Source organism: Acinetobacter sp. CIP-A165 (assembly GCF_000367985.1).
Lineage (GTDB): Bacteria > Pseudomonadota > Gammaproteobacteria > Pseudomonadales > Moraxellaceae > Acinetobacter.
In genome coordinates, this window is sequence record NZ_KB849202.1 from 918526 (window position 1) to 976196 (window position 57671).

The 57671-nt window shown below is 39.0% G+C and carries 49 protein-coding genes and 1 pseudogene (2 of these 50 only partly in view); 32 read left to right on the forward strand and 18 right to left on the reverse strand.

Annotation, left to right across the window (positions count from 1 at the left end; all coding sequences use genetic code 11):
* The 8 genes in view from F991_RS09815 to lpxA are tightly spaced (at most 45 nt apart) and all read left to right on the forward strand, a layout consistent with a single transcriptional unit that may run on beyond the window.
* Window positions 1-271, forward strand: partial view of a phosphatidate cytidylyltransferase gene (locus tag F991_RS09815; RefSeq protein ID WP_004670969.1) — the 3' end only. Its footprint begins 554 nt before the window's first position; the window shows 271 of its 825 coding nt (coding positions 555-825); its start codon lies beyond the left edge, outside the window; the stop codon is at window positions 269-271.
* Window positions 272-1468 (forward strand): 1-deoxy-D-xylulose-5-phosphate reductoisomerase, encoded by a 1197-nt coding sequence (ispC, locus tag F991_RS09820; RefSeq protein WP_004670970.1) that lies wholly within the window; start codon window positions 272-274, stop codon window positions 1466-1468.
* Window positions 1469-1473: 5 nt separating this feature from the next.
* Window positions 1474-2829: an RIP metalloprotease RseP gene (gene rseP, locus F991_RS09825; RefSeq protein ID WP_004670971.1), complete on the forward strand. Its 1356-nt coding sequence runs from the start codon at window positions 1474-1476 to the stop codon at window positions 2827-2829.
* A 35-nt stretch (window positions 2830-2864) separates the two neighbouring features.
* Complete coding sequence (gene bamA, locus F991_RS09830; RefSeq protein WP_004670972.1) at window positions 2865-5438, forward strand: outer membrane protein assembly factor BamA; 2574 nt, start codon at window positions 2865-2867, stop codon at window positions 5436-5438.
* A 45-nt stretch (window positions 5439-5483) separates the two neighbouring features.
* Window positions 5484-5972: an OmpH/Skp family outer membrane protein gene (locus F991_RS09835; RefSeq protein ID WP_004670973.1), complete on the forward strand. Its 489-nt coding sequence runs from the start codon at window positions 5484-5486 to the stop codon at window positions 5970-5972.
* A gap of 3 nt (window positions 5973-5975) precedes the next feature.
* Window positions 5976-7046 (forward strand): UDP-3-O-(3-hydroxymyristoyl)glucosamine N-acyltransferase, encoded by a 1071-nt coding sequence (gene lpxD / locus F991_RS09840; protein ID WP_004670974.1) that lies wholly within the window; start codon window positions 5976-5978, stop codon window positions 7044-7046.
* A gap of 6 nt (window positions 7047-7052) precedes the next feature.
* Window positions 7053-7538, forward strand: a complete 486-nt coding sequence (gene fabZ, locus F991_RS09845) for a 3-hydroxyacyl-ACP dehydratase FabZ (RefSeq protein ID WP_004670975.1) — start codon at window positions 7053-7055, stop codon at window positions 7536-7538.
* Window positions 7535-8323, forward strand: coding sequence for an acyl-ACP--UDP-N-acetylglucosamine O-acyltransferase (gene lpxA / locus F991_RS09850; RefSeq protein ID WP_004670976.1), 789 nt, complete (start codon window positions 7535-7537; stop codon window positions 8321-8323). The genes fabZ and lpxA overlap by 4 nt, the downstream gene beginning before the upstream one ends.
* Window positions 8324-8380: 57 nt before the next feature.
* Here lpxA and F991_RS09855 read toward each other — a convergent pair whose 3' ends face one another.
* Window positions 8381-9313, reverse strand: a complete 933-nt coding sequence (locus tag F991_RS09855; RefSeq protein WP_004670977.1) for an AraC family transcriptional regulator — start codon at window positions 9311-9313, stop codon at window positions 8381-8383.
* Between the two features lie 198 nt (window positions 9314-9511).
* Here F991_RS09855 and F991_RS09860 point away from each other — a divergent pair, with 198 nt between their 5' ends.
* On the forward strand, window positions 9512-10756 hold the full coding sequence (locus tag F991_RS09860) for an alkane 1-monooxygenase (protein ID WP_004670979.1): 1245 nt from the start codon (window positions 9512-9514) through the stop codon (window positions 10754-10756).
* A 156-nt stretch (window positions 10757-10912) separates the two neighbouring features.
* The gene (gene gorA, locus F991_RS09865) at window positions 10913-12265 is read left to right on the forward strand and encodes a glutathione-disulfide reductase (RefSeq protein ID WP_004670981.1); all 1353 of its coding nucleotides are present in this window, start codon (window positions 10913-10915) and stop codon (window positions 12263-12265) included.
* An 89-nt stretch (window positions 12266-12354) separates the two neighbouring features.
* Here gorA and F991_RS09870 read toward each other — a convergent pair whose 3' ends face one another.
* From F991_RS09870 to F991_RS09890, 5 genes are all read right to left on the reverse strand, one after another.
* Complete coding sequence (locus F991_RS09870; protein WP_004670983.1) at window positions 12355-13053, reverse strand: hypothetical protein; 699 nt, start codon at window positions 13051-13053, stop codon at window positions 12355-12357.
* A gap of 221 nt (window positions 13054-13274) precedes the next feature.
* Window positions 13275-14474, reverse strand: coding sequence for an acyl-CoA dehydrogenase family protein (locus F991_RS09875; RefSeq protein ID WP_004670985.1), 1200 nt, complete (start codon window positions 14472-14474; stop codon window positions 13275-13277).
* 22 nt (window positions 14475-14496) lie between these two features.
* The gene (locus F991_RS09880) at window positions 14497-15783 is read right to left on the reverse strand and encodes an acyl-CoA dehydrogenase family protein (protein WP_171063475.1); all 1287 of its coding nucleotides are present in this window, start codon (window positions 15781-15783) and stop codon (window positions 14497-14499) included.
* A gap of 237 nt (window positions 15784-16020) precedes the next feature.
* The gene (locus F991_RS09885; RefSeq protein ID WP_004670989.1) at window positions 16021-17394 is read right to left on the reverse strand and encodes an ABC1 kinase family protein; all 1374 of its coding nucleotides are present in this window, start codon (window positions 17392-17394) and stop codon (window positions 16021-16023) included.
* Between the two features lie 193 nt (window positions 17395-17587).
* Window positions 17588-17893: a hypothetical protein gene (locus tag F991_RS09890; protein ID WP_004670991.1), complete on the reverse strand. Its 306-nt coding sequence runs from the start codon at window positions 17891-17893 to the stop codon at window positions 17588-17590.
* A 165-nt stretch (window positions 17894-18058) separates the two neighbouring features.
* Between F991_RS09890 and ybaK the strand changes: the two genes are divergently transcribed.
* The 17 genes from ybaK to F991_RS09975 all read left to right on the forward strand — a co-directional run bounded on the left by ybaK (window position 18059) and on the right by F991_RS09975 (window position 39968).
* Window positions 18059-18526: a Cys-tRNA(Pro) deacylase gene (gene ybaK / locus F991_RS09895; RefSeq protein WP_004670993.1), complete on the forward strand. Its 468-nt coding sequence runs from the start codon at window positions 18059-18061 to the stop codon at window positions 18524-18526.
* 317 nt (window positions 18527-18843) lie between these two features.
* Window positions 18844-20628 carry an IucA/IucC family protein gene (locus tag F991_RS09900; protein WP_004670995.1) on the forward strand — a complete coding sequence of 595 codons (1785 nt, stop codon included), beginning with the start codon at window positions 18844-18846 and terminating at the stop codon, window positions 20626-20628.
* The gene (locus F991_RS09905; protein ID WP_004670997.1) at window positions 20621-22102 is read left to right on the forward strand and encodes a lysine N(6)-hydroxylase/L-ornithine N(5)-oxygenase family protein; all 1482 of its coding nucleotides are present in this window, start codon (window positions 20621-20623) and stop codon (window positions 22100-22102) included. The genes F991_RS09900 and F991_RS09905 overlap by 8 nt, the downstream gene beginning before the upstream one ends.
* Window positions 22099-23910: an IucA/IucC family protein gene (locus tag F991_RS09910; protein WP_004670999.1), complete on the forward strand. Its 1812-nt coding sequence runs from the start codon at window positions 22099-22101 to the stop codon at window positions 23908-23910. Before F991_RS09905 ends, F991_RS09910 begins: the two co-directional genes overlap by 4 nt.
* 37 nt (window positions 23911-23947) lie before the next feature.
* The gene (locus F991_RS09915) at window positions 23948-24586 is read left to right on the forward strand and encodes a GNAT family N-acetyltransferase (RefSeq protein ID WP_004671001.1); all 639 of its coding nucleotides are present in this window, start codon (window positions 23948-23950) and stop codon (window positions 24584-24586) included.
* Window positions 24583-24969 carry a hypothetical protein gene (locus F991_RS09920; RefSeq protein WP_004671003.1) on the forward strand — a complete coding sequence of 129 codons (387 nt, stop codon included), beginning with the start codon at window positions 24583-24585 and terminating at the stop codon, window positions 24967-24969. The genes F991_RS09915 and F991_RS09920 overlap by 4 nt, the downstream gene beginning before the upstream one ends.
* Window positions 24966-26204, forward strand: coding sequence for a putative ferric acinetoferrin MFS transporter permease subunit ActC (gene actC / locus F991_RS09925; RefSeq protein WP_004671004.1), 1239 nt, complete (start codon window positions 24966-24968; stop codon window positions 26202-26204). The genes F991_RS09920 and actC overlap by 4 nt, the downstream gene beginning before the upstream one ends.
* 9 nt (window positions 26205-26213) lie before the next feature.
* On the forward strand, window positions 26214-28475 hold the full coding sequence (gene actA / locus F991_RS09930) for a putative TonB-dependent ferric acinetoferrin receptor ActA (protein WP_004671005.1): 2262 nt from the start codon (window positions 26214-26216) through the stop codon (window positions 28473-28475).
* A 54-nt stretch (window positions 28476-28529) separates the two neighbouring features.
* The gene (locus F991_RS09935; protein WP_004671006.1) at window positions 28530-29756 is read left to right on the forward strand and encodes an MFS transporter; all 1227 of its coding nucleotides are present in this window, start codon (window positions 28530-28532) and stop codon (window positions 29754-29756) included.
* Window positions 29757-29898: 142 nt separating this feature from the next.
* Entirely contained in the window at window positions 29899-32115 is a 2217-nt protein-coding gene (locus F991_RS09940) for a TonB-dependent receptor (RefSeq protein WP_004671007.1), read from the forward strand.
* Window positions 32116-32401: 286 nt separating this feature from the next.
* Entirely contained in the window at window positions 32402-34537 is a 2136-nt protein-coding gene (gene mtlD, locus F991_RS09945; RefSeq protein WP_004671008.1) for a bifunctional mannitol-1-phosphate dehydrogenase/phosphatase, read from the forward strand.
* Window positions 34538-34641: 104 nt separating this feature from the next.
* The gene (locus F991_RS09950; RefSeq protein ID WP_004671009.1) at window positions 34642-35238 is read left to right on the forward strand and encodes a 2'-5' RNA ligase family protein; all 597 of its coding nucleotides are present in this window, start codon (window positions 34642-34644) and stop codon (window positions 35236-35238) included.
* A gap of 2 nt (window positions 35239-35240) precedes the next feature.
* Window positions 35241-35759 (forward strand): bifunctional adenosylcobinamide kinase/adenosylcobinamide-phosphate guanylyltransferase, encoded by a 519-nt coding sequence (gene cobU, locus F991_RS09955; RefSeq protein WP_004671010.1) that lies wholly within the window; start codon window positions 35241-35243, stop codon window positions 35757-35759.
* 1 nt (window position 35760) lies between these two features.
* Window positions 35761-36831 carry a nicotinate-nucleotide--dimethylbenzimidazole phosphoribosyltransferase gene (gene cobT / locus F991_RS09960; RefSeq protein ID WP_004671011.1) on the forward strand — a complete coding sequence of 357 codons (1071 nt, stop codon included), beginning with the start codon at window positions 35761-35763 and terminating at the stop codon, window positions 36829-36831.
* A complete protein-coding gene (locus tag F991_RS09965) occupies window positions 36821-37429 on the forward strand; it encodes a histidine phosphatase family protein (RefSeq protein WP_004671013.1) in 609 nt (202 codons plus the stop codon). The genes cobT and F991_RS09965 overlap by 11 nt, the downstream gene beginning before the upstream one ends.
* A gap of 106 nt (window positions 37430-37535) precedes the next feature.
* Window positions 37536-39122, forward strand: a complete 1587-nt coding sequence (locus tag F991_RS09970; RefSeq protein ID WP_004671015.1) for a histidine-type phosphatase — start codon at window positions 37536-37538, stop codon at window positions 39120-39122.
* A 102-nt stretch (window positions 39123-39224) separates the two neighbouring features.
* On the forward strand, window positions 39225-39968 hold the full coding sequence (locus F991_RS09975) for an adenosylcobinamide-GDP ribazoletransferase (RefSeq protein ID WP_004671017.1): 744 nt from the start codon (window positions 39225-39227) through the stop codon (window positions 39966-39968).
* 64 nt (window positions 39969-40032) lie between these two features.
* Here F991_RS09975 and F991_RS09980 read toward each other — a convergent pair.
* The 5 genes and pseudogenes from F991_RS09980 to F991_RS10000 form a co-directional block, all read right to left on the reverse strand.
* Window positions 40033-41496: pseudogene (locus tag F991_RS09980) on the reverse strand (PepSY domain-containing protein).
* 3 nt (window positions 41497-41499) lie between these two features.
* Window positions 41500-43611 (reverse strand): TonB-dependent receptor, encoded by a 2112-nt coding sequence (locus F991_RS09985; RefSeq protein ID WP_004671022.1) that lies wholly within the window; start codon window positions 43609-43611, stop codon window positions 41500-41502.
* Window positions 43612-43686: 75 nt separating this feature from the next.
* Window positions 43687-44202 carry a hypothetical protein gene (locus F991_RS09990; RefSeq protein WP_004671023.1) on the reverse strand — a complete coding sequence of 172 codons (516 nt, stop codon included), beginning with the start codon at window positions 44200-44202 and terminating at the stop codon, window positions 43687-43689.
* Between the two features lie 127 nt (window positions 44203-44329).
* A complete protein-coding gene (locus tag F991_RS09995) occupies window positions 44330-45421 on the reverse strand; it encodes a 3-deoxy-7-phosphoheptulonate synthase (RefSeq protein ID WP_004671025.1) in 1092 nt (363 codons plus the stop codon).
* Window positions 45422-45539: 118 nt separating this feature from the next.
* The gene (locus F991_RS10000) at window positions 45540-46427 is read right to left on the reverse strand and encodes a sulfite exporter TauE/SafE family protein (protein WP_004671027.1); all 888 of its coding nucleotides are present in this window, start codon (window positions 46425-46427) and stop codon (window positions 45540-45542) included.
* A gap of 307 nt (window positions 46428-46734) precedes the next feature.
* Here F991_RS10000 and F991_RS10005 point away from each other — a divergent pair, with 307 nt between their 5' ends.
* Complete coding sequence (locus tag F991_RS10005) at window positions 46735-48885, forward strand: TonB-dependent siderophore receptor (protein WP_004671029.1); 2151 nt, start codon at window positions 46735-46737, stop codon at window positions 48883-48885.
* Window positions 48886-48984: 99 nt separating this feature from the next.
* Here F991_RS10005 and F991_RS10010 read toward each other — a convergent pair whose 3' ends face one another.
* From F991_RS10010 to F991_RS10020, 3 genes are read right to left on the reverse strand one after another with little or no spacing between them, the layout of a single operon-like run.
* Window positions 48985-49260, reverse strand: a complete 276-nt coding sequence (locus F991_RS10010) for a hypothetical protein (protein ID WP_004671031.1) — start codon at window positions 49258-49260, stop codon at window positions 48985-48987.
* Entirely contained in the window at window positions 49257-50813 is a 1557-nt protein-coding gene (locus F991_RS10015) for a PepSY-associated TM helix domain-containing protein (protein ID WP_004671033.1), read from the reverse strand. The genes F991_RS10010 and F991_RS10015 overlap by 4 nt, the downstream gene beginning before the upstream one ends.
* Window position 50814: 1 nt before the next feature.
* Window positions 50815-51108, reverse strand: coding sequence for a hypothetical protein (locus tag F991_RS10020; protein WP_004671035.1), 294 nt, complete (start codon window positions 51106-51108; stop codon window positions 50815-50817).
* Window positions 51109-51354: 246 nt separating this feature from the next.
* Between F991_RS10020 and lpxB the strand changes: the two genes are divergently transcribed.
* Window positions 51355-52533, forward strand: a complete 1179-nt coding sequence (gene lpxB / locus F991_RS10025; RefSeq protein WP_171063437.1) for a lipid-A-disaccharide synthase — start codon at window positions 51355-51357, stop codon at window positions 52531-52533.
* Between the two features lie 37 nt (window positions 52534-52570).
* Here lpxB and F991_RS10030 read toward each other — a convergent pair whose 3' ends face one another.
* Window positions 52571-53440: a DUF2797 domain-containing protein gene (locus tag F991_RS10030; protein WP_004671039.1), complete on the reverse strand. Its 870-nt coding sequence runs from the start codon at window positions 53438-53440 to the stop codon at window positions 52571-52573.
* A gap of 38 nt (window positions 53441-53478) precedes the next feature.
* Here F991_RS10030 and F991_RS10035 point away from each other — a divergent pair, with 38 nt between their 5' ends.
* Window positions 53479-53940 carry a DUF6231 family protein gene (locus tag F991_RS10035; RefSeq protein ID WP_004671040.1) on the forward strand — a complete coding sequence of 154 codons (462 nt, stop codon included), beginning with the start codon at window positions 53479-53481 and terminating at the stop codon, window positions 53938-53940.
* A gap of 147 nt (window positions 53941-54087) precedes the next feature.
* Complete coding sequence (locus tag F991_RS10040; protein ID WP_004671041.1) at window positions 54088-54684, forward strand: YidB family protein; 597 nt, start codon at window positions 54088-54090, stop codon at window positions 54682-54684.
* A 264-nt stretch (window positions 54685-54948) separates the two neighbouring features.
* Here the strand turns inward: F991_RS10040 and F991_RS10045 are convergent, their stop codons facing one another.
* From F991_RS10045 to F991_RS10055, 3 genes are all read right to left on the reverse strand, one after another.
* On the reverse strand, window positions 54949-56037 hold the full coding sequence (locus F991_RS10045) for a porin (RefSeq protein WP_004671043.1): 1089 nt from the start codon (window positions 56035-56037) through the stop codon (window positions 54949-54951).
* 254 nt (window positions 56038-56291) lie between these two features.
* Window positions 56292-56705 carry an HIT family protein gene (locus F991_RS10050; RefSeq protein ID WP_004671044.1) on the reverse strand — a complete coding sequence of 138 codons (414 nt, stop codon included), beginning with the start codon at window positions 56703-56705 and terminating at the stop codon, window positions 56292-56294.
* A 73-nt stretch (window positions 56706-56778) separates the two neighbouring features.
* Window positions 56779-57048, reverse strand: a complete 270-nt coding sequence (locus F991_RS10055; protein WP_004671048.1) for a YARHG domain-containing protein — start codon at window positions 57046-57048, stop codon at window positions 56779-56781.
* A gap of 539 nt (window positions 57049-57587) precedes the next feature.
* Between F991_RS10055 and F991_RS17190 the strand changes: the two genes are divergently transcribed.
* Window positions 57588-57671, forward strand: a protein-coding gene (locus tag F991_RS17190; RefSeq protein WP_119026777.1) for an IS3-like element ISAcsp5 family transposase (it continues 1046 nt past the right edge of the window). Within the gene, window positions 57588-57671 belong to an annotated coding region that runs on past the window's edge; the region does not span the whole gene.

Genomic DNA, 57671 nt, shown 5'->3' on the forward strand with positions numbered 1-57671 from the left:
GATTATTATGTTGGTTGTTCAGTATTTTTATTTAGATTTAACCACTGTACAGCTCGTCTTATTCTTAATACTCTCTATCATTACCGTGTTTGCCTCAGTATTGGGCGATTTGTTCGAGTCGATGATTAAACGCCGTGCTGGGATTAAAGATTCTGGTCGCGTACTCCCTGGACATGGTGGTGTGCTCGATCGAATAGATTCTTTGCTCGCAGCTGCCCCGATTTTTGCAACAGGGTTGTATATCTTAAAACTTATTGGTGTAGATCTATAAATGACACAAGCTGTTTGTATATTGGGTGCGACAGGTTCAATTGGACAAAGTACTTTAAAAGTATTAGCGCAGCACCCAGAGCAATACACTATATTTGCGGTTTCTGCTTATAGTCGTTTAGATGAGCTTTTAGAGATTTGTAGAAAATTTCATCCTAAAATTGTTGTGGTACCGAATGAAAAAGTCAGTGAACTGCAACAGCGTTTTAACCAAGAAAATTTAAAACAAATTGAAATTCTTTCGGATGAAACTGGCTTAATTGAGATTGCTGAACATCCTGACGTTGATATTGTCATGGCAGCGATCGTTGGTGCTGCTGGTTTATTGCCGACACTTGCCGCAGTTAAAGCGGGTAAACGTGTATTACTTGCTAATAAAGAAGCATTAGTGATGTCGGGTGACATTATGATGCAGGCTGCACGTGAGCATAATGCATTGCTATTACCCGTAGATTCTGAACATAATGCGATTTTTCAATCATTACCGCATGATTACTTAACCACTGAACGAACAGGGCAGCCACAGCTAGGCGTTTCTGGTATTTTGTTGACTGCCTCTGGTGGCCCATTTCTCAATCACACTTTAGAACAATTAAGTGCAGTAACACCACAACAAGCGTGCAAACATCCAAACTGGTCGATGGGACAAAAGATCTCAGTAGACTCAGCGACTTTGATGAATAAAGGTCTAGAACTGATCGAAGCATGCCATTTGTTTTCAATATCAGAACATTTTGTTACAGTTGTTGTGCATCCACAAAGTATCATTCATTCAATGGTTCAATATGTGGATGGTTCAACTTTGGCACAAATGGGTAACCCCGATATGTGTACGCCGATTGCACATGCATTGGCATGGCCAAAGCGTCTAAAAACACATGTTCCTGCATTGGATTTATTTGCGACAGCTCAGTTGGACTTTCAAGCACCTGATGAAGTTAAGTTTCCTGCTTTAAATCTAGCACGTCAGGCGATGAGAGCAGGTGGTTTAGCACCTACGATCTTGAATGCAGCAAATGAAATTGCAGTGGCTGCATTTTTACAAAACCGCATCGGTTTTACGCAAATTGCTCAAGTTGTCGAACAGAGTTTAGAAGCTGTACAAAATGCTAAAGCAGAAAATATAGACATCATTTTGCATACTGATATGATCGCTAGACGGATTGCAGAGAAAAACATTGTGGATATAGGAGGCTAAATCGTATGAATGCACTATTTATGATTGTTGCAGCGATTTTACTGCTTGGGCCTCTGATCGCAATTCATGAGTTTGGTCACTATTGGGTTGCACGCAAGCTTGGTGTAAAAGTTTTAGTTTATTCGATTGGTTTTGGTCCAACTTTACTGAAATGGCAATCTAAAAAATCTGGTATTCAATATCAGCTTTCTGCGCTGCCTTTAGGTGGTTACGTCAAGATGTTGGATGAGCGTGAGGGAAATGTCGCAGAAAAAGACCTTCCTTATACATTCAATCGACAGCCACCGTGGAAGCGTATTGCAATTGTTGCTGCGGGTCCTTTAATTAATCTCATTTTTGCAGTTTTTTTATTTTGGATTTTGTTCCTACCTGCACAAGAACAGTTGAATACGCGTATTGGTAAAATCATGCCAAATACACCTGCCGCTCAGGTCGATCTACAGGTCGGTGATAAAGTTCTAGCTGTGGATGGTCAAACGACGCCGACATGGGAAAAATTAAACTTTGCTTTAATTAACCGTGTGGGTGAATCTGGTCAAGTGTCGGTGCTGGTTGAGCGAGACGGTACTGAAAAACAATTTAACTTGTCGATCCAAAACTTTCTCAAAGATCAAAGTCAATCACCTTTAGACGCATTGGGTTTCCTGCCTTATCGTCCAATGATCCCTGCTGTCGTGAAAGAACTGACTGCTGATGGCACTGCGATTCGCCAAGGGATGAAAGAAGGCGATCAAATTGTGGCAATTAATGATGTTGCCATGAAAGACTGGTTTGATGTGGTGAGTGTGGTTCAAAAATCACCTGAAAAGTTATTGAATATTGATGTGATGCGACAAGGTGAGCTGGTACATTTACAGATGATACCCCGTGGTCAACGTGACAATATGGGCAATGTGACTGGTGTACTGGGAGTGAAGAGTGATGCAGGTCAAGTCACGATTCCGAATGACTATAAGCAAACCATTCAGTATTCACCTTTGCAGGCTTTTGGTGTCGCGGTTGATAAAACCGTACAGCTTTCAAGTATGATTTTTAACTCGATCGTCAAAATGGTACGTGGATTAATTGGGCTAGATAATTTGTCAGGACCAATCACCATTGCTAAAGTTGCAGGTCAAAGTGCAGAAATGGGATGGCAGACATTTATTTCCTTTATGGCACTGATGAGTGTGAGTTTAGGAATTTTGAACTTATTGCCGATTCCGATGCTTGATGGTGGACATTTGGTTTATTACTTTATTGAACTCATTCGTGGTAAACCTGTTTCCGAACAAATACAGATATTGGGTCTAAAAGTTGGTATGGTACTGCTCGGTAGCATGATGCTTTTGGCTTTATTTAACGACTTCATGCGTTTATAAAAAACGCAAATGGAATTTAACTTACTGGAAAATATATGGGCATGCGTCACACACATTTATTAATGCCTTTGGCACTGGTCAGTGCGATGGCAGTGGTACAACAAGCATACGCAGCAGATGAGTTTCTTGCACGAGATATACGAATTGATGGGCTAGTGCGTTTAACACCTGCAAGTATTTATTCGATGTTGCCAATAAATAGTGGTGATCGTGTCAATGATCCAATGATTGCTGAGGCTATTCGTAGTTTATATGCATCAGGTTTATTTGATGACATTAAAGTCTATAAAGAAAGCGATGTATTGGTGTTCAAAGTCGTCGAACGTCCAGTGATTTCCAAGTTGGAATTTAAAGGAAATAAACTTATTCCAAAAGAAGCTTTGGAACAAGGATTGAAGAAGATGGGAATCGCTGAGGGCGAAGTGTTCAAGAAGTCTGCGCTACAGATCATTGAAACTGAACTTGAACAACAGTATACCCAGCAAGGTCGTTATGATGCTGATGTGACAGTAGAAACAGTTGCACGACCAAACAACCGTGTTGAGTTGTTATTGAACTTCAACGAAGGAACAGCAGCTAAAGTATTCGATATTAATATCATTGGTAATACTGTATTTAGTGACAGCGATATCAAGCAAGCTTTCGCAGTAAAAGAAAGTGGCTGGGCTTCTGTTGTTACCCGTAATGACCGCTATGCACGTGAGAAAATGGCAGCAAGCTTAGAAGCTTTACGTGCGTTGTATCTCAACAAAGGTTATATCAATTTTAATATTATTAATTCACAACTGAATATCAGTGAAGATAAAAAGAATATCTTTATCGAAGTTTCTGTTGATGAAGGTAGTCAATTTAAGTTTGGCGAGACCAAATTCTTAGGTGATGCACTTTATAAGCCTGAAGAACTAAAAGCACTAAAACTATATAAAGATGGCGAAACCTATTCACAAGAAAGAGTGAATGCCGTTAAGCAACTATTACTGAGAAAGTATGGTAATGCTGGTTATTATTACGCTGAGGTAAATGTCGTACCTGAGATTAATAACCAAACTGGGTTGGTGAATCTGAATTACTATATCAATCCGGGGCAACAAGTTACGGTACGTCGTGTTAACTTCACAGGTAATAATAAGACCGCGGATGAGGTTTTACGTCGTGAAATGCGCCAAATGGAAGGTGCATTGGCAAGTAATGAAAAAATTGATTTATCAAAAATTCGTTTAGAGCGTACAGGCTTCTTTAAAACCGTTGATGTTAAGCCTGTTCGTGTACCAAACACACCTGACCAAGTTGATTTAAATGTCGCTGTTGAAGAGCAGCATTCGGGAACAACAACTTTGGCAGTTGGTTACTCTCAAAATGGTGGTGTGACTTTCCAAGCAGGTTTAAGTCAAACTAACTTTATGGGTACGGGAAACCGTGTTGCAGTCGATCTATCACGCTCTGAAACACAAGATTATTATAATCTCAGTGTGACTGATCCATATTTCACGATTGATGGTGTGAGTCGTGGTTATAATGTTTACTATCGTAAAACCAAGCTAAATAAAGACTTTAACGTCAATAACTACGTGACTGATAGTTTGGGCGGTAGTTTAAGCTTTGGTTATCCTATTGATGAAAATCAAAGTTTAAGTGCTTCGGTGGGTATTGATAAGACTAAAGTCAGAACGGGGCCAAACGTATCTACTTATATTCGTGACTATCTATTATCGAATGGTGGTAAAAAGACAGGTTCAAGTTCATTCTGTGAAGGTGAATATAAATCACAAAAAGAAATTGATATTGCCAAAGAGAAACCAATACCACCTAATCCACCAGAAGGATATGAATTACCCACTCATTGTGTGAATGAAAGTTTTGATGCTTTAAATTTAAAAGAATACGGTAATGCTTTTGAGGGTGAGTTCTTAACGTACACACTTAATTTGGGTTGGTCATATAATACGCTTAACCGACCAGTTTTCCCGACGTCAGGTATGTCGCATCGCGTTGGTTTAGAAGTCGGTCTTCCAGGTAGTGATGTTGACTATCAAAAACTAACTTATGATGCGCAAGCATTTAAATCATTACCAAAAGGTTTTGTACTTCGGGGATATGGTAAGTTAGGTTTTGGTAATGATCTACCATTCTATAAGAACTTTTATGCAGGTGGTTATGGCTCAGTTCGTGGCTATGACAACAGCTCTTTGGGTCCAAAATATCCAAGTGTTATTTTCCAAGAAACAGGTAGAAATGACCCAGATCCTGAAGAAGTGGGTGGTAATGCACTAGTCCAGTTTGGTACTGAACTCGCACTACCTGTGCCATTCAAAGGGGATTGGGCACGTCAAGTCAGACCTGTACTGTTTGCTGAAGGTGCACAAGTATTTGATACGAAATGTGATGTGCCTAAAGGTAACATTTCAGTAAATGGTAGCAATGTCGATATAAAACAATACTGTAAAGACAACTACAACTTTGATGCTGGAAATATGCGCTACAGTGTTGGTGCAGGTTTTACATGGATCACTATGATTGGACCGTTATCGCTGAGTTATGCTTACCCGCTTAATGACAAGAAGGGTGATGACACTAAATCAATCCAATTTGAAATTGGTCGTACATTCTAAGTACGACCTTGTTTAATTTTTGAAAAATATACAAAGGATGGAATCATGAAAACATTAACCGCTGTCATGTTCGGTTTAGGTTTAACGATATCTGCGATGAGTAATGCAGCAAGTATTGCTGTCGTCGATTTAGCAAAAGTTGTTGAAAGTAGTACCTATTTGAAACAGCAGAACGCCAGTCTCGGTCAATCGGTAAAACCGACATCGACCAAATTGGAACAGTTAGGCAAAGAAATCGAGAGTTTGCAACAAAGAGCGCAATCTGCAAATCAAGCTGATTTACAAAAACTTTCTGCACAATATCAAGCAAAAGTAAATGAGTTCAATACGACTCAACAAGGTTTACAGACTAAAGTTCAGTCAAGTTTGCAAACCATGAATACGACTTTTGAAAATCGTGTTAAGCAAGCAGCCGAACAACTGCGTAAAGAAAACAATTTAGACTTTATTATGAATAAAAATTCTACGATTGCCTCTGACGCTAAGTATGATTTAACTGATAAAATGATTCAAAAGGTTAATGCAATGAAATAATCAATGAATAGAAGCCGTTATCGTTTAGAAGAACTTGCTCACCTTGTAAAAGGTGAGTTTTTTGGTGAAAAAGACTTTCAAATTTCTAATTTGGCAAGTTTAGAGCTGGCTCAGAACCAGCATATTAGTTTTGTGAATGGTGAAAAATATTTAGCCCAAGCAGAAGCAAGTCATGCAGGTGTTTATATCGTCACGGAAACATTGAAGCAGCAACTTCCACAAAAGAAAAATTTTATCGTTGTTGATAACCCTTATTTAGCATTTGCAGTTCTCACGCATATATTTGAAGCAAAAATCCTCCAGCGTGGTATTGAAAGCACGGCTCAAATTCATCCCTCAGCAATCATTGCCGATGATGTTTATATTGGACATTATGTGATCATTGGCGAAAACTGTGTGGTTGGAGCAAATACAATTATTCAAGCCCATTCATTTATTGATGACGGTGTTGAGATCGGCAAAGATTGCTTTATTGATGCTCATGTCACCATTACGGGACAAGCGACATTAAAAGACCGTGTTCGGATCCATGCAAATACTGCGATCGGGACAGAAGGCTTTGGTTTTGCACCTTATGAAGGGAAATGGCATCGAATTGCTCAACTTGGTTCAGTTCAGATCGGTAATGACGTGCGTATTGGCTCAAATTGTAGTATTGATCGAGGTGCTTTGGATGACACGATTTTGAAAGATGGTGTCATTATTGATAACCTTGTGCAAATCGCTCACAATGTACATATTGGTGAAAATACAGCAATTGCAGCGAAATGTGGAATCGCTGGCAGTACGAAAATTGGCAAAAACTGTATTCTAGGTGGAGCCTGTGGGGTGGTTGGGCATCTTGAAATCACGGATAATGTGACACTTACAGCAATGTCAATGGTCACAAAAAATATTTATGAAGCTGGAACGTATTCTTCTGGTGTTGGACTTTTTGAAAATAGTCATTGGAAAAAGACCATTGTGCGGTTAAGACAATTAGCAGATGTGCCATTGACCCAAATCACGAAAAGACTCGATCATATGCAAGCTCAATTAGAGTCCCTTGAATCAACCCTTAAGTTACGTAAATAATTTATTATGACCGAATCTACATTACCAACATTTACAATGCCTGAATTGCCAATGGATATTTTGACCATTCGCGAATATTTACCTCATCGCTATCCTTTTTTATTAGTTGATCGTGTGACTGAAGTGACTGAAAACAGCATTGTCGGTTATAAGAATGTGTCTATTAATGAAGAGTTTCTTCAAGGACATTTTCCCACTTATCCGATTATGCCTGGTGTATTGATCATTGAAGCTTTAGCACAGGTCTCTGGTATATTAGGTTTTGTATTAACAAATCAAAAGCCAAAAGCGGGTTCGTTGTTCTTATTTGCTGGTGCAGAAAAAATAAGATTTAAGAAACAGGTTGTTGCTGGTGACCAGCTTATCTTAAAATCTGAACTTGTTATGCAAAAACGCGGCATTTACAAGTACAATTGTACTGCAAGCGTTGACGGTATTATCGCTGCAACGGCAGAGATTATTATTTCACACCAAAAAATTGAGCAGGCATGAGTAGTCAAAATTTAATACATCCTACAGCTATTATCGATCCATCTGCAGTAATCGCATCAGATGTGCAGATTGGACCGTATTGTATTGTAGGCCCAAATGTAAGTATTGACACGGGGACAAAATTACACTCACATGTAGTGATTGGTGGTTTTACGCGGATTGGTAAAAATAATGATATTTTCCAATTCTCTAGTGTTGGGGAAATTTGCCAAGATTTGAAATATCAAGGTGAAGAAACGTGGTTGGAAATTGGCGACCACAATATTATCCGTGAGCATTGTACCTTGCATAGAGGTACAGTTCAGGATAAAGGCATTACCAAGATTGGTAGTCATAACCTCTTTATGGTGAATACCCATATCGCACATGATTGTGTGATTGGGAATCACAATATTTTTGCCAATAATGTCGGCGTTGCAGGCCATGTACATGTTGGTGATCATATTATTGTCGGTGGTAATGCTGGTATTCATCAATTTTGCCGTATTGATTCATATAGTATGATTGGTGGTGCTGCATTGATTCTCAAAGATGTTCCTGCCTATGTGATGGCATCAGGAAACCCAGCGCATGCATATGGTATGAACATTGAAGGTATGCGACGTAAAGGCTGGTCAAGAGATACCATTCAAGGCTTAAGAGCTGCCTATAAACTGATTTATAAGTCTGGCCTCACCTCTGAGCAGGCTATTGAACAGATTCGTAATGAAGTACTGGTGAATACACCAGAAGCGCAACTATTTATTGACTCTTTAGAAAAATCAACGCGCGGTATTGTGCGTTAATTGATTCAGTGCGGTTAATAGATAAGAAAAAAGACACTGAGGTGTCTTTTTTGCATTTTAGTCGTCGTCCTCAATGAATTGTTGTCGATATTGTTTAGGTGATACTTCAAAGGTTCTTTTAAACGCTTGACTAAAGGCAGTTTCCGATGAATATCCGACTTTATTTGCAATTTGTTGAATCGAATAACTGCTTTTTCGTAGATATTGGCTGGCTAAACGCATCCGATGTTGTTGTAAATAGGCTAGCGGTGATTCGCCGATAACTTCATGGAATAAACTGGCAAACTTTGAGCGTGACATACAGCATTGTTCTGCCAATAATTCGACTGTCCAAGCATCTTCGGGATGGTTGTGAATTGCAGCTAAGCTATTACTGAGTTCAGGATGGTTGAGTGCACTGAGCCAGCCGTGTTGAGTTGATATTTGTTGGATATGATCACGTATACATTTGATCAATAAAATATTCACCAAGTGGTCAATGATAATGTCTCGACCTGCCTGAATATTCTGAGTTTCCAATGCTAGGAAATGCAATCCTATTTGTAACCATTCAGGTGCGGTCGCATCTCCTTGTTGCAGATGAATCAATAACGGAAGTGCTTGAACAAAAGGGCGTGCCATGATGGTATCAATTTGGCAACGGATCGTTAAAATTAGATTTTTATTCGAAGATTCTGTACCAAACTCTAAGGCATCTTCTTTGTGACCATCGAAGAATTTTGAAATATCAATCGCATCAACGAGCTTGGTAATCGCATTGTCTGCACCAATATGCGCTTTCCCAGAAGGAATAATCACAATTTCCCCAGCATGAGCAGTCAAACTGTTCTGAGCATCAATTTGAATATAAACCGAACCAACCAAAACAATATGCACAATCAAAGCGCTTTGATCTTGGCAAAAAAAACTCCATTCTCCCTGAGTTTTCAAGTAGATATATTCAGTGTGGTTTAAATGAATATCAGCAAAAATTTTACTTAGGGCATCCATATGATTTTTACATGATGTAGTTATTCTTAAATTATAGAGTGCTATGGAGATAACTCAATATCTGTTTATGTGCTTAAAGGACAAAAACAGGGGGGAAAATGCCAAAGACGCTGAAATAGGTTTTTTGGACGCTTGCAACTGTAATCTGCTACATTTTCCTAGAAAATATAAGTATATAGAAAAGATATGGAAAAGATGATGAATGCGCCAGTAAATGTTGAGCATGAACTTACGCCAGTAAGCATTCCAAAATCAAAAATGGAGTTGGACCGTAAACGTTATTTATGGGCAATTAGTCCAGCTTTACCTGTAATCGGTATTGGTATTTTAGCTGGTTACCAATTTGCACCTCGTCCATTGAAGAAAATCTTTGCATTGGGTGGGCCGATTGTTTTACATATTGTCATTCCAACAATTGATACAATCATTGGTAAAGATGCCAATAATCCATCTGAAGAAGATATTAAGCTTTTAGAGAAAGATCCATACTATTCGCGTTTAGTCAAAAGCTTTATTCCGTTACAGTATGCAGCGAATTTTTATGCATGTTATTTAACAAGTCGAAAAGAAACATCATTCATTGATAAAATTTTCCTTGGTATTTCAATGGGTGCGATTAATGGTATTGCGATTAATACCGCACATGAACTCAGCCATAAACATGATCGCATTGACCATATTTTGTCACATTTGGCACTTGTTCCAACAGGGTACAATCATTTCCGTATAGAACATCCTTATGGCCACCATAAACGTGCGGCGACACCAGAAGATCCAGCATCTTCACAAATGGGTGAGACATTTTATGAGTTTTGGCCACGTACAGTCTTCGGTTCTTTTAAGTCAGCAATCGAGATCGAGACCAATCGTTTAAAACGTAAAGGCTTAGAATTCTGGTCTAAAGATAATGAATTACTTCAAGGTTGGGGAATGAGTGCAGCATTCCACGGCTCGATGATTGGTTTATTTGGTAAGGGTGTAATTCCTTATTTAGCAACTCAGGCATTCTATGGCATTACTTTGTTCGAGATTATTAATTATATCGAACACTATGGTTTGAAGCGTCAGAAAAATGCAGATGGGAAATATCAACGCACGATGCCAGAACATAGCTGGAACAATAATAATATTGTGACCAATTTGTTCTTGTATCAGTTACAGCGTCACTCAGACCATCATGCTTATCCAACTCGTCCATTCCAAGCATTACGTCATTTTGATGAAGCACCAGAGTTGCCAAGTGGCTATGCAAGCATGTTACTTCCTGCATTGATTCCACCACTTTGGTTCAAAATGATGGATAAGCGTGTATTTGATCATTACAAAGGTGATTTAAACAAAGCCAATATCTATCCAAAACGTCGTGCTAAAATTTTGAAAAAATTTGGTGTGGCTGACCAGTCTTTAGAACACGCATCCGTTGAAGTTGCTGTTACAGACTAATTTTTAAGCTTCCAAAACAAAAAACACTGATCAGCAATGATCGGTGTTTTTTTATTTTCTTGTATTAAAAAAATAAAAAAGGGCTGTTTTTAGATCCTGTTGCTGTATACCTATCCATAACGTAAAACTAAAAAATCCTGATATTAAGAGGCTGAAATGACAAAACATTATGATTATATTGTGATCGGTGGCGGTAGTGGTGGTATTGCATCGGTGAATCGAGCAGCGATGTACGGTAAAAAATGCGCCTTAATTGAAAGGAGCGAAATTGGTGGAACTTGTGTCAATGTTGGTTGCGTACCTAAAAAAGTCATGTGGTATGCAGCACAAGTCGCTGAAACCATCCAAAAATACGGGCCTGATTATGGCTTCAATAGCAAACTAGAGTCTTTTGATTGGCAGATCTTGATTAAGAATAGACAAGCTTATATTGAGCGGATTCATCAGTCTTATCAAAATAGCCTAAGTAATAATAACGTTGATATGATTCATGGTGCTGCAACTTTTATTGATAAAAATACCATTGAAGTCAATACTGAACGCTATACTGCAGAGCATATTTTGATTGCCACAGGGACTCAACCTGCTTTACCTAAACTGGATGGCGTTGAATATGGCATCGATTCAAATGGTTTTTTTGAGTTAACAGCTTTGCCTAAAAGAACAGCTGTTGTAGGTTCTGGCTATATCGCAGTTGAGCTTGCAGGCGTTCTGAATGCCTTAGGCTCAAAGGTGGAATTGTTTATTCGTAAGGATTTACCTGTACGTCGTTTTGATCGATTCATCAGTGAAACTTTGCTTGAGGTGATGCAAACAGATGGAATCATGGTACATACGCAGGCAGTGCCTAAGCGTGTCACAAAGAATCAAGATGGTTCAGTTATTTTACATCTGGAAAATGAAGAACAACATACTGTCGATTGTCTGATTTGGGCAACAGGGCGTAAACCAGATACATCAAATTTAAATCTAGATAAAGCCAATATTCAGCTCGATGAAAGGGGTTATATCAAAGTCGATAAATTTCAAAATACGACTCAAGCTGGTATCTATGCAGTTGGGGATATTACTGGGAAAATGGAGCTAACACCTGTTGCAGTAGCAGCAGGTCGTCGCTTATCTGAAAGACTGTTTAACGATAAGCCTGATGAATATTTGGACTATGACAATATTCCAACCGTGGTGTTTAGCCATCCACCGATTGGCACAGTTGGAATCACTGAAGCTGAAGCAATTGAAAAATATGGTAAAGATTCAGTGAAAGTTTATGACTCATCTTTTACTGCGATGTTTAGTGCGATTACCCAGCATCGACAGCCAACTAAAATGAAATTGGTTTGTGTTGGTGAAGAAGAGAAGATTGTTGGGATCCATGGGATTGGTTTGGGGATGGATGAAATCTTGCAGGGCTTTGCAGTCGCATTGAAAATGGGTGCAACTAAACAAGATTTTGATAATACTGTTGCAATTCATCCAACTTCGGCCGAAGAATTTGTGACGATGCGGTAGGGTAAGACTCAGTTTAATTTACCTTATCATCGTAAATTAAACTGAATTCCTATGTGGAAATATTTCTCAGGAACTACAAGAGAGAATAATTATTTTTTTAAGATGTGCAACTCTTCATGTTCCATTGCCATAAATGGTAAAATTTTACTTGATGTTAGCCAAGAGATTCCAAACGCGACAAGTCCAAAAAATTCACACCAGTACACTAGTCTAGGATTTAGAATGATGGGATTAGGTAAATATTGAATTAACATATCTAGTATTAGTATCAACATTGATAAGACAATTGTAATTCCTGAGATAAGATATATATAAGATCTTCGTTTTGCCATGATATTTCCATCTCGTAGAAATTTTGTTTTTGCCCTTTGGTAAAAAATTTGACAGAATCTAGCTAAAATGAGAAACATAACAATCGCAGATATAATATGCATAATTCCAAAAACTATTTGATTATATTCATTAATATTCTTGCATACATTACCCATTACCTCACATTTACAAGGGAATAATGCGACTCCAAGTGCTGAAACTGCTGCAATTTTACTAATGAGAGCTTCTTTTTGAGGTTCTTGACCGTTGTAAGCGAATAGGAAAGAAGCTATTGCGAATAGACAACCTACGAATATATTACGCACTAATCCATCATGATGATAAGATTCACTAATAGATTGGATTTCTCCATGCGTTAAAAAACTTGTTAAACTTGCCAGAAATAATGCAATTAACCCCACAATCAGTTTAAGGGTGCGAGAATCTATTTCATCTTGTGTATAATCTACTTTCATTTTTTTAGCCTATGTTTTTAATATCTTTCATCTAATTTTTATTTTTATAATATAGAATATAATTTATATTCCTGTCTAATGTGAAATGGACTGTTGGAAATGAAATTAAAGGGTGGAGGCGAATTTTATTCATCTATTAATTTATGCTTGTTACTTAGATAATAAATAAAAAAGAAAAGACTCGAAAGCCTTTTCTAATGCAATATTTTTACAGATTTCGATTACTTCAATTCGCTCGAAGTTTTACCTAACTCACGACGAGCAATAATGAGTTGCTGAATTTGTTGCGTACCTTCAAAAATATCAAGAATTTTTGAATCGCGCGCCCATTTTTCTAACAACTCATCTTCACCATAACCAAGGCTTGCAGCAAGTTCGACACACTTCAGGGTGATTTCATTGCCCACACGTCCTGCTTTTGCTTTGGCGATCGAGGCTTCTTTGGAGTTTGGTTTCTTGTTATCCGCCATCCATGTTGCTTTGATCATTAGCAAACGTGCAGCTTCCCACTCAGCTTCCATACGATAAATTTGGGCAGCTAAGTTTGAAGTTTGGAGATAGGGTGTTTTATAGTCAGGATCAAGTTGATCTTTGAATATCTCTTTGATTCGCTCTAATGAAGCTTTAGCGCAACCAATCGCCATTGCAGCGACTAGCGGTCGAGTGTTGTCAAAGGTTTCCATTACCCCAGCAAAACCTTTAGCGACATCAATTTCAGGATTGCCCAGTAAATTGGCAGCAGGAACACGACAGTCGATGAAACTAATCACAGCGGTATCCGATGCTTTGATCCCCAACTTATGCTCTAGACGCTCTACCTTCATTCCTGCAGTACCTTTTGGTACAACAAAGGATTTAATCGCAGCGCGACCAAGTTTTTTGTCTAAAGTCGCCCAAACGACAACCGAGTCAGCACGTTCACCAGAGGTAACGAAGATTTTCTCACCATTGAGGATATAGTCATCGCCATCTTTAGTCGCTGTGGTACGAATAGCAGCAGAGTCGGATCCACAACCCGGCTCCGTAATGGCCATCGCTGCCCAAGTATTTTTGAAGCGTTCAAGTTGTTCATCATTGGCGACCGCAGCGATGGCAGAGTTACCTAAACCTTGGCGCGGCATACTGAGCAATAAACCCGTATCACCATAGCACATCTCAATGATACCAAGTGCAGTCGACATGTTATTGCCATTCTTATTGCCTGTTTCAGCGGCACCACGTTGTCCAACAGCCGCACCCGCATTGATGCCTTCACCACCTTCATTCATACCATCGACTAAAGAGGCTAGCATATCCAACTCTTTTGGATAGGCGTGTTCAGCTTTATCATACTTGCGAGAAATCGGGCGCAATACATTCAACGCGACTTCATGTGCTTGATCGACCATCATTTTGAATTTTTTAGGATTTTGTAAGTTCATCGTATTATCCTCAGGTGATCAGTTAAGCATGTAAGCCAGAATGTAAAATTGCAGTTGCGCGTAAGTCTCGATACCAACGTTCAACAGGATGCTCTTTGGTAAAACCGTGCCCGCCTAGAATTTGTACGCCATCTGTACCAATTTTCATTGATTTTTCAGCACAGAGTAAACGAGCTAAATATGCTTCACGATGGAAGGGTTGTCCAGCCTCTGCCAAACTCGCTGCGTTTAGCACCAACATACGCATGGCATCAATTTCAATCGCCATATCGGCAATGATAAATGCAACACTTTGACGATGAGAGATTGGCTCACCAAATGCGGTACGTTCATTGGCATATTTGATACAGTATTCCTTGATCGCTTCACATGTACCAACAGCCATTGCACACCACATGAGATTGCCCAGGTCGACAAATGCAGTGTAGTCAAAATCTGCATCACCTAAAGGTAAAGCAGGGGTGTTATTAAATCGTAATGTTGCGGTTTCGGCTGCTTTTAATCCCATAGCTGGATTGGCTTTAATCGAAATACTGTCATCGCACTGCACGACAAAGATATTTGCTTCTCCATCGAACTCGGCACTCACCAAGAAAACATCGGCAGTATCACCAAGCACAACTAAAGTTTTTTCACCATTAATGAGGATTTGACCATTTGATTCTGTCGCTGTGGTTTTCAATTGGAATGGATTAAATGCAGGTGTTGCTTCTTGAACTGCAAAAGTTGCGGTCACGTCAGTATCTTCAGCAAAGCACGGGAGATACATCGACTGGACTTGAGTTGAACCCCAACGGGTAATGGCATTAATGACGCTGAATGTACTCAGTAAGCCTGCAGTTAAACTAAAATCACCCTTTGCTAAGCTTTCTGCAATGAGAATATTGCTGACGATATTTTGTTCGGCTGCAACACCGCCTAATGCTTCAGGTAGAGCATAGTAGTTTAAGCCTAAGTCTACTAAATGTTGCCAGAGTTGTTCTGGAAACTGCGCATTGTGATCGGCATCATGAGCAAGTATATACAACACTTCTTGTGCAAATTGTGACATTGCATCCGCAGTCATTTGCTGTTCTTCAGTTAAACTGAGATCAAATAAATTTTTGTTAATTTGATTGGGTAAACGTTGTTTATCAATAGGTTGTGCTTTAAAGGCTTTCTGCGTTTTTGTAAGTACTTTAAAACCAGTTTTTGAACCTTGATATAATGATTTTTCTACAAATTTTCGTAATTTGAGTTGATCAAGCACATCGCTTCCTGCAAGTTTTGTGATCAAAGATAGCCCGATACCTTGAGCTTTATTCATCATATTCGACATGATTTTATCCTAGAGGATGATTGTGATTTTATGCTGACATGTTCGAGTAAGAAAGACTATGTCTTCTTTGACTTGTTGATTTGATATAGATAAAGGGTAGTTTGCAAGATGTTTAAATAATATCTAATTGTTTTTTAATAAAAAAATGAAATCACCAAAAAATAAATCTAAAAAAAATTGACCAAACTGACAAATCAGATTGGTCAAAATGACTTTTATGAGGAGGGGTTATGCAAACTGACGAATCATTTTACGTACATTGGTTTTTGCTTCAATCACAGTCATAAATGTATAAGCACCAATAAACTTGCGGCTAATAAACATAAATTCTTTTGGTGGCACCGAGAAGTAACGTGAAGCCATGGATTGTGCTGCTTGTTGCATAACGCGGCTATGAAGCTGACTTTTTTTCCAATCATAACGATCTTGATCATCCATAATGCCTGCTGGCATATTTGGATTGTTGCTTGGACAGCTAAATGCTTCAGTTGCAACCAAAAACACATCTGCCATACCTGGTTTAATGCTTTCAGGCATCGCATCAAAAAATTCATAACCTGTCATGGCTTTTACCATTGCCGCTTTGTCGTGCTCATAACCTGCTTGAATCAAGTTACGTGCCACAGAGAGTAAATTGTCATCAAATTGGCGAATTGCACCAAAATCAAGTAAAACGATTTTATCTCTTACATCATCTCCATTGCCTAGGCGAACCAAATAATTACCAAAGTTTGGATCGGTCTGCATTTCACCCCATTCAAACAGTTCACGTACAGCAATTTCTAAAGAAGCTTCGCCCAATTGGTTTCTACGTTCTTGAGGTAGAGAGAGCATAACAGGACTGTTAATCGGCACACCACGCTCGAAAGTCATACAGAGCACTTTTTCAGCACAGAACTCATTTACAATTTGAGGAACGATGTAGCGAGGGTCTTCTTTTAAACGTGCGGCAAAGCGGCGAGTTGTGGCTGCTTCGATGCCGTAATCCACTTCACGATGCATCATTTCACGAACTTCATCAAACCATTGATCAAATTCACGTGTTTGCGGCACCATGCGAGTGAGTTTCAACATGTTTTTGAACAGATTCATATCTGAGTCAATCGCTTCAGCAACACCCGGATATTGAATCTTTAAAACCAATTCTAAACCATCGGATTTACGTGTAGCGCGATGTACTTGTGCTAGTGAAGCTGTTCCGATCGGCTCATGATCAATGGTTAGATCGTCTAATCTCGAACCTAATTGTGCTTGCAAATGCACTTTAATCGCAGGCCAAGCTAACGCTACAGTTTGATTGTTGAGCGTATTTAATGCTTGTGTGATTTCTTCAGGTAAAAAATGTTCGCCATATAAAGCCATCATTTGTCCAATCTTGACGATCGACCCTTTGAGCTTACCGATTTCTGCGACGAGGTAATTGGCTTGATCACTCATGGCTTTTTTACGTTTTTTTTCTTTTTCTTCCTCATTGGAAAACATAGAAGTCGCGTTAGCTGTTGCCCAACGTGTGCCAGCGAGTAAAGAAGCTTTTGCGATCGATAAGCGACGATCCACAGACGAGGTTTTCAGGTTCTTAAGCTTATCGTTCTGATCGGACATGAAAGAAAAATCCTATGCTGAAATCGAAGGGAGTGAAGCCGAGAGCTAAATTGTAGTGGATATTACAGCTTTTAAACGTATTAAAATAGTTCAATCGTTTGAATTATCAGTCTAAATTTGTGAAACAGATCAATGGTTCAAAATAGCCTAAGTAATTTGCTAACCTTTTGAATCACATTGATATACAAATGTCCTAAATTTTAAACTGAATCTTCAATGTTGATTTCTGCATCAGAGCTTCACGATTTGAATGAATATGCTTAATCAACATTTGTTTTACAAAGTTGTGATGGAAACCAAGCGCATGCGCTTTAACGATAATGATGCTAGGCAAGGTGAAAAAGAAGTACTTAGTGTCTTCTAACGTTGCATTCTGAAAAATACCTTCCTCAATCAAAGTATCTTTTAGAAATTGCTTTTCAGCTTGTACAGCAGTGGATGATTCATCTTCCCAGTAATTATGGCGCATTGCCATTAAATTGTTATGTTTGTAGCTCATGAGTTGCTGTACCGAATCATTTACATTTAAGAAATATATGAGGATGACATGCAATTTATCAAGAATAGTTTTATGTCTAAAATAGCCTAAGTAAATTTAATCTCGTTTATTAAAATGCTACACTATTACCACTTTTAAAAATCAAATGAAGAACATAGATCTACCATGACACCTGCATGTAAGTTATTGGAAAAAAATAAAATAGCATTTTCAGTTCACGAATATGAGCATGATGCTAATGCCAAAAGTTTTGGTTTAGAAGCAGCCGAAAAGTTAAATTTGAATGTGGAAGAAGTGTTTAAAACACTCATGGTAACAGATGGGAAAAATTATTTTGTGGCGCTATTGCCTGTAAATCATCAATTGAACCTCAAAAAAGTTGCTGCCGCAGTGGGCTGTAAAAAGCTACAAATGGCAAATCCAAAAGATGCTGAACGTTTAACTGGTTATTTGGTTGGAGGAATTAGCCCATTAGGGCAGAAGAAACGATTAAAAACAGTGATTGATGCAACGGCGAAAGCTTTTAACAAGATATATGTAAGTGGTGGGAAGAGAGGATTGGACATAGGACTTGCTCCACACGACTTAGCACAAATACTTAGCGCTGCTTTTTTGGATGTTTTGGATGTTTAATATGTGAAAAGTATATTAATTCGGCATATTTTCAAATTTTTTTATATCTATAAAAACAATTGATGTTAGAGAGCTGATCATATTATCTAATAATAACGATTGTTCTTCTTTGTATCTTTTTAAAGCAGATTTCCCATAAAAACATTTTAAATCAACAGATTAAGAATAATTCTTTATTTTAATTATTAAATTGAAATTATAAATGATAATTATTATCATTAATATAATCTTAACCATAAGACTTTATGCTAAGGTTTGTTTAGAGCTCAAAACATTTCGAAAAAAAATTTACTCTCTTCATAAGAGGATACCGACAGATGCAATCACTTGCTAATCGGTTGGCGATACAACATTTCGTCAACGCATATACGCAAGAAACTGGCAAAGGTCACTTGCTAAATCAAAATCAGCAAAATTCGCAACAACTAGCGTTTAGCCAAGGTTTGACGCTGTTATCGTTACCGATACATTCGATACATGCACAATGTTATTTCCCTTTATCTTATGTCAGTCGAGTCGGACGACATCGTTTAGCCGATCTTCCACAGATTATTATTCATGGACAAATTAAAACCTTAAGCCCAGTCTCGATCGTGGGGCTTTTACTTGAAGAGCTGGTTTTTGAATCGTCTATTCTCTTAGATGCCTCGTCTTTAGTCGAGAAATGGATTCAAAGTCGTGATGCGCTACAACAGTTTTTACAAAATCGTGAACATGAATTTGATGATTTAATAAAAGCAGGGCAAAGCTTTATTGAAACAGAGCAAGCTTTGATTTTGGGGCATAGTATGCATCCTGCGCCAAAAAGTAGAACGGGCTTTGTTCACGAGGATTGGCTGAAGTTTTCTCCTGAAAATAAAGGCCTGACGCAGATGTATTATTGGTTAGTTCATCAGGACTATATTGCTGAAGGTAGTGCAACAGATGAGTGTATTTCTAGTCAATTAAAAAAAGCGTTACAGTGGTATTTGTCTGAAGCGGATCTAAGTCTCCTAAGAACACACACGGAATATAAATTACTGCCTTTACATCCGTGGCAAGCACGTTATTTACAAAGCAAACCGTGGTTTGAACGTTTAAAGCAAACAGGGCAATTGCTTGATCTTGGATTACGCGGTTGGCAATTTTCTCCTACGACATCGATTCGAACTTTAGCAAGTTTCAATGCACCGTGGATGATGAAGCCGTCACTTTCGGTGATGATCACCAATTCTATTCGTGTGAATTTAGCCAAAGAATGTCATCGTGGCGAACTTACACATCGTTTATGGCACAGCGAATTTGGTCAAAATATTCTAAAGCAGTGCCCAAGCTTGAAAGCCGTCAATGACCCAGCTTGGATTGCGTTGAAAATTGATGAAGAAGTGGTAAATGAAAGTATTTGTATCTTCAGAGACCAGCCATTTCATCCACAACAGCAAGTCACCTGTATTGCATCTTTATGTCAGGATCATCCGAGTAAACCGTTAAACCGATTTAATGCACTGTTTGCAAAAATAGCCAAAGTAAATCATGAAACAAATTATTCAGACATTGCCTTGGATTGGTTCAATCGTTTCCTTGAGGTTAGTTTGCAACCCTTGATGTATGTCTATCATCGTCATGGTATGGCATTTGAATCGCATCAACAAAATGTGTTACTTGAATTAGAGAACCATTTCCCAAAAACTTTGTGGTTACGTGACAATCAAGGTTTCTATTATATCGAAGAGTTTGCCACTGAAATTTTAGCAGCCCTCCCTGAACTCAAAGAAAAAGCCTTTGCGGTAGGTCCTAAAGATTTTGTGGACGAACGCTTTAGTTATTATTTCTTTGGTAATACCTTATTTGGCATTATCAATGCGATTGGAGCAACAGGCTATATCAGTGAAGATATCCTGCTCGAATATTTAAAAGTATTCTTACAAGAGCAGTTGCTGAAATATCCAGATAGCACTTTATTACAAGGTTTATTGTTCAATGACACCTTGCCATATAAGGGGAATTTACTGACGCGGTTGCATGAGCTAGATGAGTTGATTTCACCCGTCGAAAATCAATCTGTTTATGTACAACTGCCAAATCCGCTGTGTATCTCACAGAAGGATGTCAGTTATGCTTGATTTTATTGGAATAGGTTTAGGGCCATTTAATTTAAGTCTTGCTAGCTTGCTACAAAACAAAAGCGCATTAAATTATGTGTTTTTCGAGCAAAAGGCTCAGTTTGATTGGCATGCAGGAATGCAGTTACCCAATACGGTATTGCAAGTGCCGTTTATGGCAGATTTGGTGTCAATGGTTGATCCAACCAACCCATTTAGTTTCTTAAATTATCTACGTCATCAGCAACGTTTATATAAGTTCTATTTTTTAGAGCAGCCACATATCCCTCGTTGTGAGTATAACCATTATTGCCGATGGGTTGCTGAGCAACTCGATTGTATCGAATATCAATCGCGGGTTTTAAAGATTGAGCCTCAAACAATTGGTTTTAAAGTGGTTGTGGAATCACAAGGTGTTCAACAAAGTTATTTATGCCGTCATTTAGTAATCGGTAGCGGTAATGTGCCTTACCTACCTGAATGTTTGGCTAAAGTTCAGCAACAGCAACCTAAACAATGTCTGCATTCAGCTCAGTATATGACACACGCTGATGCGGATTTACACGGCGATGTAGTGGTACTTGGTTCTGGACAGTCTGCGGCTGAGGTGTTTATTGATCTGTTTGATGAACAACAGGATAAATCACGTCATCAATTTGATTTGCATTGGTTTACGCGTTCTCAAGGTTTCTTCCCAATGGAATATGCGCCATTAGGTTTAGAACACTTTAGTCCAGACTATGCACAGCATTTTTACGAATTGCCAGTACAGCAAAAAGATCAGCAATTGCAGCAGCAGGCTTTGTTGTACAAGGGCATCAGCGCAAAAACGATTCGGGAAATTTATCAAAAGCTTTATCACCGCACAATTGCAGGGCAGCGTTTACAAACGCATTTGCATAGCCAATGTGAGTTGAAAGACGCAGAAGTGTTGGATACGCAAAAAATTCGTTTGTATTTCCAACACCGTGCCACACCACAGGCTTTCCATCTCGATTGTGATTTCTTGGTCGCAGCAACAGGCTATTTCACACCAGACTTTGAGTTTATGCAATTGCTGAAGCCATATATTGAATTTGACCATAAACAGCGCTGGAAAATCACTGAGGACTATCGTGTTGTTCATCATCTGAATGGAAATATTTTTGTCCAAAATCAGGAAATGCATAGTCATGGTGTTGGGACGCCTGATTTAGGGCTTGGTGCATACCGCGCAGCAACAATTATCAATCAATTGCTTGGCGAGCAACTCTATGATCTAGGTCAGCAAGAGCAAACTTTCCAACATTTTAATCTCTCCCAAAACCCTAAAATTTGTTTAGCAGATGAAAACGTACGTTCAGATGATTGCCTCGGTGAAAAAGTGAGTAGCAAAAACCATTTGATTTTAAAGAAAACAGAACAGGGCGTGTTGATAGCACATTCAAGCAGCCGTTGTTCCAATACACGTACTCAAACTACTTCTGCGCATCCAACGTACGAGAAACTGATATGAACTTTGCAACGTTAAAAATTAATCAGCAGCAATGGCGTGCCGCAGGACAGCGTCTTATTGAAATGGCAATTGCAGAGTTTCTCTATGAAGAAATTATTGAAGTGAACGCTTCAACTGCTGGACATTACCAGTTAGATCTAGGCGATCATCACTATGAGTTTCAAGGTCATCCATATTTGCTTGGGCATTGGAATATTTTGGAAGGTTCTGTACGTGATCTAAGTCATGATCAGGATCAACCTGCTTGGAATCTGCATGAATTTATTGTTGCTATGGCTGACAGTTCCAATGTAAAGCCATTTACCAAAGCGTATTTGATTAAAGAAATGAACAATACTTGGTTGGCAGAAGCGCATTTATTTGATGTGAATCGCTTGGCAAGCCATGCGGTTTTGACTGAACCACATTATAAAGTTGAAGGCATGTTACGTGGTCATCCTTGGCTGATTATGAGTAAAGGACGTATGGGTTTTGGTTATGATGATTATCTTTCATCAGCGCCAGAACTTTCACCTGAAATGAAAGTGCTCTGGTTAGCAGTCCATCGTGATTTAGCTGAATATCGCAGTACTCAAGAATGGAACGCATGTGATTTGTACCAACACGAATTTGATACAAATGAACTGCAACAGTTCCAAAGTATTCTACAAACGAAAAACCTAAACCCACAAGATTACTTTTTGATTCCAGTCCATGCTTGGCAATGGCATCAATGGCTTGTTCCAACTTATGCCAATGAAATCGTGGATCAGAAAATTATTGAGCTGAGCATCAGTCAAGATAGCTATGTGCCGATGCAGTCAATTCGCACGCTTTGCAATACATCAAACCTACAACGTCATTACATTAAGATGCCTGTCAGTATTTTTAATACAGCAGTTTATCGCGGATTACCATCGAAACGTAATCTTGCTGCTCCAGCAGTGACGGCATGGTTAAAACAAATCCATCAACAGGATCAAGATCTACAGAAAACAGGTGTCATTTTTTTAGGTGAAGTTGCGACTTTAACCATACATCAGCCCTGTTTTGATCGAATAGAAGGTGCGCCTTATCAATTTAAAGAGTTATTTGGTTGCTTATGGCGCGAAAGTGTAGATCGCTATGTTGATCCATCTCAACAAGTGCTTTCTCAAGCTGCTTTATTACATCGAGATATTTCAGGGCAGTCCATTCTAAGTGTGTTGATTCAAGCTTCAGGTCTCAATCCGTTGCAATGGTTAGCGCAATTTGCACAAGTTTGTCTTAGCCCGTTGTTACTTTGTTTGTACCGCTACGGTTTGGCATTCTCACCCCATGGGGAAAACACCATGCTGGTACATGAAAATGGTGTACCAAAAGCATTGGTCTTAAAAGACTTTATTGATGATATTAATTTGGTCGATGAGGATTTCCCAGAGTTGGCTCAATTGCCATCTGAAGCTGATTTGTTATTACGTCATGAAGCCTCTGATTTGAGTCACTTTATTTTCACTGGTCTATTCATGGTGCATTACCGTTATATCTGTAATGTGTTCTTGCAAGATTATCCTGAATATTCAGAGCTGGATTTTTGGCAAACGATTTCTAATACGATTGTTGAATTTCACCATCAACATCCAGAACTGGCAGAGCGTGCTGAAAAGTTTGCCATGTTACGCCCAACCTACACCAAAATTTGTCTAAACCGTGTGCGTTTATTTACCACAAGTTATAACGATGAAGCAGAACGTCCTGTGCCTGTTTTCCTTGATCCAATCGCGAATCCTGTTAGTCCTAGCACCTTAGCTGACTGGTCAGTCCAGAATGTTAATACTAAGGCAGGTTAAGCATTTGTAAACAATTTTTGAATTTGAAGGTTTTGATATGAAAACAATCTCTAGACAACTTCCTGATTTTTTTGAATACTATGAGAATGGGACGCAATACTATTTGAGACAAGTCCAATATCCACAAGATATTCCTTTATTACACAAATGGATGCATGAACCACATGTGATCCCCCAATGGCAATTAAATAAGTCTGAATTAGAACTACAAGTTTATTTTGACAAGATGCTAGCGGATGATCATCACCGTTTACTCATTGTGGGTATTGATGGAAAAGATGTGGGTTATACCGAAATCTATGAAGGTAAACGGGATCGTTTAGGTCGTTATTATGAAGGTGATGATGATGATTTAGGTTGGCATTTGTTATTTGGCGATAAGTCTGTTTTTGGCAAAGGCTTTTTGCGTCCAACGATTCGTTTACTGAGTTTCTATATTTTTGAATATTCAAATGCTAAAAAAATCGTAGGAGAACCAGATCATACGGTTAAACCTTATGCAGCGGTAGTAGAAGAGCTTTGCTATGAAAGTCAACGTCTGATTCCGATGCCAGAGAAAACTGCCATGTTGTATTACTGCTATAGAGAAACGTTTTATCACAAGTTTGGGGAATATTACCAAGCTTCTCAACAACAGCTCGCTGAACAGCCAGCCAAATCCTTGAGTGTTACATGAGCTTATTGATCAATGAAAAGTCAATCAATGAGATGCACATCTTAGACATGCGCTTTGCGGCGCAAGTCTCAGTGGCAGAATTTGAACAATGGCTAGCACATATTCAGCACTATTTTGAACAAAAAAGAAATTTTGTGTTGATTATGCAGACCGATGTGAATACAGCATTTCCTGAAGAATACCGCGCGATACAGGGCAAGTGGTACAAACAATATAAACAAGATTTTTATCAGTATTGTTTGGGTTTTGCTCGTATTGCGCAGGACGAAGAGGATCGTATCCGATTAGATACACCTGCTTTGCATAAAGCATGGCACGTTCCGTATTTTGTGAGTGTCGATAAAACTGATGCCATGCAATGGGCGATGCAGAGGTATTTATGAATCAGCAAAATACGCTCAATATTCAAAAAGTATCTGCATTAAGTCTATCTGTTGTCGTCGTGCTTTATTTAGCACATGCCTTACCATTGTACTTTTACAACGTTGCATTACCTGCGATTTTGCGTCATCAAGGTGTAGATTTACGCTGGATTGGGATGTTGTCGCTGCTCTATATTCCATGGGCATTTAAGTTCTTTTGGGCACCATTAATCGATCGTTTTTATTTTAAAGCACTTGGCAAACGTAAAACTTGGCTTCTATTTACGCAGATCGCATTGGTCTTGGGTGTGGTCGCTTTAGCACTCACGCAGTTCGATTATGGACTTGGTGTATTTGTCATCGTAGGGCTTTGGATTTCAACTTTTGCTGCAACCCAAGATATTGCGATTGATGGCTATACCGTCGAAACTTTTTCAGAATCTGAGTACCGCTTAGGAAGTATGGCGCAAAGCATTGGCGTTGCACTTGGCAGTATGGTGGGTGGTGCTGCGACCTTATGGCTTTATCAGCTTTACGGTTGGCAGACGGCACTGATGTCTCTTGCTGCAATGACTGCATTGACTATGCTTGCCATTTCCCAAATCAAAGAAAAATCAAGCACCGAGAAAATTGCAAAACAACCACCGAGTCTGATCCGAGCTTTTAAACGCCCTGAAATGTTATGGGCTTTAGCATTGATCGTTTGCTATCGCATCGTTGAAGCACCAGCAATGGCAATGCTGAACCCAATGCTGATTGATCAAAAATGGTCACTGTCTGAAATTGGTGTCCTCATGTCAGTGATTGGAGCTGGTGTAGGGTTGTTAGCAGCCGTATCTGCTGCATTTCTTTTGAAAAAAATAGCAGCAACACAATTACTGATTTGGGCAGGTTGGGCACGAACTTTGATTTATGCCTTATTGGGGATTGCTGTCTTACTCAGTTGGTTTGATCAATGGCAGAGATTACTTGGCGTATTTGTTGTTGTCATTCTTGCGATTCGTTATATCGCGATGACGGCGTTATATGCACATTTCATGCAGACCAGTTCCAAAGATCAAGCTGGAACGGATTTTACTATTTTGGTCTGTTTTGAATTATTGGTTTATTTCATTGGTGGTGCGATGTCAGGTTTCTTAGCCAAAGCGTTTGGCTATGGAAACTTTTATTTAATTCTTGCCGCTACATCCATTTTGAGCGTTTTACTCAGTCAGGTTTTGATTTCCAAAGCAAAACAATCGAAACAACTTATCTAGGGGTTATTTATGAAAGTTCATACGCTTTCGACAACATTAACACTTTTGAGCTTGGCGGTGAGCGCTCAGCTTTATGCGCAAACAACTGAGATCGATACAACGATCCAAGCAAATGTTGCAACATCTACAGAAGTTCAAAAGCCAACACAGCTTGCACCGATTGTTGTGACCGCATCACGTTCAGCACAAAGTATTGCTGAGATTGCAGGGACTATTCAATCAATCGAACAAAAACAAATTGGGCAACAAGCTGCTGCTGGACGAAAGTTGGCAGATATTCTAGCGCAGTTGGTTCCGTCACTCAGTCCTAGTAGTGGTACGACCACCAACTACGGTCAAACCATGCGTGGCCGTCAGGTGCTTGTCCTCATTGATGGTGTTGCACAAACGGGTTCTCGTGATGCTGCTCGTCAACTGAATAGTATCAGCCCAGATTCAATTGAAAAAATTGAGGTAGTTTCAGGTGCAAGTAGTATTTATGGTTCAGGTGCGACAGGCGGTATTATTAATATCATCACTAAAAAAGGCACTGATGGCGTAAACTTTGAAACAAAACTTGGGGTTACATCTGGCGATAATTTTAAAAATGATGCACTTGCCTATGAAGCGTATCAATCAGTTGGATTTAATCAAGGTGACTGGAATGGCTTCTTAGGGGCGGGCTATACCAAACGTGGCGAAATCCAAGACAGTCATGGCAACCGCATTGGACCAGAGATTGCACAAACGGATCGCCAAGATACTGAAACGGTTGATGTAAATGGACGTCTAAGCTGGCAATTTGCTGATACCCAAAAAATAAGTTTGGGGGCTCAGTATTATGAAGACAAACAAGATTCGGAATATGGCCCTGATTATGGTCCAGGTTTTGCGGTTTTAAAAGGCAATCCACCGAGCTTAAAAGCAATCAAAGGCTTTGAAATCGATGACCAACCATTTACCAAACGTTATGCTGTCAATGCGCAATATCAAAATACAGATGTATTTGGTCAAGAGTTAAATATTGAAACGTATTATCGTAATGAAAAGGCTCGCTTTTTCCCAACAGTTCTAGCTAACTTTATTCCTGCTGGATATTATTTGGCTTACCAGTCGGAATCTGATATTGATGTCGCGGGTATTCGTGCTGCAATGACATCAAAATTGAATGTTGCTGATCGTGATCTAAAACTGACTTATGGTATTGATTATGATCATGAGAAAGATAAGCAAACGGCTGATTTGTATAGTTTTACTCATAATGGTCTGAAATATCAAAATACAGGGCGGAGTTATGATTTTGGCCCAGATGCAACCATTAAAAACTTAGGTGCATTTGTTCAAGGAAATTATGATTTAACGGATGCATTTAATGTTCAAGCGGGTTTACGTTACCAACGTATTGAAAGTGATACCAGTGCATTTCAACCCACCGTTGCAGCAATTCAAGGCGATATTACTGGACAGCCTGTAGGCACAGTCGCTGCGGGTTCTGTTAAGCACGACAAAACATTATTTAATTTAGGTGCTGTTTATAAGTTAAATGATCAGCAACAAGTGTTTGCAAACTTCTCACAAGGTTTTAGCTTACCTGATATTCAACGTGTATTACGTGATGTATCAGCAGGTTATGTGGTTCGCTCTGGCAATGTTGACCCAATTACGGTCAATAGCTACGAACTGGGTTGGAGATTGCAAAATGACCATGGTGGAAATCTAGGATTAACAACGTTCTACAATACTTCTGATAAAGTCATCCAGTTTAAAGCTGATCGTTCTGTAACTGTTGCAGATACCGACCAACGTATTTATGGTCTTGAAGCGAATGCAAGCATGCCAGTATTGGATCAGTTTAGTGTCGGTGGGACATTATCTTATACTCGAGGTCAATTTAAAGATGCGAGCGGTTCTTGGCGAGAGCTGAATGCGTTTCAAATTTCCCCAATCAAAGGAACATTATTTGGTGAGTGGAATGATGACAAGGGTAATGGTCTAAGAGTTCAGATGCTAGCCGTGAAAGGTACTGATAAAGCATATGAAGATTCCCTCGTTGCCAAATATGATGAAAATGTTCGCCCGAATGCGTCAACTAAAATCAAGGGGTATGCAGTTATGGATGTGATTGCCAATGCCAAAGCCGGTCCTGGAACTGTAGGTTTTGGTGTTTATAATGTTTGGAATACAGACTATAAAACGGTATATAGCCAAGCGGCTGAAGCAGTTTATGGTCCAATCTCTAGCCTACCAGCTCAAGGTCGTACCTATGGTTTGAGCTATACACTCAAATATTAATCCAATCAAAAAGGCATCTTCACCAGATGCCTTTTCTTTTGATGAATACACATTATGCAGCAAAATTTTAAATTATTGGCTTGGGCAACTTTAGCCAACGGCACTTGTTTCTCAATGATTTTGCCTTTACTCGCACCATTAATTCGGGAGCTTGGCTTAACGGAGTTACAAGGTGGCATGATTGTTTCAGCAGGTGCGATTTGTATGGCAATTGCATCCATTCTGATTGCCAAAGGGAAAAAAATACAGACGCCTTATCAATTAATGAATTATGGTTTCTGGGGCATGACCATTACTTGGGCGATATTTACAGCAATTCTTTATTTGGGAATACAACAGACATTACCTGTTTTGGTTATTTTTGCATTGTTAGTGATTAGTCGAGCCAGTACGGGTGGTTTTATGGCGATGCCACAAATTGGTCTACAAAGTTATGTGATGCAACATGTCATAGATGAGCAACAACGCAGTCAAAAAATGGCGATGTATGGCGCGATGAATAGTTTAGGTATGATCGTTGGCCCATTTCTGACCTCAGTGTTATTGTTAGGTGGAATTCTAATGCCGATGTGGGTTGCTGTCATTTTATTGGTGGTTTTTAGTTTAATTATTACGCTCTATTTTCAGAAAGACCCGGTGATGTGTGCTGTAACTGCTGAAAAACAACAAGATATAACACAAGCAGATTCTTTCTCACTGAAGCCAGCGCTGCCTTGGTTGATACTTGGGTTTAGTACATTCGTCGCGATCGTCACTTTGAATATGACTGCTGGATTCTATATTCAAGATCATTTTCAATTAACAACACAACAAAGTGCGATTTATTTTTCTCAATGTATGCTCATCGTTGGCTTTAGCTTGGTGGTTACGCAGGTCCTGATTGTAAAAGTAATGCGTTTGAAATTGATGGCATTGGTATTGTTGGGTACATTTAGCATGATGATTGGACTAATCCTATCGTTATATGCGGTGCATATTTGGATATTTCAAGCAAGCTATGTGTTCTATGGGGTTGGCGTGGCAAGCCTTTTACCTGCATTTACAACTGGGGCAGCCCAATCTGTTGCTCAATCAGCACAAGTCAAAATGGCAAGTTTTTGTACAGCCACTCAAGCGATCGGTTTAATCGTAGCGCCTTTACTGAGTACTTTTTTATATCAATGGGGCATTCAATTACCATTTTATTCGCTCTTAATACTGATGATCGCTGTGGTGATTTATTTACTGGTCATATCATTTTCAAATCAGAAGACTTTACTCAGCAATAAAGTTAATTCCTAAATATTTTCAAAATGATCGCAATGGCTTCGGTATTTCTATTTTTATCAGATAAATGCTAATGCTAATAATTCTTATTAAGTCTATAATGGCGCACTTTTTAAGCTTGTTTAGCGATTTAAAAGACTTTTTGGAGGAGTAAAGCATGAATAATGACATCGGGGCTGGGCATCAGAATCAAACAAATACAAAGCAGTTTTTATTTAAGATAACACCGTGTTGTCTCGCTGTTTTAGCCATGTTTGCCCAACAGGCATATGCAGAAACAGTATCTTCGAGTGCACCCGTAACAGCAGACGTTGATCAAAAGCCTACGACTCAGTTAGAAAAAATTGTGATCACAGCAACACGTACACCAAAAAGTATTGCAGATATTGCGGGTACAGTTCAAACCATCGAAAAAAATCAAATTGAACAGCAAAGCGGTGCGGGTCGTAAACTGGCAGATGTGTTAGCGCAATTAGTACCATCACTTGCTCCAAGTACCGGCACGACTACAAATTATGGGCAAACCATGCGTGGTCGTGATGTGATGATTTTAATTGATGGTGTATCACAAAATGGTTCACGTGATGTGGCTCGTCAGCTCAACAGCATTAGTCCGAGTATGATTGAACGTATTGAAGTGCTTTCAGGGGCAAGCAGTATTTATGGTTCTGGTGCAACAGGCGGTATTATCAATATCATTACTAAACGTGCAGATGCATCTCAACCATTAAGCTTTGAAACGAAATTAGGGATTACATCATCAGATACGTTTCGTGGTGATGGTTTAGCTTATGAAGCGGGGCAATCAGTTGCATTTAGCAAAGATAATCTCAACGGCTTTTTAGGCGCGAATTTTACCAGCCGTGGTTCACAGTTCGATAGTCATGATAATCGTATTGCGATTGCACCAATGCAAACCAGTCGACAAGATACCGACACCATCGATGTAAATGGACGTATCAGCATTGACCTCACCGATACCCAATCCTTGAGTTTTGGTGCTCAGTATTATAAAGATAAGCAAGATAGTGCATATGGCCCTGATTATGGTAAAGACTATGTTTATGGTCGCGCACCTAACTCATATATAGGTAAAAAAGGCTTACAATTACCGACGCAGCCGTTTACTGAACGTTATGCCTTTAATACACAGTATCAAAATCAAAATGTATTGGGGCAAGTACTCAATCTTGAAGCTTATTATCGTAAAGAGGGTGCACGTTTCTATCCAGTCTATACGGGCGCTGCAATGACCGAAGCAACTCAAAGCCAGTCTAACATTGATGTTGCAGGTTTTCGTTCCACCATGCAAAGTGATTTTAGCGTTGCAAATCGTGATCTGAAACTGACCTATGGTATCGATTATGATCATGAAAAAGATGATCAATATTATGATCACTTAGCTGTATCAAATACAGGACTTCACTTTAAACCAACGGGGAAGACTTCTGATGCTGGGCCTGATACAACCATTCAAAGTGTAGGGGGATTTTTACAAGCGGATTATGAACTTTCAGACCGACTAAATGTACAAGCTGGCACACGTTATCAATATATTAAAGCAAAAACCGAAGCGTATACTGCCAGAGGTGTTGATCAGCCAAGCGGTTCTGTAAGTGATGATACGGTTCTGTTTAATTTAGGAACAGTCTATAAGCTAACGGATGATCAACAAGTTTTTGCAAACTTTTCACAAGGTTTTAGTTTTCCTGATGTGCAACGCATGATGCGTGATGCATTTAACTTGACCACAACAGCAGATTTACAACCGATTCGTGTAAATAGCTATGAATTGGGTTGGCGTTTGAATGATGAACAAGGGCTAAATCTTGGAGTAACAGGTTTCTATAATACGTCGGATAAAGTGACCAAGTTTGAAAATAGAGTGGCAAGTATTGTTGATACCGATCAGCGTATTTATGGCGCTGAACTCACCGCAAGTTATCCATTTATGCAGGACTTTAAAGTTGGCGGTAGCTTGGGTTATACGCGTGGTCAATTTAAGGATAAAGTCGACAATAAATGGAAAGAATTAAATGCGATAAAAGTATCTCCAACAAAAGGTACAGTGTTTGCGGAATGGAATAACGATGAAGGTTTTGGTACTCGGGTACAGATGCTTGCGCTAAAAGGAACGAGTAAAGCATTTGAAGACGCTTCTCCAAGTGCAGCAGAAATCAAAGGTTACGCAACCATGGATGTTTTAACGCATTTTCCTGCATGGAAAGGCCGCGTAGATTTTGGTGTCTATAATGTTTGGAATAGAGACTATCGTACTGTCTATAGTCAGCAAGCTGAAAAGATATATGGGCTTGTCGAGAGCCTTCCAGCAGAAGGGCGTACTTATGGTTTGAGTTATACCTTTAACTATTAATTTAAGCTGATCGAAGGAATATCTGTATTTATTACAGGTATTTCTTTTTTTTTAGTAGCGGATATTTTTAGCTTTAAGGTCAGACGAATGAATCCATCATTTGCTCAATAAACGATCATATCTTTTCTAATAGAGCAAGTATTTTGCTTGGTTCTAACAAAATAAGATGAGAAAAGCACATTGTTGGCTAATATTTAATCAATTTCATTTCATTTATTTACAGTCTGAATTATTGGCATCTTTATTGGTTACTCTAGATAGCGTAATAAATATTTTAGGAGTCAAAATGCTGATTTTTCATGATTATCCTGTTCATGGGGCAATTTTTGATATGGATGGAACAATGTTTGATACTGAGCGGTTACGGTTTCAAACATTGAAACAGGCATCTCAAGAACTCATCGGACAGGAATTTTCAGATGATTATCTCATGAACTGTTTAGGTTTGAGTGCAACAACGGCTGAGCAACTTGCTCAAAAATTTTATGGTGAGGATGTTCCTTATCAAGCAATTCGAAAGCGTGCGGATGAATTAGAATTAGAGTCTGTTCGACACCTCGGTGTACCGATTAAAAAGGGATTGGTTCAAGTTCTAGAGCGTTTAAGAAAGTCTGGTTTAAGGATGGCTGTTGCGACTTCAAGCCGTCGGGCAATCGCCGAAGAGTATTTAATTAATGCCAACGTGTATAAGTTTTTTGATGTATTGGTTTGTGGTGATGAAGTCGAAAAAGGCAAGCCACATCCCGAAATTTTCTTGAAAGCTGCGGAACAGTTAAATTTAGATACATCGACATGTTTAATGTTTGAAGATTCAGAAAATGGTATTCGCTCTGCATTTGATGCTAGTGGTATCACTATTCTGCTTAAAGATATCAAAGAACCAAACGATGATATGCTTTCAAAGGCAAATTTCTATTATCAAGATATGTATGCGTGTCTAAATGCTTTGGATCAATATATTCCTGAAATGGGGATGCCGATTTTACAAGAAGCTTTTCCGCAAAGCCTGAATCAGTTGACAGTTGGTATTCATGGTTTTGGGGCAATAGGTGGCGGATATATTGCTCAAGTTCTGTCGCACTGGGATGGTTTTACCCGACCTAAACGAATTTTGGCTTCGACCAGAAATCGTTTGTATCTCGAGTCTGTGAATACATTTGCTGGGTATAGCATTCGATATGGTCAATCCTCTTATGATGAGCGAATTGACAATCTAACTGCCATTGATGCCAACAATGAACAGCAAATGCTTGAAATGTATATGCAGTCGAGTCTAATTGCATTGTGTATCCCTGAAAATGCGATTGAATCTGAAGCGCGAGTGATTGCAAAAGGCTTACTTGCACGGTTTATGTCACAAGATATACAGCAAAATAATGAACCTATTACATTTTTAATCATTCTCAATAAAGTCTGTGCAAAGTATCTCGTACTCAAATATATTCGTGACGCTTTACTTGAAATAACTGATGAAGATATCGCTGAACACATTCTAAGTGAACACTATTTTTGCGATACCGTCGTGAATCGAATGGTTTCAAAACTGACCGACCAAACCCTATACCGCCAACTCAACATTAAGCATCGTTTATATATACAAAGCCAAGCTAACTTGAATGCAGATGCTATTGAGCTTTCAGATGAAACTACGTTGAGTGAAAAACACGAGCAACAAATGACACGATGCTTGGAGGAGCTACGAGAGCAATTTCAAGCAGGTCAATGCACACAAAATATGGATCTCATTTTATTCAACAGTGAAGCAGATATGCCCATTTATGTTGAAAATCGAAGTCCATTCTTAAGTAAAATGCGCCAAATGGTTTTAGTCGATCAGATTGCCGATATTCAAGTGATTAAAAATCGGTTGTGGAATGGTTGTCATGCCATGTTGGCGTGGTATGCAAGTCTAAATGACATGGAAACCATCGGTATCGCGATGTCTGATCAACGAATGCAGCGTTTTGTTGAGCAACTGGTTGATGAGGTTAAATTGGGTCTAGGCAATGTCGTGCCAAATCAAGCCAAAGAACTTGATCGTATGGCAGAGAGCTTTTTGGACTCATGTCGATCGGCCTACAAAGATCCTTGTGAGCGCGTGGCTAGAGATCCTTTAAGGAAGCTAAGTCTTAATGAACGCGTTTTGGGTAGTATCGAGCAACATATTCATCAGCACATTCCTTATCAAAATTTATTGAAAGGAGCGATTTATGGTTATGTATATGCTTTAAAAGTTCTGGATATAGATGAAATGGTGATCGTACAGCATCTACAAAAAAATATTGCGCAGTTGGATATTTCTGAAAGTCAGCGTAAGGCCTTGCTAGATGTACTCTATCGTGGGATACAGTCCCAATTGAAAGAGGATGGTATGCAACTTGATGTTCAAAATCTCTTGGTCACTCGGCTAGAAAGCGTTTAAATGAAAGTACCAAAAGTGCTTTAAAGAATGAAGCAATTTATGTTTGAATAACACAACTTCAAAATGATCTATAAGTTGTGTTATTGCAAGCATCTACAAAACTGATGGCAACAGGTATTCATGATTATCCAGAATGGCATCATGGTCGGGTCAAATACGGTTTGTGGTATATCGAAATAAATCAGCCTGAACTGATTGTATATCTAGAACAATTACAACAAGCATTTTCAGATCTGCTGATTCCTTCGAATCAACGCCAATACCACATCACCTTATTTGTTGCAGGTTTCTTAACAGAAAGTTCACCGAAGTTTGATGATGATTTTGAAGTTTATAAACTGAATCAGCAGATTGAACAGCTTGAAAAATTACAGCTCGATACTTTTGAGCTCGAAGTAATGCATATTGATAGTTTTAGCAGTGCTTTATTTCTGCACATTCATGATAAAAATAATGTCTTAACTAAAATCCGTCAGCAACTTTCACAAACCTCAATTGAAATTGCCGCGCCAGTATATTGTCCGCACATCACATTGGGACTTTATCGTGCAGCTTGGAAAAGTGAGTTTGTTCTGCAACGTATTCAAAAACTGCCACTACGAAAATTTAAAATTCAGGTCAATCAACTCACTTTCGGCTATTATAAAGCTCAGATTTTACAAGGATTACTTTATCCTTATCACCAAATTAGACTGGATTAAATATGTTGCAACTGATTTTAGGTGGCGCACGTTCAGGTAAAAGTCGTTTAGCTGAGCAAGTCGCTAGAGAAAGCGGCTTATCTGTGGTGTATGTGGCAACAGCTCAAGCACTTGATGACGAAATGCAACAGCGAATAGAGCACCATCAGCAACAACGCCCAACGGAGTGGAAGCTTTGTGAAGAATCGATCTTTCTCGCTGATAAATTATTGCAATTGGATCAAGAAAATCAGTTGATTTTGGTTGATTGTCTGACTTTATGGTTGACGAACTTATTGCTGCACGATGATATTGAATTGCAGCAACAACAAACCGCAAAACTTTTAGATGTATTACCAAAGTTAAAATCAACAATCATTCTCGTCAGTAATGAAACGGGGCTTGGCGTGGTGCCGATGGGCGAAATTAGTCGTCATTTTGTCGATGAAGCAGGGCGTTTACATCAAGCTTTAGGGCAGTTAGCACATAAAGTTGTGTTTTGTGTGGCGGGCTTTCCAATGATTTTAAAAGATGAGAAATAGCATGACAGAATCTGTTCAATGGTGGTTGGAACCTGTTAAACAGCCCGATATGAATGCAAAATTGCAAGCTGAACAACGTCAATTGCAGTTAACCAAGCCCACAGGTGCGCTTGGCGATCTTGAACAGATTGCGATTACCTTAGCTGGATTGCAAGCAACAGTTTACCCGCAAATTAAAACACCTTGGATTAGTGTTTTTGCAGGGGATCATGGTGTGGTTGCAGAAAATATTTCTGCTTATCCTCAAGCGGTTACACGGCAAATGCTTCAAAACTTTGCTTCTGGTGGCGCTGCGATTAGCGTCATTGCCCAATGTCATCAAGCACACTTGCAAGTGATTGATTGCGGTACGGTGGGCGATGTTTATGATTATGTTGGTGTTGAACGACATTGTATTCGAGCTGGTACGGCGAACTTCACTAAACACGCTGCAATGACTGAGCAAGAATGCATTGCAGCAATGGAATTAGGTAAACAAAGTGTTGATTTGGCACAATCTCAAGCAGCAGATATCTTTATTGCTGGTGAGATGGGTATTGGAAATACCTGTTCCGCATCTGCAATGGCAAGTTTATTAATAAATGAAAGTGCTGAGCAATTAACCGGTATCGGTACAGGAATTAACAATCAACAACTTCAGCACAAAATTGCAGTCATTCATCAAGCTATAAAACTTCATGCACCAAATACTGGCAATAATGCTTTAAAAATACTTGCAGCGGTTGGTGGTCTAGAAATTGCCGCAATGACTGGCGCCTATCTTCGTTGTGCTCAGATCGGTATGCCAATTGTGGTTGATGGCTTTATTAGTTCTGTGGCGGCTTTATGTTCAGTGCGTATTCAACCTAGTGTGAGAGATTGGATGTTGTTTGGTCATCAATCTGCTGAGTATGGGCATCAACGAATCCTAAAAGAACTCAAAGCTCAACCTATTTTAAATATGAATTTACGATTAGGTGAAGGCAGTGGTGCGGGTGCTGCCTTGTCAATGATTCAACTTGCTTGTGTGCTACATAATCAGATGGCAACCTTTGCAGAAGCAGCCGTCACAGGTGATAAAGTTGCAGATTGATCTATTGCGTCATGGTGAAACAACGCAAAGTCATACTTTACGTGGACACCTTGATGATGAATTGACCGAGCAGGGCTGGTTGCAGATGCAAACAACCGTTCAACGCCATCTTGACGCCCAGCAGCATTGGGATGTTATTTTTAGTTCACCTTTGCAACGATGCAGTCTATTCGCTGAAAACTTGGCGAAACAATTAGACTTAGCTTTCATTATTAACCCGCACATCAAAGAAATGTATTTTGGCGATTGGGAGGGTATTTCAACTCAAACGATTTATGAAAATACCCCTGAGTTACTGGCAAATTTTTGGCAATTCCCAACTCAATATCAAGCACCAAATGGCGAGTCTTTAGCTCGATTCCAACAACGAATTTTAGTTGGTTTTAAACAAATTCATCAGCAAATGCAGGACAATAATTGGAAAACTGCTTTGATTGTTACGCACGGTGGAGTAATAAAGTTACTGACCTGTTTAGCAAGACAACATGATTTAAATGAATTGTTAAAAATGCCTGCTGAACTGGGAAAACTGTATCGATTAGAGTTGCTTGAAGCTGAAAGTGAGATTGGTTTTATGGAAAAGTCACTTATTCCTTAGCTTCGAAATACGATTGTATTTAAATTTTTTACTGAATGGTGTAATAGAACTGTCATTGCTCCTGTCTATGATACATGGCACTTCTTTATCTATAAGCAAAAAATTCATGAATATATTATTTAAAAGCAGTGTGTTATGCGCAAGTATCTTGTTGGTCGCTTGCAACAATGATGATCATCAGCAACCACAAACAAAGCCTGAAAATAGTACACCATCAAAATATTATCAAACAAAAACACCTTATCAGCCCTTACAAGATCTAAAAAAATATGAGCCAATTCCACAAGGATTTGAACCTGTTTTTACTGAATTAGTTGCACGTCATGGTTCCCGAGGCTTGTCCAGTATCAAATATGATTTAGCACTTTATAATCTATGGAAACAGGCAAAGGCTGAAAATGCGTTGACCCCGTTAGGTGAAAAACTCGGTGCAGATCTAGAAAGCATGATGAAAGCAAATATTCTGTTAGGCTATGGTGTAGAAGGTATTCGCCAGTTTGGTTATGGCAATGAAAGTTTGACGGGGATTTTAGAGCATAGAGGAATTGCAGATCGATTATTGCAACGCCTACCAAATTTATTTAAAGCAGCAGAAAGCCAAGCGTCATCTATTTTAGTGCAAAGTTCGGGTGTAGACCGTGCCGTGGATAGCGCTAAGTTTTTTACTGATGAACTTATTCAACAAAACCAAAAGCTTAAAGATAAAATCACACCAATTTCATATACTAGCCTAGCCAGTGAAAGTGTGCCAACAGTTGAAGATGGTGGTGTAGATCGCTTCAAGCTTTATTTCCATAAGTTAACGGCAGATCAAGATTTGGCTCAATCTTTATCTGAGCAAGAAAAAGCCGTTTATGATGCGAGCCAGGCTTACCAGAAATTTGCCGAAGAAGATCAGGATTTAGCTCAAAAGCTGAAAGAACTGACAGGTGATACACGTGCTGAAACGGTTGCAATGCAAGTGCTTAGGCCAATTTTCAAAGCTGAGTTTATTCAAAAACTAGGGACGAGTGAGGCTTATACTTTTAGCAATAATGGTTCATATAGCGTAGTCGCACCGAATGGGGAAACCATTACTGAAAAAGGCAAGGGTAAAAATAGCATTACTAGTGCTGTGGATGCAGCCGCTTATTTATATGAGCTTTATTCAATCATGGGAGGTATGCAGAGTGAACTCAAAGGTGTCGATTTTGATAAATATATGCCTGAAGATGCAGCAAAGTTCTATGCAGAATTTAATGATGCCAATGATTTCTATGAAAAAGGTCCCAGCTTTAGCGAGTCGAATCAAGTCACCAGTGCGATTGCTCAGGGATTGAAACAAGATCTGTTTAAGCAGGTCGATGCAGTCGTAGATAAACAACAATCACATCGTGCAGTTTTACGCTTTGCGCATGCTGAAATCATTATTCCGCTTGCGACGACTTTTGAGTTGCATAACATGATGCAAACTTTGCCATTACGCCAAACCTATAACTATACAAATAGTGCATGGAGAGGTGAATTGGTATCGCCTATGGCGGCCAATTTACAGTGGGATATTTATCAAAATGCTCAAGGAAGTACCTTAGTCAAAATGCTCTACAATGAAAAAGAAACCTTGTTCAAACCTTCATGTAACTATGCTCGATATCGCGCAAACAGTTTTTATTATGATTCTTTAAAGCTTAAACAATGCTATCAAATTCAATAATCTAACTTCATAATTTCTTAGGATGGGAATAGGCTTGCTATTCCCATTTTTATTTCTTCATAATGGGCGAATAAAAGATATAGCTTGGCTGAGATTTCTAGCATGACACCTTTTTGGATTGCCTTGCAATTTTTAACTGTTTTACCGATTCAATTAAAAAATATGCCAACCGCGCAGCAAAATGCGCATGCCATTTTGTTTTATCCTTTCATTGGACTATTGATTGGTTTGGTTTTATTTGCCTGCTCAATATTGCTATTCAAACTGCCAACCTTATTGCTGGCAAGTATTATTTTAGTATTGTGGATTTGGCTGACTGGCGGATTACATCTCGATGGATTAGCAGATACCGCAGATGCATGGGTCGGTGGTTTCGGTGATCCTGAACGTACACTTAAAATTATGAAAGATCCCGCATGCGGGCCTATCGGTGTTTTAAGTTTGATCATGCTTTGCTTGCTTAAATTTGTCGCTATTTATGTGTTATTAGAGCAACAATTATCTGTATTTCTGATTGTTGTTCCTGCAATTGGGCGAAGTGCGGCTTTATTTCTTTTCCTAACCACAAGCTATGTGCGAAAACAAGGTTTAGGACGTTCTATTGCTGATCTGATACCTAAAATGGCAACATGGATTGTATTTGTCATTACATTGTCATTTCTTTGTGTGTTTGGATGGTCTGGCATTATTTGTTTAGCAATTTTTTTACTGCTGCTGTTTTATTTACGTGCGAAGTTCATTGAAAGAATTGGTGGGATTACTGGTGATACGATTGGTGCTTCGATTGAGTTATCAGAGATGGGTGTTTTGATCAGTTTTCTGATTACATTTTTCTATCTGTCTTAGGCTCATGAAATCGAATCTCGATAGATATTGATCCTCTCATTGTTCGTGAGAGGATCAAAAAACATTATCTTTTTTTACAGTAGGCACAGAAGCCTAGTATCACCAAAATAGCAATCAATGCAGCGATTAAACCTAATAAGATATCACGAACAATTTTATCAATCGGTAACCAACTCCACTTATGCAAATAAGTAAAACTTTTGCCTTCGAGTGCATCCTGTGCCGTGACTTTTGCCGCGATTACACCGCTACTTGGCTCGATATAGAGTCGTAATTGATCGTTTAAATAGGTATCAATTTTAATCACTGGAAGACGTTTATTGATAAAGCCGTATTCCCCACCAAAGCTGGTAATCCATGAACTTTGCCTAATTCTTTCTATCGGTACATTGAGATAATCGGCAGCGAGCTGTTTACTTTGCTCAAGCACGTCAACTGGTTTGGCTTGTTCAGCATCAATCCATTGGATCGCAGGTGTTTGATTTTTACTCTAACCATGATGATCATGTTCTTTGGCTGCGGTCATACTGCCTTGCATGTCTTTTTTGCCGATGAGTTGAATCATCCACGCAGCCCGTGTTTGATCGTGATCGAATGACATGGGTGCTAGGTGTAAACGTTGAATCGGCTGAACAGTTGCGAGTTGCCACGACGTTTGATCTAAATCTTGTGTCTTGAAAATAGGCTGAATATTTTCAATCTCGGGTTTCTTTTGCCAAAGATGGTAAAAACCACTGATCACCCAAAGCAAAATAAAGACACTCAGACTGATACCTAAATAGCGATGTAGAAATCGAACTGGTTTCTGACGTAAACGATGGTTTTTTCGGTTATGAATTTTGAAAAACAGTCCGATTCCCATGCAAGTGATTGCCAGTATGCCAATTAGGGCGAGCTGCATCAAAATAGTTTGACCAAACCATTGCTGATTATTCCACGTCCATGTATGACCTAAGCGGAAAATCCGTGCCATCCACATCTTTTGGTCATTAGAAATTGTGGCAAGTCGTGCGTGACTAGGATCAACATAGGCACGTAAACCTTGATCAAAATCAACACGCCAGATTGGCAACAAGCGATTTACACTCGGATAATCATCACTAAATTCTGTAACCAGTTGCGTGGAAACAATATGCTCCTCAGCAAGACCTGTATACCAAACGGCTAAACGTTTGGCATCTTGTGATTCTGCATTTTCAATACGATGACCTGAATGCGCATCATAGTATTCAGCAATATTTTGGTCTGTGCCCAATACCCGATATGCTGTTTGATCGGCATTGATTTGAATGGCTTGAAGTGCAGAAAATTGCTTGATCTGATTTTGCTCTAAGACCGTTTTTGCTGGTAAAGCATTGTTTAAATCTAGTTGTTGCGGTGGAGGCATTCGTTTCAAAGGCTGCGGTTGTGTTGCACTCATAATTGGATGCAACACACCTGTTAAAGCCCAAAATAGAACCAAAATGCCCAACACCATTCCAAGGCTACGATGAAAGCTCAGTAGCTTTTTGAGTTGGTTGGCATTCATGGCTTATTTCCCGAAATGATAGCGTAAACCTAATAAATAGGTACGCGGTGCAGCAGGGGTAAAGCTCGCTTGGTTATTACTAAATGAGGTACTTTCAGCATAATGCGCGTCTGCGGCATTGATGATATGACCATAGATTTCATAAGCATTGCGGCGATAGGTTGCGCGTAGATTTAATACCGTATGCCCATCATACTTTTCAGTATTGGCATCATTGATCCAGTATGATCCGACGTAGACACCTTCAGCGGACAACAACAACTCAGGAAAGGGTTTAATTTGATATTCAACTGTACCAAATGCCTTTGGAGCGCTTGGCATACGATTGCCATTATAATTTAAGCTTGCTGATGGTTGAAATTGCTTAAATTCATGTTTCGCCCAACTTCCGGATAGTTTCAAGCGTTGATCGTATTGATCCGTAATATTCCAAGTACCGCCAATTTCAATGCCTTGATGTCGTGTTTTACCTGCATTACGGGGTTCACGGGTATTATCAGGTTTAGTATAACTAATGACTTCATCCTCTCCATCTAAGCGATAAAGCGTAATTTCACCATCTAAACGTTCATCGAAAAGTTTGAAGCGTATACCAAGATCCATATTGTTAAAGGTTGCTTCAGACAAATTTGGTGTCACTAAGTTTGCACCGTATAAACTGCTGACTTCTGGCGGTACAAAACCTTGTGACCAGTTGCTATAGATATCCAACAGGGGGTGTGCATTCCAAATAAAGCCAAGTTGTGGGCTGGCTTTATGGAAGCGACGTGTTTCGTTCGGTGCACCCGTAACATTTGATGGCGTTAAATTATTCTGATAGTCATATTTAATCCAGTCGTAGCGAGCACCAGCAACTAGATTTAAGTTATCGAATGTTTGCCAATTGACTTGGGTGTAAATGGCTTGGTTATCGACATCGACATTGAAATCACGTAATAATTTTCGTGGTTTAAAACCTGTATAAATACGTGTTTTTGGATCACGAAATACTTCAATATCATTGGTTCTGGCTTTGTTTGGCGTATGTTCTGCCATCGTACCGACAATCCACTTCACTTGATCAAAGCTCGTGGCGTGTTGCAAATTTAAACCATAAGATTTGAACTGATTATAAGTGGTTTGACCTGTATAAGTTCCAGTAGGCACACCATTCCGCATATCAGTACGAATGCTATAACTTGGGTTTTGTTCAGTGGTGTTGTCTCTATAATATATGGTTGCTTGAGTTTGATTGATCTCATTCCAAGCATGGCTAATCTGTGAAGATAAACGGGTGGAATCGACTTCACGATAGGTAAATGTCTGGTAACTATAACCCGGACGTTCACTAAAATCTTTGCCGTTCAGGCTTCCAGTCATGTCGGCTTTTAGATGGTTATAGCTGGCAATATTTTTGATTTGTGTGGCATCAGAAATGTTCCAATCATGCCGCACAGTCAGACTTTGTTTATTACTTTCGGCGTGATCTTGCCAGCTGTCACCACGATCACTTGCGTAGCCAGACAAACGTAGACCATGTTCACCAGATTCAGTATCAAATGTATTTGAAGCACCAATATCTATACGGCGATATCCTTCACTACTCGCAAGTACGCCGATTTCAGCAGTCGGTGTTGTGCTTGGTGCTTTGGTTAGAAAGTTAATTGTGCCACCAATGGCATTACTTCCATATAAGCTACTGGCTGGACCACGTAAGATTTCAATACGATCAATTCCCGCAAGATTAAGTTCATAGAGCGCATTATGGTTAAACACACCAACAGGACGAACCGAAATACCATCTTCTAAATACTGATAAACTGCTGCTGTAGTCATCGGTTGCCGAATCGACATCATATGTTGTTCATTACCCAAGTCATTCATCAATACCCCAGGGGTTTGATTGACCAATTGCCCAATAAAAGTGGCATTTTTATCGGCTAATGTTTGGTTGCTAATTTGGCTAATCGCAGCAGGGGTATTATTGAGAGATTCACCTTCACGACTTGCCGTAACCACAATAGTCGCTAAGGTTTTGGTATCTTGTGCAGGATTTTCTTCAGCAATCGCCAATGAACTGTAAGTCACAGACAGGCACGCAGCCGTTAAGACTGACAAACGAAAATAAGTCGTCATTTTGAAAACTCTATAAAAGCATTAAACGAGCTGTATCGCAGTGATGAACTGGATACGTATGTAAAAGTTTGCGATTTATAGAGCGACTGGCGGAGCGTGTTTAAGGGGGGAAATATAGAAAATACGTGGAATATACAGATCCTGTGTCCACGCATGGCACAAACAGCGTACACGACTAAACCAAGCCAATAAGAAAATGATAATCAAGCCAAGCAATGGAATAATTGCGGCTGCATCTAAACCATAGGTACACAGTGGGCAATGCTTCATAATTTGGCTAGCAAGTGCATAGACTTGTTGTGCATATTCACTGAGCTGTGAACCGTGTTGAGCATGATCAAGGTGATGATTATGCTGCTGCATCGTATGGTGGTGATGTTCACTATGATCGTTGCTGTGTACTTGTGTCGATAACAGTGTGACTTTTTGAATTTCTGTGACTTGGCAATGTGATGGCATTGCATAAAGTGCAGGTACGACGCCAGTATGTACCATGGTTGGTAACAAGATATGCCAGAGTAAACAAAGCAAAGTTATCGTACCCAATAAGGTACGCCACTTGTACATATGTTGACGAAAACTGGGCTTCATATCGGTGATACGTCGCAGGAGGAATGTGGCAGCAGTATAATTAAAAAAAACTTACAGTTCAAAACATAGTTGATCTATCAAAAATAAAAACAGGCTCATGAGAGCCTGTTTTTGATCTATTCAAAGATTAACGATTTGGTAAAACGTCTTTTAACGCTTCATGCATTTCTAATAATGCTTTTTCAGTGGTTTCCCAATCAATACAGCCATCTGTTACAGATTGACCATATACGAGGTCACACAGATTTTCAGGGATGTCTTGACGTCCACCTTTTAAGTGACTCTCAACCATGATACCCACGATTGATTTGTTGCCATCAAGAATTTGCTCTGTGATGTTTTTCAAAACCAATGGTTGTAAATACGGGTCTTTGTTTGAGTTGGCATGACTGGTGTCAATCATGATTTTGGTGCTGACTTTCGCTTTGGCTAAAGCTGCTTCAGCTTCAGCAACTGAAGTTGCATCATAGTTCGGTTTGCCATTACCACCACGTAAAACCACATGCGCGTATGGATTACCTTTGGTATTGATGATCGCAACTTGACCACTTTCATTTAAGCCTAAGAAGCTGTGACCATGTTTTACGGATTGCATCGCATTGGTTGCAACCGTTAAACCACCATCAGTACCATTTTTGAAGCCCACAGGTGATGACAAGCCCGAAGACATTTCACGGTGTGTTTGGCTTTCTGTAGTACGTGCACCAATTGCAGACCAAGAAATTAAGTCTTGATAGTATTGAGGAGAGTTTGGATCAAGTGCTTCAGTCGCACATGGTAAGCCTTTTTCATTCAATTCAAGCAAAAGCCCACGACCGATATGCAAGCCTTTTTCAATATTGAAAGAGTCATTCATATCAGGATCGTTGATCAAACCTTTCCAGCCCACAGTTGTACGTGGCTTTTCAAAATAAACACGCATCACGATATATAAAGTATCTTTTACTTTTTCACTGAGCACTTTCAAGCGATCTGCGTATTCATGCGCAGCTTTGGTATCGTGAATAGAACAAGGCCCGATCACGACAAACAAGCGCTTATCATTACCATCTAAAATATTACGAACCGTGTTACGCCCATTAAGTACAGTTCGGTAGGCAACTTCTGATAAAGGAAGGTCACTTTTAAGTTCTGCTGGAGTAATCAAAGTCTGAATGCTTTTAATGTTAACGTCGTCGATATCTGGCTGAGAAACTGGATTTGACTGTAGAGTATTCATTGCTGTCACAAATTCAATCGAAAGAAGAGGTTAATTTGTCTACGAATATAGCACGAAAAGCCGATTGATTAACTAGCGATTCGCATCATTTATGTATAAACAATCGGCTATTTAATACTTAAACTATTGTTGTAGAATGAGTTATTTGCTGAATCAGAACCACTTGGGTTGTTTCAACAGGTTTCGGTTTCTCTTTTACAGGGTTAATAATGAAATTTATACCCAATGCAAATAGCGTGATTCCTAAGATTTTGCGGATAAATCGTTCAGGTAAATGCGAGCTGATCAATGTTCCCACAATAATTGCAGGAATAGAGCCAACCAATAACCACATCAATAAGCTGAAGTCGACATTGCCAGAAGACATGTGGCTCAAACCAGCGACAGCAGTCAGTAATACAGCATGCACAACATCAGAACCAATGATACGAATCATCGGTAAATTGGGGAACATAATCACTAACGCCATGATGCCAAAAGCACCTGCACCGACAGAAGACAGAGTTACCAACACCCCTAAAATAATGCCCATAAACACAATATATCGGCGTTTATGCTGTAGGGCATGTTGTTCGCTTTCCATATTGGCTTGTTCACGATTTCTAAAACGATCGAAGAACTTTTCAATTTGAGCACGGAAGACGATTGAGATACCCGTCAAGGTCAACATTACACCTAAAACCATGGTCAATACTGGTTTATAGTGTGCGGATTGACTCAAATAATGTTCTAACACCCAAGAGGTAGCGAAAGAGGCAGGGATACTGCCCAATGCTAACCATAGGACAATCGGCCATACAATATTTAGTTTTTTGGCATGAACCAATGAACCACAAAATTTTGAAATTGAGGCATAGAGTAAATCTGTACCAATGGCAATATGCGGTTCAATCTTAAATAAGCTGATTAAAATCGGTGTCATCAATGAACCACCGCCGACACCCGTGATTCCAACGCAGAAACCAACCAGTACACCAGCTAAAATAAATTCCATTGGACCAAACATCGACGATATGCCTAAATTATGCAAAAAACAGCATATCTTATTTCTTTTTTAGCTAACTCGTTGTGATGAAAAGTGATTTCCTTATGCAAAAAAATGCTAAGCGATAGAAATGATAATTATTATTATTTATATTAAAATTCATATATTCTCCTTGATGGTATGTGCTTGGTCACAAGGATATGGCGTTTTTGAATTTAATACCTTCAACTTCATAAACTAGAACGTAGAACATCATCATGATTTCTGGCTTATTTGTGCTTGGCGCTGCAAATTCTATTTTATTTTCACAACATCATCGGGGGATGATATGGGTAAATTAAAGCCTTTGGCTTGGGCAACTCAAATGATAATGGGTACGAATTTACTGTTAATTCAACATCTTCATGCACAAGAAGATGTCCAAAGACTTCCTGTGATTCAGGTTCAGGCAGAACAAGAACCTAGTTATGTTGCAAAACAAATTACACTGGCCAAATCAAATACTTCTTTAAAAGACACACCTCAATCTGTATCTGTGGTGACACGTCAGCGTTTAGATGATCAAAATATTAATACGCTCGAAGATGCAATGAAAAATGTTACAGGGGTTACTGTTCAACGTTTTGATTCAGCGGGTACGTATTCCATTTTTAATGCGCGTGGATATGGAAGTGATACCTATCAAATGGATGGTACAACGCTAAGAACTGACTCTAACGGTAGCTATATTGATCTAGCTGTTTATGATCAGATCGAGGTATTGCGTGGAGCTGCTGGTCTATTCAGTGGTGCAGGCGAGCCAGGCGTAACGTTCAATATGGTGCGGAAAAAAGCACTTGCTACGCCATCACTGGAAACCAAAGTGAGTGTAGGGTCGTGGAATAACTATCGTACAGATTTGGATGTTACTGGTGCATTAAGTGAAGATGGTAAAGTGCGTGGCCGTTTTGTCACCGCATTACAGTCATTTGATACCTATATCAATGGTCTTGATGATAATAGCAAAGCACTTGCTTATGGGACGATGGAATTTGACATTACTGATACTGCGACGGTATCGCTGGGCGCGACCTACCAATATATCGATACCGTCTTATCCCGCGGAATCCCAACATGGGCGAATGGGAAACTTTTGAATGTTTCGAGATCGACTTCTTTTATTCAGGACTGGAACAATCAACAACTAGAGAGTAAATCTTTTTTTGGTGAATTTAAACAAGCTTTAAATCATGATGGTGAAGTTAAAGCCACAGTACGTTATGTTACGCGTAAAAATGATGCACAATACAGTGATCCTGTAGTACCCAATGCCAATGGAGATATGATCAATTTCAATGCATTGGCTTTCAAACGTGAAGATAAAGACCTGAGTGCAGATTTATATTTAAGTACGCCATTTTCACTCTTTGGACAAACCCATAATTTCTTAATTGGTGCTGACTATTTGAAAGGTCAAGGTGAAACTGACTACACATCGTATCGAAATACGTTGTCAGGTGTCGTGAATGTCTACCATGATAATCAATATGCTTTCGGCAAGCCGGATTTTATTTATGGGATTAATGTTTCGAAAAGTGAACTAGAAAACTACGGCATCTATAGTCAGTTGAGGCTAAAACTGCTTGACGATGTGAGTTTAATCACTGGTGGACGCATTAGTTGGTGGGATAATACATCAACTGCACTGGTTTCGGATGGCGTTATAAAAAACACCCAAACGAATTATAAAGAAAGTGCAGAACTTACGCCTTATGCCTCGCTTCTATGGGATATTACTCCGCAAATTTCAGCGTATACGAGTTATTCACAAATTTTCAAACCGCAAAATAGCTATCGATTTGATTCCAATAATCCTAATGGTGTTGGTATTCAACTTGATCCACGCACGGGCAGTCAAATCGAGTTGGGAATGAAAGCTGGTTTATTTAACGATCAACTTAATCTTTCAACAGCAATCTTCCAGATTGATGATAAAAATCGTGCGATGGATGATCCTCTCAATGACCGTTATTCTATTGCTTCTGGAAAAGTACGTAGTCGGGGTTTCGAAGTCGACGCGGTTGGTAAGCTCTCCCAAGATTGGGATCTCAGTGCAGGTTATGCTTACAATGATAATAAATATCTTAAGGACAATAAGAACGAAGGTAAAACATTTAGTACGTTCACGCCACGACATAGCTTCAATTTATGGACACATTATAAATTGCCAGACACACTGATTTCAGGTTTAGATATTGGTACTGGTTTACGTTATGTTAGCAAATTTTATAGTCAATCAGGTCAAGTCCGCATTGAATCCGATGGTTATACTGTGGTAGATGCTTCCATTGGTTACAAAATCAATCCAAATATCAAAGCCAGTTTAAATGTATATAACTTGTTTGATGAATCTTATTGGGAAAAAGTCAGTGGAACTTCTCGTCAGAACTTCTTTGGTGCACCACGTAACTTTATGTTGACACTACGTGCAAAATATTAATTCAGTACTAACAAACACCTAGAGTATTTATTTTGTGATAGATGAAAATCCCCAATTAAGATTGATTTAATTGGGGGTGTTTATTTAGTTCTCGATTGTTTAATTAGATTTAAGCTCGTTGACCCATAAAATTAATAAGAAGGTTACAGGCGTTGCAAAGATCCACCATCCTACAAAACCGATTGAAGACCCGTAGATTAAACACAGCAAAGCACCTGCCAAGAAAAAACAGAAAAAAGCACACATTCTTAGCTGTAACCGAAAGCGCTGTACGAATGGTTGACGCTTCGGTTTAATTTTGCGGATCGCTTTATCACTGCATTGATATAATAACGTCATGCCTAAGCCAATCAGGATAAGTGCAAATAACATCATTTTTTTGTCTCTTTTCGGTCAAGTTTCGCTTTCAATTTATTGTGCGCTTTGGCTTGAATAGGTTGAATATTTTGATAAATAAATACAGCAAAGAGTGCACAAGCGATCAGAAATAAATCAATCCGCAAAAAAGGCCAATAGCTTTGTAGATCTGAAATGAGCCGATGGTGAGTTAGATAAAGCAAGTTATATATAGGCAAAGCAATTGCGAGCAATCCAAAAATGAGAATCTGTGATTTCCATAAATATTTTTGTTTCGTTATAAGTGCAATAATGAAGCTCAGTGCCCAAACAATGAAAAACGTATAAATCTCATAGTTAGGCATGGTTTCTGTTAGATGCACCAATCGGTTGGCAAAAAGATAGCCAAGCATTGTAATAGGCAAACCAACAAATGCAGCAACATTCAAGCGATCAACCAAGTAGTAGCCAAAATGGAACTGATTTGATTTATTTTGAATCTGACGTTTTAAGCTCCATAACAACAAACCAGAAGCAATCATTAAACAACCAAGAAGCCCTGACAGGAAGAAAGCAAATCGCAGCGCAGGCTGTGCAAAAGTTGCCATATGTAGGCTATAAACACCAAAGTTTAGGGTCGCTACAGCACTGTTGTTTCGAGTATCTGCAAGAATTTTACCTGTACCGTCAAAGCTAATTTGCGCTTGATTTAAGGTAATTGATCGATCTTCCAATTGTTTAAATGTAATGGTTGCTTGATCTGTATTTAGATTTTTTGCTTCGATCGTTGCAAGTGCTTGATCTCCCCATTGTTGCCGTACTTGGGTGAGGAGGGTTGCAATTGAAACTGTTTCAGCGGGTTTAGGTGCGGCATTATTGTTATTGCTTTGGTTCACTGTTCTGATTTCAGTGAAATATTGATATGGATTATCTGGATATAATTTTTTCATACCTAAGGGTAGATACAGATAAAAGAATATCGCTAAACCTGTAAAAGTAATGGTGAGAAAAAAAGGTAATGCCACAACAGAAGACACATTATGAAAATCGAGCCAAGAGCGTTGTGATTTAAAGGTTCTAAAGGTAAAAAAATCAGTAATAATTTTTTTGTGGGTAATAATGCCTGAAACCAAAGCAACCAACATGATAAATGCGGCCAAACACGCGATCAGCCGCCCGATGAGGATCGGCATCCCATAAAGTTGGTAATGGAAACGATAGAAAAATTCGCCACCTTGTGTTGCTGATAATTTTAATTCTTGCCCAGTGTTAATATCTAAGTTCCGACTTTCATAGCTACCATCTGCCTTTTCCCAATAAATTTTATTTACAGGCTGCTCAGGATTGGCAATGCCGATATACCATGACTTCGCATCTGCCGCATTTTTTTCTAAATAATCAGTCGCAGTGCCTATCGCCACATCTTGATTCACTTGATATTGTGCAAGTTGCGGCTGCATCCACAAATTTATGTGATGACGATAATAAGAACTCGTTCCCATCAAAAAAATGGCAAACAAAAGCCATCCAAAAACCAAGCCAGTCCAAGCATGTAACCATGCCATTGATTGGCGGACGCCTTTATTTTGCATTTTAATTTAAACCCGCAGATAAGCCAAACAAGAGTCCCACCAAAGCCAAACTGAGCAATGTCAATTTCAATAATGAGTTGAAACAAAATCCAACAATAACAAAGAGTAAATAAAACAAAATCGAGATAAATGCCGCGAGAAAAATTGCTTCTGCTTTATCTAGAAAATAGTTGAATAGTGTCGTTAGGCTTAAACTCAAATACATCATTGCTAAATAGCCAAGCACGAATATAAATATAAAGCGATAGAACACACTCAGTCGGTAGGCAAATGTTAGGGAAGTGGATTTAGCCATAAATGTACTTAGAAATAGCAGAAGGAGAGAAAATCACACATGTAAATGATTCTTGTTTATATTAATGTTTATATACAGCGCAAGCAATTGCTGATTTATCGCAAATCTAGATGCTCATTCACCCAATCAATGATTTATTAGATTAAAATGATCTTCACTAATCATGAACAAATTACATTGTTTGCTGTGATTCGATGTAAAATCATTCTGTTAGAATCTTTTAAACTTTTGAATGGGGCGTTAGTCTTGTTAAAGCAAAAACTAAAAATTGGCATTGTAGTGGGGGAAGTTTCTGGAGACACGTTGGGTGTAAAACTCATGCGCAGTTTTCGTGAACAAGGTATTGATGCTGAATTTGAAGGGATTGGTGGTCCACAAATGATTGCCGAGGGTTTCCATAGTTTTTATCCAATGGAAATATTATCGGTCATGGGCATTGTTGAAGTTTTAAAAGACCTAAAAAAACTCTTTGCTGTACGTGATGGCTTAGTTGAGCGTTGGACTGAACAACCTGTAGATATTTTTATTGGGATAGATGCACCAGATTTTAATTTACGCTTATCGAAAACGATAAAAGAAAAGAACTTACCGATAAAAACTGTTCAATATGTGAGCCCATCAGTGTGGGCATGGCGTCAGGGACGTGTCCATAGCATCAAGCGAAGTATTGATTTAGTGCTGTGTTTATTCCCATTTGAAAAAACCTTTTATGAAAACTATGATGTTGCAGCCGCCTTTGTTGGTCACCCATTGGCAAAGCAATTGCCTTTAAAAAATCCAATTATAGAAGCAAAACATCAGCTTGGTTTATCTGCACATAAAATGCATATTGCGCTATTGCCGGGTAGCCGTCGCGGTGAAATTGAACGTTTATTGCCTTTACTCACTGGTGCAGCCGAAATCTTACATCGGAAACATCCTGAGCTTGAGTTTTTGATCCCAGCCATCAACGATGCGAGAAAACAGCAGATAGCGCAAGGTATCCAAAACTTGGATATCAGCCTAAAAGCCAAGATTCATGTTTTAGAAAATACCGATAATGAATCAAAGATCGGGCGTATGGTGATGAGTGCCAGTGATATTGTGGCACTTGCATCAGGCACAGCCACACTTGAAGCGATGTTGCTGCATCGTCCAATGGTGACTTTTTATAAATTGCATTGGCTTACCTATATGATTGCCAAGTTTCTCGTCAAAATTCCATATTACGCATTGCCCAATATTATTGCGGGTAAAAAGGTGATAGAAGAATTGATCCAATCCGATGCTACGCCAAAACAGCTTGCGACTGAGATTGAAAAATTGATGGATCATGAAACGGCACATATTCAAATGATGCAACACTTGAGTATGCATAAGCAGTTGATCTCTGGAAATACTGAAGACCCAGTACAAGCCATTTTGAAATGCTTAGAAGCTGAGTAAAAAGAATGAAAAGGTGGCTTAGATGCCACCTTTTTACTTATGCACGAAGGATGAGTTCATACCCCGTATATTTACGAATATTGATCACGCCAATATCCAGCAATAAATATTGACCTTTAATGCCTTGTAAAACGCCACGAATTTTTGGGGTTTTATCGAGGTTCAGTGATTTTATCTTTTCAGGATAATGATCAACAGGGTAAATAAACTCACGTTGAGCTTCGTTTTCCAAAAACTCTAAGCCTTCATCAAACTCAAGATTTTGATTAAACTCTTCACGAATGCTTTGAATTTTTGGTGCAAACGTTTCAATGATTTGATCACGTTGTTCAATCAAATTTAAAGGTTCGGCTTCGCCTTTAAGTAACTTTCGCCAATCCGTCTTATCTGCGACTTGACTGGCAATCAGCGTCTCTAAATGACCAGATAAACGGCGAGAACCAACTTTCAGGATCGGCAGTGCTTGAGTCGCACCTTGATCTAACCATCGTGTTGGCATATTGACGATACGTGTAATACCAATTTTTAGCGCACTTGAATTGGCCAAATAAACGATATGTGGCTGGAAACAAACATTGTGTGCAAAATCATCTTCACGACAAGTTCCAAGATGATAATGACAAGTTTCTGGTTTCATAATACATAGATCACATTCTGCCTTGGTCTTGAAACATTTGAAACAATGACCTTGGGAATAGGATTTAGGTGTTTTAGCACCACATGATGTACAGAAAATATTGCCTGTCCATTCGATCTCTAGCTCTTGACCCAACACAAATGGCAGATCAGTTTCTGAACGATCCAATATAAATTTATATTCAACATTTGCCTTGTGTATTGGTTGATCAGTTACACTATGCGTTTTGAGCGCTGCATGCATTTTATGACAAATGCCTTGTAGTTCCATTAATAAACTCTCATCTTTCTCAATCAAGGGTTGCAGTTATGGCTGAACAAAATGTCATCACTTCTATGCTAGACGATTTATCTAAAGAACAGCCCATACATACTGCACTTTGTATTGGTCAACAGATTGACCAAAATGCGTCCATTCAATGGCATTATTTTAACGTAACTGACTTTCTAAGTCTGCCATTTACGCAGCGCTATGATTTAGGTTTTGTATTTTTTAATACCGTAGAGATGCAAAACGTCAGCCAAACACAAAAAGCGCAGTTGCTTGTCAAATTGCGTGATTTAATGGCAAAACGTATCGTAGTTGTGAGTCAATTAGATGACGAAAGATTACTTCGTTCGCTAGGCTTCACTCAATTGATTGACAAGACCACGCATGATAACGATTTTGCTTTGTGGCAATTTAATATTTTGACCTATAAACATGTGCCTGATTGGTTTAATTCCAAGTTTTGGGCGAATCCTGAAAACTGGAATAAATTTCGCTGGTAAATCTAAAAATGTCTCTGTTTTCAAAGACAGAGATTTAGTATAGGTTAACTGCAAGCCCTTGCAAAATTTAACAATTCAATTTTGTTCTGGGCTTTCAAAGCAGCGTATGCTTTTGGAATAAATAATTCCAAAAGGAACGTGTAAGCCATGACAGATTTAAGCAATATTGTTGAAATGTTAGCAAAACAAGCTTTAGGCGGTCAGCAACAATCAGGACAAGGCGGTTTGGGTGGCATACTTGGATCAGTACTAAGCCAAGTTGGTGGACAACAACAAAATACGCAAAACCAACAAGGTGGTTTGGGCGGTGTTTTAGGTTCGGTACTTGGCCAATTGAGCGGTGGAACAACTGCTTCTAACCGTAGTAATCCGCAAAGTCTTCTTATCGTTGTGTTGCCATTGGTACTTGCTTGGATTCAAAAGCAAGGTGGTTTACAAGGCGCACTGGATAAACTTAAAAATGCGGGTTTAGCCAATCAAGTACAAAGTTGGGTTGATCCTAATCAACCGAATAATACGGATATACCGACTCAAAATATGCAGAGTTTGTTTGATGATCAAGATGTAGAGCAGGTTGCACAGCAAACACAAGCCCCTAAACAAGCGATTTATGGCGCAATTGCATCGGTTTTACCACAAGTGATTGATTCTTTAACTCCACAAGGCTCTAGTACGAGTCCTCAAGAAGCGAATAATGATATTCAAAATGTGATGAATATTGTGAGTGGGTTCTTAAAGAAATAACCTATAAGTGTAATAAAAACAAGGAATAAAGCTCATGTAAATATGGGCTTTATTTCTTTTATAATTTAAATCGAATGTTAATTAGATGCATCCCGTAGGTGTAAAGCTCATTCAAAATGAATCAAACAAAGCTCTTTCGAAATTTTTACGGTCACTTTTTGTTCTGATTGTTTGTGTGAATAGCTTAGCCACGATTTTTCTTTTTTCAATGTAAAACTAAAAGGGCATCAAGCCCTTTTAGTTTGTTAGAAAATAATCTTCAAATTAGAAGTTATATTCCATACCTAAACCGATAGTTGTTTTCTTATCATCTTTCACTAACCAATCACGTTTTTGTTGGCCAACTACGCCATAGAAACGTGCTTGTTTGTTGATTTGATAGTCTGCACCAAGACCATAAAGATCTTGTTTACGATCATCACGACCATTTGATTCTGTTGTTGCAGAGATATACTGCGCTTTTAACTTGATCGGCGTAGAAGGGATCTTGTACGCTGCAGTTACGCCATACGCATCTTCTTGTAAACCTTTATATGATGTTACATCAGAACCGCTTGTTGTTGTAACCGTGTCATCTGTTGGTTGAGCTGTTTGCCATAAAGCACCCAATACAAACCCATCAAGACCTAACTTAGTGAAATCAAGTGAACCAGTTACACGGATTGCATCGGTATAGATACCAGATAAGCTATAAGCACCATATTTAGATGCGATACCGTAGTTACCTGCTACCGCCGCAGCAAAGCCGTAGTCTTTATTGTCATAAGTGATCGAAGTAGAAACGCCGTCACCAAAACCATCACGACTACCTTTATAACCATTAGCTGCATTTTCTTTAGCAGAAGACTCTTCACCTTGTTGGAACATGATGTTGAAAGCCAAGCCGCCTAACAATTTTTTGTCAGTTTCAAAACCGATCACATTTTTTAAACGATCTTCACCAGCTAAAATAGCGGTCATATCAAGTTCGTTGTGATCATTATAGATATCTTGGTTATTGCCCGCTGCAGTTTTGAAGTAAGAGTCGTATTGACCAACTTTTAATGTACCCACGCCATCTGATTTAAGACCAATAAAGCGGTTACGGTTAGTAAAAGATTGATCACCGTCACCATCTGCATTGATTTGCCATTCAATTAAGTAAACTGCTGAAAGGTTGTCTGTTAATTTTTCTTCGCCTTTTACCCCAATACGAGAAGCGTTTGAATTTACTTTTGTTACGCTTTCGTCTTTAAAGCCATTCTTGTCGATTTGATCGAGCGTCACATTGAGCTTACCATACAATGTTGGTGCTGCTTGCGCTGCATTCATGGCTAATGTTGCTACAGTAGCAGCAAGAAGCAATTTTTTCATTGAGATTTCTCCAAAACACTTTTTTGTAAATGGCAGTTGCCTTAGTTACTGTTATAAGTTTGCTCGTGTACAAAAAGTTACATAGCTCACTAACTTGTATGCAGTATCGACAAACTTTGTTACAGAGAAGTGAAAGAAAAATGACAGTTTGGTGACGATTTATATGGAATGATAATTTTGTTTCTTATTGATTTTTATATAATTACAAAAACAAAAAAACGGAGTCATTGCTCCGTTTAAGATATTTTCAAAGATTAAAGTGCTGCTTTGATCTTTTCAGCGAGTGCCTGAATCTTATCTTGATCACCCATTTGCACCGCATGACGTCCTAACTCGTGGACAGAACTCGGAATTAAATGGAAGTGCACATGTGGTACAGTTTGTCCAGCAGAAGCACCTGAAAGCTGCATAAGCACTATCCCTTTGGCATCGAGAGCCTTTTCCATCGCTTGAGCAACTTTTTGAACGATTTGAATCGTATAGGCAGCTGCATCGGCAGGGAGGTCGAGTAAGGTAACTGCTGGTGTCTTAGGGATAACTAAGGTATGACCATCGGCTTGAGGCATGATATCCATAAACGCAAGAACTTGCTCATCTTCATAAATTTTAATCGCGGGTAACTCTCCACGAAGAATTCTTGCGAAAATATTCTGGTCATCGTATGCCATGCTTAGTCCTTTAATTTAAATCATAGATGTTTTGGAATGTCCCTCGATGTTTGCAAAGAGGGGCGAAGAAATATTACTTACAATTCAGTTCTTTTTGACGCGCTTTGATTTCATCTAAACGTTGCTGTTCTTTGTCAGAAAACTTTGGCTTAGTGGTATGACAGTTCTCATTACCATACTTGGCTTTAGCATCTGCATCTTTAAAACAGAAGCCTTTAGATGCATAGATCAGGTTATAGTTATCTTGTAACTTTTTACATTCTTGTTCCGATGCCGAAGCTTGCATGCTGAAACCTGTAAGGGTCATTAACGTAGCAAAAGCGGCAATTGTAAACTTATTCATGAGGTGTTCCTCTCGTTATGAGCAAGCACTGCGTTGAGCGCAGCGCAAGTACTAATATACGGTGTATAGATGAAATTTCAATGAAACTGTATTATTTGAATGTAATTTTACTCCATATTCTATCCTTAATCATATAGAAAAACTATAAAGATCAATGGTTTTATTAAAATCAAATATACAGAAGAAAATTATCAGCATTTTTATAAGGTTTTATATTCATTCTTTTAAACTTTATTAGCGCGTTATTCTGAAAACGGTGTCAGATATCCGTGCTAGGGAACTCTACCATTGACGTTTTGCCTTAAGAATATAATCAATAAAGAGCTGCTAGATGCGTACACAATAATGCTAACCCCGTTTAAATTTACTTTTAAGCGGGGTTCGTTTTTAAACAAATTGATAGTTAATAAACTACATAAAAAGCATTTTTACTTAGCTTAACGAAACAGTCTGATGTGGTTCTAGGATTTTAGACCACGCCTATAAGTGATAATCTACTCCCCAATAAGCATGGGAAATGCTTGTTTTTGGAGTCAACCATGACACGAAGAAAACGTCGTAATCATTCAGCAGAGTTTAAAGTTAAAGTTGCTCTCGCAGCAATTAAAGGCGACCACACACTC

Excerpts from the sequence above, each read along its gene's own strand:
- ispC (WP_004670970.1), top strand. The coding sequence starts at position 272 with ATGACACAAGCTGTTTGTATATTGGGTGCGACAGGTTCAATTGGACAA.
- rseP (WP_004670971.1), top strand. The coding sequence starts at position 1,474 with ATGAATGCACTATTTATGATTGTTGCAGCGATTTTACTGCTTGGGCCT.
- bamA (WP_004670972.1), top strand. The coding sequence starts at position 2,865 with ATGGGCATGCGTCACACACATTTATTAATGCCTTTGGCACTGGTCAGT.
- F991_RS09835 (WP_004670973.1), top strand. The coding sequence starts at position 5,484 with ATGAAAACATTAACCGCTGTCATGTTCGGTTTAGGTTTAACGATATCT.
- lpxD (WP_004670974.1), top strand. The coding sequence starts at position 5,976 with ATGAATAGAAGCCGTTATCGTTTAGAAGAACTTGCTCACCTTGTAAAA.
- fabZ (WP_004670975.1), top strand. The coding sequence starts at position 7,053 with ATGACCGAATCTACATTACCAACATTTACAATGCCTGAATTGCCAATG.
- lpxA (WP_004670976.1), top strand. The coding sequence starts at position 7,535 with ATGAGTAGTCAAAATTTAATACATCCTACAGCTATTATCGATCCATCT.
- F991_RS09855 (WP_004670977.1), bottom strand. The coding sequence starts at position 9,313 with ATGGATGCCCTAAGTAAAATTTTTGCTGATATTCATTTAAACCACACT.
- F991_RS09860 (WP_004670979.1), top strand. The coding sequence starts at position 9,512 with ATGAATGCGCCAGTAAATGTTGAGCATGAACTTACGCCAGTAAGCATT.
- gorA (WP_004670981.1), top strand. The coding sequence starts at position 10,913 with ATGACAAAACATTATGATTATATTGTGATCGGTGGCGGTAGTGGTGGT.
- F991_RS09870 (WP_004670983.1), bottom strand. The coding sequence starts at position 13,053 with ATGAAAGTAGATTATACACAAGATGAAATAGATTCTCGCACCCTTAAA.
- F991_RS09875 (WP_004670985.1), bottom strand. The coding sequence starts at position 14,474 with ATGAACTTACAAAATCCTAAAAAATTCAAAATGATGGTCGATCAAGCA.
- F991_RS09880 (WP_171063475.1), bottom strand. The coding sequence starts at position 15,783 with ATGATGAATAAAGCTCAAGGTATCGGGCTATCTTTGATCACAAAACTT.
- F991_RS09885 (WP_004670989.1), bottom strand. The coding sequence starts at position 17,394 with ATGTCCGATCAGAACGATAAGCTTAAGAACCTGAAAACCTCGTCTGTG.
- F991_RS09890 (WP_004670991.1), bottom strand. The coding sequence starts at position 17,893 with ATGAGCTACAAACATAACAATTTAATGGCAATGCGCCATAATTACTGG.
- ybaK (WP_004670993.1), top strand. The coding sequence starts at position 18,059 with ATGACACCTGCATGTAAGTTATTGGAAAAAAATAAAATAGCATTTTCA.
- F991_RS09900 (WP_004670995.1), top strand. The coding sequence starts at position 18,844 with ATGCAATCACTTGCTAATCGGTTGGCGATACAACATTTCGTCAACGCA.
- F991_RS09905 (WP_004670997.1), top strand. The coding sequence starts at position 20,621 with ATGCTTGATTTTATTGGAATAGGTTTAGGGCCATTTAATTTAAGTCTT.
- F991_RS09910 (WP_004670999.1), top strand. The coding sequence starts at position 22,099 with ATGAACTTTGCAACGTTAAAAATTAATCAGCAGCAATGGCGTGCCGCA.
- F991_RS09915 (WP_004671001.1), top strand. The coding sequence starts at position 23,948 with ATGAAAACAATCTCTAGACAACTTCCTGATTTTTTTGAATACTATGAG.
- F991_RS09920 (WP_004671003.1), top strand. The coding sequence starts at position 24,583 with ATGAGCTTATTGATCAATGAAAAGTCAATCAATGAGATGCACATCTTA.
- actC (WP_004671004.1), top strand. The coding sequence starts at position 24,966 with ATGAATCAGCAAAATACGCTCAATATTCAAAAAGTATCTGCATTAAGT.
- actA (WP_004671005.1), top strand. The coding sequence starts at position 26,214 with ATGAAAGTTCATACGCTTTCGACAACATTAACACTTTTGAGCTTGGCG.
- F991_RS09935 (WP_004671006.1), top strand. The coding sequence starts at position 28,530 with ATGCAGCAAAATTTTAAATTATTGGCTTGGGCAACTTTAGCCAACGGC.
- F991_RS09940 (WP_004671007.1), top strand. The coding sequence starts at position 29,899 with ATGAATAATGACATCGGGGCTGGGCATCAGAATCAAACAAATACAAAG.
- mtlD (WP_004671008.1), top strand. The coding sequence starts at position 32,402 with ATGCTGATTTTTCATGATTATCCTGTTCATGGGGCAATTTTTGATATG.
- F991_RS09950 (WP_004671009.1), top strand. The coding sequence starts at position 34,642 with ATGGCAACAGGTATTCATGATTATCCAGAATGGCATCATGGTCGGGTC.
- cobU (WP_004671010.1), top strand. The coding sequence starts at position 35,241 with ATGTTGCAACTGATTTTAGGTGGCGCACGTTCAGGTAAAAGTCGTTTA.
- cobT (WP_004671011.1), top strand. The coding sequence starts at position 35,761 with ATGACAGAATCTGTTCAATGGTGGTTGGAACCTGTTAAACAGCCCGAT.
- F991_RS09970 (WP_004671015.1), top strand. The coding sequence starts at position 37,536 with ATGAATATATTATTTAAAAGCAGTGTGTTATGCGCAAGTATCTTGTTG.
- F991_RS09975 (WP_004671017.1), top strand. The coding sequence starts at position 39,225 with ATGACACCTTTTTGGATTGCCTTGCAATTTTTAACTGTTTTACCGATT.
- F991_RS09985 (WP_004671022.1), bottom strand. The coding sequence starts at position 43,611 with ATGACGACTTATTTTCGTTTGTCAGTCTTAACGGCTGCGTGCCTGTCT.
- F991_RS09990 (WP_004671023.1), bottom strand. The coding sequence starts at position 44,202 with ATGAAGCCCAGTTTTCGTCAACATATGTACAAGTGGCGTACCTTATTG.
- F991_RS09995 (WP_004671025.1), bottom strand. The coding sequence starts at position 45,421 with ATGAATACTCTACAGTCAAATCCAGTTTCTCAGCCAGATATCGACGAC.
- F991_RS10000 (WP_004671027.1), bottom strand. The coding sequence starts at position 46,427 with ATGTTTGGTCCAATGGAATTTATTTTAGCTGGTGTACTGGTTGGTTTC.
- F991_RS10005 (WP_004671029.1), top strand. The coding sequence starts at position 46,735 with ATGGGTAAATTAAAGCCTTTGGCTTGGGCAACTCAAATGATAATGGGT.
- F991_RS10010 (WP_004671031.1), bottom strand. The coding sequence starts at position 49,260 with ATGATGTTATTTGCACTTATCCTGATTGGCTTAGGCATGACGTTATTA.
- F991_RS10015 (WP_004671033.1), bottom strand. The coding sequence starts at position 50,813 with ATGCAAAATAAAGGCGTCCGCCAATCAATGGCATGGTTACATGCTTGG.
- F991_RS10020 (WP_004671035.1), bottom strand. The coding sequence starts at position 51,108 with ATGGCTAAATCCACTTCCCTAACATTTGCCTACCGACTGAGTGTGTTC.
- F991_RS10030 (WP_004671039.1), bottom strand. The coding sequence starts at position 53,440 with ATGGAACTACAAGGCATTTGTCATAAAATGCATGCAGCGCTCAAAACG.
- F991_RS10035 (WP_004671040.1), top strand. The coding sequence starts at position 53,479 with ATGGCTGAACAAAATGTCATCACTTCTATGCTAGACGATTTATCTAAA.
- F991_RS10040 (WP_004671041.1), top strand. The coding sequence starts at position 54,088 with ATGACAGATTTAAGCAATATTGTTGAAATGTTAGCAAAACAAGCTTTA.
- F991_RS10045 (WP_004671043.1), bottom strand. The coding sequence starts at position 56,037 with ATGAAAAAATTGCTTCTTGCTGCTACTGTAGCAACATTAGCCATGAAT.
- F991_RS10050 (WP_004671044.1), bottom strand. The coding sequence starts at position 56,705 with ATGGCATACGATGACCAGAATATTTTCGCAAGAATTCTTCGTGGAGAG.
- F991_RS10055 (WP_004671048.1), bottom strand. The coding sequence starts at position 57,048 with ATGAATAAGTTTACAATTGCCGCTTTTGCTACGTTAATGACCCTTACA.